52 protein-coding genes and 1 pseudogene (1 of these 53 cut by a window edge) are annotated in these 57,018 nt (G+C 60.0%); 35 read left to right on the top strand and 18 right to left on the bottom strand.

Annotation, left to right across the window (positions count from 1 at the left end; genetic code table 11):
• Positions 1-295: 295 nt before the first annotated feature.
• Positions 296-2,383 carry a TonB-dependent receptor gene (locus tag LVW35_RS01335; protein WP_233893340.1) on the top strand — a complete coding sequence of 696 codons (2,088 nt, stop codon included), beginning with the start codon at positions 296-298 and terminating at the stop codon, positions 2,381-2,383.
• A 75-nt stretch (positions 2,384-2,458) separates the two neighbouring features.
• Here the strand turns inward: LVW35_RS01335 and LVW35_RS01330 are convergent, their stop codons facing one another.
• From LVW35_RS01330 to LVW35_RS01320, 3 genes are all read right to left on the bottom strand, one after another.
• Complete coding sequence (locus LVW35_RS01330; protein ID WP_233893339.1) at positions 2,459-2,674, bottom strand: hypothetical protein; 216 nt, start codon at positions 2,672-2,674, stop codon at positions 2,459-2,461.
• Positions 2,675-2,908: 234 nt separating this feature from the next.
• The gene (gene aguA, locus LVW35_RS01325; RefSeq protein WP_233893338.1) at positions 2,909-4,015 is read right to left on the bottom strand and encodes an agmatine deiminase; all 1,107 of its coding nucleotides are present in this window, start codon (positions 4,013-4,015) and stop codon (positions 2,909-2,911) included.
• A 122-nt stretch (positions 4,016-4,137) separates the two neighbouring features.
• Complete coding sequence (locus tag LVW35_RS01320) at positions 4,138-7,038, bottom strand: aminotransferase (protein WP_233893337.1); 2,901 nt, start codon at positions 7,036-7,038, stop codon at positions 4,138-4,140.
• Positions 7,039-7,179: 141 nt separating this feature from the next.
• Between LVW35_RS01320 and rfbB the strand changes: the two genes are divergently transcribed.
• From rfbB to LVW35_RS01285, 7 genes are read left to right on the top strand one after another with little or no spacing between them, the layout of a single operon-like run.
• The gene (gene rfbB / locus LVW35_RS01315) at positions 7,180-8,262 is read left to right on the top strand and encodes a dTDP-glucose 4,6-dehydratase (protein ID WP_233893336.1); all 1,083 of its coding nucleotides are present in this window, start codon (positions 7,180-7,182) and stop codon (positions 8,260-8,262) included.
• Complete coding sequence (gene rfbA / locus LVW35_RS01310) at positions 8,259-9,134, top strand: glucose-1-phosphate thymidylyltransferase RfbA (RefSeq protein WP_233893335.1); 876 nt, start codon at positions 8,259-8,261, stop codon at positions 9,132-9,134. The genes rfbB and rfbA overlap by 4 nt, the downstream gene beginning before the upstream one ends.
• Positions 9,131-9,676 carry a dTDP-4-dehydrorhamnose 3,5-epimerase gene (gene rfbC, locus LVW35_RS01305; protein WP_233893334.1) on the top strand — a complete coding sequence of 182 codons (546 nt, stop codon included), beginning with the start codon at positions 9,131-9,133 and terminating at the stop codon, positions 9,674-9,676. The genes rfbA and rfbC overlap by 4 nt, the downstream gene beginning before the upstream one ends.
• Positions 9,673-10,542 carry a dTDP-4-dehydrorhamnose reductase gene (gene rfbD, locus LVW35_RS01300; protein WP_233893332.1) on the top strand — a complete coding sequence of 290 codons (870 nt, stop codon included), beginning with the start codon at positions 9,673-9,675 and terminating at the stop codon, positions 10,540-10,542. Before rfbC ends, rfbD begins: the two co-directional genes overlap by 4 nt.
• A gap of 36 nt (positions 10,543-10,578) precedes the next feature.
• Positions 10,579-12,387 (top strand): sensor histidine kinase, encoded by a 1,809-nt coding sequence (locus LVW35_RS01295; protein ID WP_233893330.1) that lies wholly within the window; start codon positions 10,579-10,581, stop codon positions 12,385-12,387.
• Complete coding sequence (locus LVW35_RS01290; RefSeq protein ID WP_233893329.1) at positions 12,384-13,760, top strand: sigma-54-dependent transcriptional regulator; 1,377 nt, start codon at positions 12,384-12,386, stop codon at positions 13,758-13,760. Before LVW35_RS01295 ends, LVW35_RS01290 begins: the two co-directional genes overlap by 4 nt.
• Before the next feature lie 26 nt (positions 13,761-13,786).
• On the top strand, positions 13,787-14,242 hold the full coding sequence (locus LVW35_RS01285) for a YiiD C-terminal domain-containing protein (protein WP_233893327.1): 456 nt from the start codon (positions 13,787-13,789) through the stop codon (positions 14,240-14,242).
• Between the two features lie 21 nt (positions 14,243-14,263).
• Here the strand turns inward: LVW35_RS01285 and cysQ are convergent, their stop codons facing one another.
• Both cysQ and nudE read right to left on the bottom strand, forming a co-directional pair.
• The gene (gene cysQ / locus LVW35_RS01280; RefSeq protein ID WP_233893326.1) at positions 14,264-15,100 is read right to left on the bottom strand and encodes a 3'(2'),5'-bisphosphate nucleotidase CysQ; all 837 of its coding nucleotides are present in this window, start codon (positions 15,098-15,100) and stop codon (positions 14,264-14,266) included.
• On the bottom strand, positions 15,097-15,663 hold the full coding sequence (nudE, locus tag LVW35_RS01275) for an ADP compounds hydrolase NudE (RefSeq protein WP_233893325.1): 567 nt from the start codon (positions 15,661-15,663) through the stop codon (positions 15,097-15,099). The genes cysQ and nudE overlap by 4 nt, the downstream gene beginning before the upstream one ends.
• A gap of 87 nt (positions 15,664-15,750) precedes the next feature.
• Between nudE and yrfG the strand changes: the two genes are divergently transcribed.
• A complete protein-coding gene (yrfG, locus tag LVW35_RS01270; RefSeq protein WP_233893324.1) occupies positions 15,751-16,413 on the top strand; it encodes a GMP/IMP nucleotidase in 663 nt (220 codons plus the stop codon).
• A 58-nt stretch (positions 16,414-16,471) separates the two neighbouring features.
• Here the strand turns inward: yrfG and lysM are convergent, their stop codons facing one another.
• Complete coding sequence (lysM, locus tag LVW35_RS01265) at positions 16,472-16,912, bottom strand: peptidoglycan-binding protein LysM (protein ID WP_233893323.1); 441 nt, start codon at positions 16,910-16,912, stop codon at positions 16,472-16,474.
• Between the two features lie 132 nt (positions 16,913-17,044).
• Between lysM and LVW35_RS01260 the strand changes: the two genes are divergently transcribed.
• From LVW35_RS01260 to LVW35_RS01245, 4 genes are all read left to right on the top strand, one after another.
• A complete protein-coding gene (locus tag LVW35_RS01260) occupies positions 17,045-17,932 on the top strand; it encodes a LysR family transcriptional regulator (protein WP_233893322.1) in 888 nt (295 codons plus the stop codon).
• A gap of 97 nt (positions 17,933-18,029) precedes the next feature.
• Positions 18,030-18,869 (top strand): formate dehydrogenase accessory sulfurtransferase FdhD, encoded by an 840-nt coding sequence (gene fdhD / locus LVW35_RS01255; protein ID WP_233893321.1) that lies wholly within the window; start codon positions 18,030-18,032, stop codon positions 18,867-18,869.
• Positions 18,866-21,214, top strand: coding sequence for an FdhF/YdeP family oxidoreductase (locus LVW35_RS01250; RefSeq protein WP_233893320.1), 2,349 nt, complete (start codon positions 18,866-18,868; stop codon positions 21,212-21,214). Before fdhD ends, LVW35_RS01250 begins: the two co-directional genes overlap by 4 nt.
• A gap of 203 nt (positions 21,215-21,417) precedes the next feature.
• Positions 21,418-21,897 carry a glycine zipper domain-containing protein gene (locus tag LVW35_RS01245; RefSeq protein ID WP_233893318.1) on the top strand — a complete coding sequence of 160 codons (480 nt, stop codon included), beginning with the start codon at positions 21,418-21,420 and terminating at the stop codon, positions 21,895-21,897.
• Positions 21,898-21,922: 25 nt separating this feature from the next.
• Here the strand turns inward: LVW35_RS01245 and LVW35_RS01240 are convergent, their stop codons facing one another.
• Together LVW35_RS01240 and LVW35_RS01235 are read right to left on the bottom strand one after the other, a co-directional pair.
• Positions 21,923-22,354, bottom strand: a complete 432-nt coding sequence (locus LVW35_RS01240) for an acyl-CoA thioesterase (protein ID WP_233893316.1) — start codon at positions 22,352-22,354, stop codon at positions 21,923-21,925.
• Between the two features lie 22 nt (positions 22,355-22,376).
• Positions 22,377-24,314: a RecQ family ATP-dependent DNA helicase gene (locus tag LVW35_RS01235; protein ID WP_233893314.1), complete on the bottom strand. Its 1,938-nt coding sequence runs from the start codon at positions 24,312-24,314 to the stop codon at positions 22,377-22,379.
• Positions 24,315-24,477: 163 nt separating this feature from the next.
• On the opposite strand from LVW35_RS01235, the gene LVW35_RS01230 reads away from it, so the two are divergent.
• The 5 genes and pseudogenes from LVW35_RS01230 to LVW35_RS01210 all read left to right on the top strand — a co-directional run bounded on the left by LVW35_RS01230 (position 24,478) and on the right by LVW35_RS01210 (position 28,190).
• The gene (locus LVW35_RS01230) at positions 24,478-25,527 is read left to right on the top strand and encodes a S8 family peptidase (RefSeq protein WP_233893312.1); all 1,050 of its coding nucleotides are present in this window, start codon (positions 24,478-24,480) and stop codon (positions 25,525-25,527) included.
• Between the two features lie 114 nt (positions 25,528-25,641).
• The gene (locus LVW35_RS01225; protein ID WP_016979054.1) at positions 25,642-25,812 is read left to right on the top strand and encodes a YhfG family protein; all 171 of its coding nucleotides are present in this window, start codon (positions 25,642-25,644) and stop codon (positions 25,810-25,812) included.
• Positions 25,812-26,411 (top strand): putative adenosine monophosphate-protein transferase Fic, encoded by a 600-nt coding sequence (locus tag LVW35_RS01220; protein WP_233893310.1) that lies wholly within the window; start codon positions 25,812-25,814, stop codon positions 26,409-26,411. Before LVW35_RS01225 ends, LVW35_RS01220 begins: the two co-directional genes overlap by 1 nt.
• A 555-nt stretch (positions 26,412-26,966) precedes the next feature.
• Positions 26,967-27,323: a DUF1493 family protein gene (locus LVW35_RS01215; RefSeq protein ID WP_326489607.1), complete on the top strand. Its 357-nt coding sequence runs from the start codon at positions 26,967-26,969 to the stop codon at positions 27,321-27,323.
• Positions 27,324-27,352: 29 nt separating this feature from the next.
• A pseudogene (locus LVW35_RS01210) lies at positions 27,353-28,190 on the top strand (EamA family transporter).
• A gap of 57 nt (positions 28,191-28,247) precedes the next feature.
• On the opposite strand, the gene LVW35_RS01205 reads toward LVW35_RS01210, so the two are convergent.
• Both LVW35_RS01205 and hslO read right to left on the bottom strand, forming a co-directional pair.
• Positions 28,248-29,789, bottom strand: a complete 1,542-nt coding sequence (locus LVW35_RS01205) for a phosphoenolpyruvate carboxykinase (protein ID WP_233893308.1) — start codon at positions 29,787-29,789, stop codon at positions 28,248-28,250.
• Between the two features lie 179 nt (positions 29,790-29,968).
• Complete coding sequence (gene hslO / locus LVW35_RS01200) at positions 29,969-30,871, bottom strand: Hsp33 family molecular chaperone HslO (RefSeq protein ID WP_233893307.1); 903 nt, start codon at positions 30,869-30,871, stop codon at positions 29,969-29,971.
• A gap of 125 nt (positions 30,872-30,996) precedes the next feature.
• Here hslO and LVW35_RS01195 point away from each other — a divergent pair, with 125 nt between their 5' ends.
• Positions 30,997-31,800 (top strand): phosphatase PAP2 family protein, encoded by an 804-nt coding sequence (locus LVW35_RS01195; RefSeq protein ID WP_233893306.1) that lies wholly within the window; start codon positions 30,997-30,999, stop codon positions 31,798-31,800.
• 130 nt (positions 31,801-31,930) lie between these two features.
• Here the strand turns inward: LVW35_RS01195 and LVW35_RS01190 are convergent, their stop codons facing one another.
• Complete coding sequence (locus tag LVW35_RS01190) at positions 31,931-32,338, bottom strand: RNA-binding S4 domain-containing protein (protein ID WP_233893305.1); 408 nt, start codon at positions 32,336-32,338, stop codon at positions 31,931-31,933.
• A gap of 116 nt (positions 32,339-32,454) precedes the next feature.
• Between LVW35_RS01190 and rimA the strand changes: the two genes are divergently transcribed.
• From rimA to rimK, 3 genes are read left to right on the top strand one after another with little or no spacing between them, the layout of a single operon-like run.
• On the top strand, positions 32,455-33,234 hold the full coding sequence (rimA, locus tag LVW35_RS01185) for a S6 modification regulatory phosphodiesterase RimA (protein ID WP_233893304.1): 780 nt from the start codon (positions 32,455-32,457) through the stop codon (positions 33,232-33,234).
• Positions 33,235-33,247: 13 nt separating this feature from the next.
• Entirely contained in the window at positions 33,248-33,730 is a 483-nt protein-coding gene (rimB, locus tag LVW35_RS01180; RefSeq protein ID WP_078046383.1) for a retropepsin-like aspartic endopeptidase RimB, read from the top strand.
• Positions 33,727-34,632: a 30S ribosomal protein S6--L-glutamate ligase gene (gene rimK, locus LVW35_RS01175; RefSeq protein WP_003187674.1), complete on the top strand. Its 906-nt coding sequence runs from the start codon at positions 33,727-33,729 to the stop codon at positions 34,630-34,632. Before rimB ends, rimK begins: the two co-directional genes overlap by 4 nt.
• A 97-nt stretch (positions 34,633-34,729) precedes the next feature.
• Here rimK and LVW35_RS01170 read toward each other — a convergent pair whose 3' ends face one another.
• Both LVW35_RS01170 and ompR read right to left on the bottom strand, forming a co-directional pair.
• Positions 34,730-36,043, bottom strand: coding sequence for an ATP-binding protein (locus tag LVW35_RS01170; RefSeq protein WP_177111729.1), 1,314 nt, complete (start codon positions 36,041-36,043; stop codon positions 34,730-34,732).
• Positions 36,044-36,160: 117 nt separating this feature from the next.
• Positions 36,161-36,901, bottom strand: coding sequence for an osmolarity response regulator transcription factor OmpR (gene ompR, locus LVW35_RS01165; protein WP_016979041.1), 741 nt, complete (start codon positions 36,899-36,901; stop codon positions 36,161-36,163).
• Between the two features lie 356 nt (positions 36,902-37,257).
• Here ompR and LVW35_RS01160 point away from each other — a divergent pair, with 356 nt between their 5' ends.
• The 7 genes from LVW35_RS01160 (at position 37,258) to tauD (ending at position 45,466) form a co-directional block, all read left to right on the top strand.
• The gene (locus LVW35_RS01160; protein WP_233893303.1) at positions 37,258-39,582 is read left to right on the top strand and encodes a Tex family protein; all 2,325 of its coding nucleotides are present in this window, start codon (positions 37,258-37,260) and stop codon (positions 39,580-39,582) included.
• Positions 39,582-39,965, top strand: coding sequence for a PaaI family thioesterase (locus LVW35_RS01155; protein ID WP_233893302.1), 384 nt, complete (start codon positions 39,582-39,584; stop codon positions 39,963-39,965). The genes LVW35_RS01160 and LVW35_RS01155 overlap by 1 nt, the downstream gene beginning before the upstream one ends.
• Positions 39,966-40,179: 214 nt before the next feature.
• On the top strand, positions 40,180-41,763 hold the full coding sequence (gshA, locus tag LVW35_RS01150) for a glutamate--cysteine ligase (RefSeq protein WP_233893300.1): 1,584 nt from the start codon (positions 40,180-40,182) through the stop codon (positions 41,761-41,763).
• Between the two features lie 245 nt (positions 41,764-42,008).
• Entirely contained in the window at positions 42,009-42,986 is a 978-nt protein-coding gene (gene tauA, locus LVW35_RS01145) for a taurine ABC transporter substrate-binding protein (protein WP_233893299.1), read from the top strand.
• A 16-nt stretch (positions 42,987-43,002) separates the two neighbouring features.
• Positions 43,003-43,782, top strand: coding sequence for a taurine ABC transporter ATP-binding subunit (gene tauB, locus LVW35_RS01140; RefSeq protein ID WP_233893298.1), 780 nt, complete (start codon positions 43,003-43,005; stop codon positions 43,780-43,782).
• Positions 43,779-44,615 (top strand): taurine ABC transporter permease TauC, encoded by an 837-nt coding sequence (gene tauC / locus LVW35_RS01135; RefSeq protein WP_233893296.1) that lies wholly within the window; start codon positions 43,779-43,781, stop codon positions 44,613-44,615. Before tauB ends, tauC begins: the two co-directional genes overlap by 4 nt.
• A 14-nt stretch (positions 44,616-44,629) precedes the next feature.
• Positions 44,630-45,466, top strand: coding sequence for a taurine dioxygenase (tauD, locus tag LVW35_RS01130; protein ID WP_233893294.1), 837 nt, complete (start codon positions 44,630-44,632; stop codon positions 45,464-45,466).
• 127 nt (positions 45,467-45,593) lie between these two features.
• Here tauD and mgrA read toward each other — a convergent pair whose 3' ends face one another.
• The 3 genes from mgrA to LVW35_RS01115 all read right to left on the bottom strand — a co-directional run bounded on the left by mgrA (position 45,594) and on the right by LVW35_RS01115 (position 49,119).
• Positions 45,594-46,631, bottom strand: coding sequence for an L-glyceraldehyde 3-phosphate reductase (mgrA, locus tag LVW35_RS01125; RefSeq protein WP_010214105.1), 1,038 nt, complete (start codon positions 46,629-46,631; stop codon positions 45,594-45,596).
• Positions 46,632-46,738: 107 nt separating this feature from the next.
• The gene (locus LVW35_RS01120) at positions 46,739-48,067 is read right to left on the bottom strand and encodes an OprD family outer membrane porin (RefSeq protein WP_233896366.1); all 1,329 of its coding nucleotides are present in this window, start codon (positions 48,065-48,067) and stop codon (positions 46,739-46,741) included.
• A gap of 161 nt (positions 48,068-48,228) precedes the next feature.
• Positions 48,229-49,119: a LysR family transcriptional regulator gene (locus tag LVW35_RS01115; protein WP_233893293.1), complete on the bottom strand. Its 891-nt coding sequence runs from the start codon at positions 49,117-49,119 to the stop codon at positions 48,229-48,231.
• Positions 49,120-49,233: 114 nt separating this feature from the next.
• Between LVW35_RS01115 and LVW35_RS01110 the strand changes: the two genes are divergently transcribed.
• Complete coding sequence (locus LVW35_RS01110) at positions 49,234-49,965, top strand: SDR family oxidoreductase (protein WP_233893292.1); 732 nt, start codon at positions 49,234-49,236, stop codon at positions 49,963-49,965.
• Between the two features lie 36 nt (positions 49,966-50,001).
• Positions 50,002-50,460 (top strand): DoxX family protein, encoded by a 459-nt coding sequence (locus tag LVW35_RS01105; RefSeq protein WP_233893291.1) that lies wholly within the window; start codon positions 50,002-50,004, stop codon positions 50,458-50,460.
• Between the two features lie 119 nt (positions 50,461-50,579).
• Here the strand turns inward: LVW35_RS01105 and betT are convergent, their stop codons facing one another.
• On the bottom strand, positions 50,580-52,541 hold the full coding sequence (gene betT / locus LVW35_RS01100) for a choline transporter BetT (protein WP_233896364.1): 1,962 nt from the start codon (positions 52,539-52,541) through the stop codon (positions 50,580-50,582).
• A 348-nt stretch (positions 52,542-52,889) separates the two neighbouring features.
• Entirely contained in the window at positions 52,890-53,816 is a 927-nt protein-coding gene (epsC, locus tag LVW35_RS01095; RefSeq protein ID WP_233893290.1) for a serine O-acetyltransferase EpsC, read from the bottom strand.
• Between the two features lie 237 nt (positions 53,817-54,053).
• On the opposite strand from epsC, the gene LVW35_RS01090 reads away from it, so the two are divergent.
• From LVW35_RS01090 to tcyN, 4 genes are all read left to right on the top strand, one after another.
• Positions 54,054-55,046, top strand: a complete 993-nt coding sequence (locus LVW35_RS01090) for a D-cysteine desulfhydrase (protein WP_233893289.1) — start codon at positions 54,054-54,056, stop codon at positions 55,044-55,046.
• 175 nt (positions 55,047-55,221) lie between these two features.
• Complete coding sequence (tcyJ, locus tag LVW35_RS01085) at positions 55,222-56,016, top strand: cystine ABC transporter substrate-binding protein (RefSeq protein WP_233893288.1); 795 nt, start codon at positions 55,222-55,224, stop codon at positions 56,014-56,016.
• Positions 56,016-56,681, top strand: coding sequence for a cystine ABC transporter permease (gene tcyL / locus LVW35_RS01080; protein ID WP_233893287.1), 666 nt, complete (start codon positions 56,016-56,018; stop codon positions 56,679-56,681). Before tcyJ ends, tcyL begins: the two co-directional genes overlap by 1 nt.
• A gap of 3 nt (positions 56,682-56,684) precedes the next feature.
• Positions 56,685-57,018 carry the 5' end (the start) of an L-cystine ABC transporter ATP-binding protein TcyN gene (gene tcyN, locus LVW35_RS01075; RefSeq protein ID WP_233893286.1) on the top strand. It continues 413 nt past the right edge of the window, so 334 of the gene's 747 nt are visible here — the first part of the coding sequence; it begins with the start codon at positions 56,685-56,687; its stop codon lies off the right edge, out of view.

Raw genomic sequence — 57,018 nt, 5'->3', positions numbered from 1 at the left:
GGGCCTTTTTTATTGGATGAGTCATGGCGGTTAGCCACAGGCGTTGGGCGCAATCCTAGTCGCGCCCGGAACTATGTGTCAATTTCGCGAATCGTCTGTATTTAGGCGAAATAATTCTAAAGAAGCGCCTACAGCCGTTCTGAAAGCGACAAAAAACCGCAGCAAAACATGCAGAAAACACATCTAGTAACATATTTCAAACCCGATAATTTTGGGAATGGATAACTTACGCAAATGCAAAGCATTACCATTAACGCGCTGTTTTTCTTCTCTGACATTTCGGATACATGCCTCCATGCCTGCCCCTCGCCTGACGCCCATCACCCTTGGGTTTTCCGTTCTGCTGTCTGCCGGTTTTGCCTGTGCGGCCACTACCTTGCCCGAAACGTCGATCCGCGCCGAAGCTGATGAAGACGACCCTCGCGTCAAGGAAACCAGCACCGCCACCCGCACCGCCACACCCGTACGTTATGTGCCCCAGGCCATCGACTCCGTAAAGACCGAAAGCCTGCGTTCCTACGGCACCAATGATCTCGGCCAGGCATTGAGCGGCACCCCGAACGTCAGCAGCGGCGCCGACACGCGTTTCGACAGTTTGCGCATTCGGGGTTTCGACGCGAGCAATGACTTTTATCTGGATGGCATTCGCGACGACAGCCAATACGTGCGCGACCTGCACAACATTGAGCGCATCGAAGTGCTCAAGGGTCCGGCAGCGGTACTTTACGGGCGAGGCGGTCAAGGAGGGATTGTCAACCGCGTGAGCAAATTGCCAACGGCCGGTCACACCTCGAGTATCGAAGCCCAGGGCGGCAGCAACGATTTGCGCAGTCTTTACGCCGACCTCAGCACAGACCCCACCGATAACATCAGCCTGCGCCTGAACATGGGCAATCAGGACAACAACAGCTTTCGCGACGGCGTCAGCGGCAGCCGCCAATTGTTCGCACCGTCCATGAGCTGGCAGCTTACGCCGGACCTGAATTGGCTGGTGCAATACGAATACAGCCGCTACAACCGCACACCCGACCGTGGCATCCCCGGGGTCAACGGCCGCCCGGCGGACGTAAGCCGCAGTACCACCTATTTTGATAACCGTGATTACATCGACGACAAAACCCAGTCACTGCGCTCCAGACTGGCTTATGAACTCAACGACAACTGGCAACTGCGCCAGACCCTGGGCGTGTTCAAGCTCGACAGTGATTTCGACAATACGTATCAAACCGCCTACGTGCCTGCGACCAATCGCGTGACGCGCCAGCGATGGCAGCAAGACCTGACCACCCTCAATATCTTCAATAACGTGGAACTGGAAGGCGGCTTCAGCACCTATGGCCTGGAACACCGCCTGCTTACCGGCCTCGAACTGGGCAGCCAGCACCGCGATCCGAAGCTGTACACCGCCAGTGCCGTCTCACAAGGTGGCCGCGCCGTGCCGACCCTGGACCTCAACCAACCCAACCGCAACCTCAGCCACACCGGCCGTATGAGCGCGTCGAGCAACAACCACACCGAAGTCGAAAGCCGCGCCCTTTATGTGCAGGACCAACTGCGCCTGAATGATCAATGGCAAGTCCTGGCCGGCCTGCGTTACGACCGTTTTGAAGTGGACACCAAAAACAAACTGCTCAACACCCAGCAGGACGTCAAAAGCCACAGCACCAGCCCGCGCTTTGGCCTGGTCTGGACGCCTCTGGAACATCATTCGTTCTATGCCTCATGGAGCAAGACGTTTTCTCCAGCAGGCGGCGGCTTGATCGGCATCACTCCAAACGCCGCCGGCAGCGTCAACGACCTGAGCCCCGAGCTGACCAAACAGAAGGAAATCGGGGTCAAGAGCGACTGGCTTGGCGATCGCCTGAGTACCACTCTGGCGGTGTACGAACTTGAACTCTATAACCGCCGCACCAGCGACCCGCTGGACCGCACCATCACCCTGCTCAGCGGCTTGCAGCGTTCACGTGGCGTGGAGCTGACCGCCACCGGCAAGGTCGTGGGCAACTGGTATGTACGCGCAGGCGTTGGCCTGCAGGATGCCAAGGTCGAGAAGGACAATAACGGTTTTGAAGGCAAGCGCGTCAGCGATGTAGCCAAGCGCAATGCCAGCCTGTTCATCACCTGGAAGCCGGAGATGGGCTGGTATGCGGAAACCGGCCTGACGCTGGTGGGCGACCGCTATGCTGACAGCCTCAACACCGTGGTATTGCCGGGTTATGGTCGTTGGGATGCGCTGGCCGGGTTCCGTCAGAAGGAATGGGACGTGAGGGCGGCGCTGAACAATATCGCGGATAAAAACTACTACGCTTCGGCGACCAGTGTTGCGCAGATTCAGCCGGGAGAACCGCGCAGCGTGGTGGTGACCGGTACCTACAACTTCTAGAACTGCACACGATTCAAATGTGGGAGCAAGTCGAGTCGTCGCACCGCCGCTCCCACACTTTTGATCTCGTATTCTTTAGTTCTTCAACAAGTCGCACAACGCGTGCACTTCATCCTCACTGAACAACCCCGCCGGGTAGCGCTCACTCATCACGCTGCGTAAGTCAGGGCGCTGCCTGATCTGTCGCGAGCCGTTTTCCTTCAACCAGAGCGCCAGCGCGGGAATCGCGTCGCCGCTGACCCGCAAGGGGTGCGACGTGCGCGTGTACATCGGGTTGATATCGGCATTCATTTCAGCGCTCTCTCCTACTGCGTGAGCGGCTAACTTACTCAAGGTTTATGACAGAACTGCGCAGTCATCGCCTTGGGCCACTGTGACAACGCCGATACAAGAGCTATGCCAATGTCTCGTGTTCATGGGCCTTTGGCCACAAAAAAGCCCGCGACCTGTCTGGGTCGCGGGCTTGTTGTGGACGCCTGAACCGAACAGCGCCGGTTTGTCGTCATGGCGCTGTTACAACTGCACTCAATTTTTGTGCGGCGCTGGCTGTTGTTGGGTCAGGCAGTGAATATTGCCACCGCCCAGTAACAGTTCGCGCCCCGGCACCATGACCACTTCATGCTGCGGGAACAGGTCCTGCAGGATGGCCTTGGCCTGGCTGTCCAGCGGGTCGTCGAAGCTCGGCGCGATGATGCCACCGTTCACGATCAGGAAGTTGACGTAGGAACCCGCCAACCGCACGGTGGGATTGCGTTCCTGTGTACCGTCAACCGGGTCGACGCCAGCGCATTCTTCCTCGGTGGCAAACAGCGGCCCAGGAATAGGCATTTTATGCACGGTAAACGAGCGCCCCTGGGCGTCAGTGCTGCTTTGCAGCACGTCCATGGCGGCATGGCAGCGCGCGTAGTTCGGGTCTTGCGGATCATCGGTCCAGGCCAGCAGCACTTCACCCGGACGCACGTAGCAGCAGAAGTTATCCACATGGCCGTCGGTTTCGTCGTTGAACAGGCCATCCGGCAACCAGATGATCTTATCCACCGCCAGGTTGGCGCTCAGCACCGCCTCAATCTCGGCACGGTCGAGGTGCGGGTTGCGATTGCGGTTGAGCAGGCATTCTTCGGTGGTGATCAGGGTGCCTTCGCCGTCGACATGGATCGAACCGCCTTCCAGCACGAAGCCTTCGGTGCGATAGCGTGGGGCGCGTTCGATCTCAAGGATCTTGCCGCCAACCTGCGAATCACGGTTCCACGGCGAATACAGGCCGCCGTCAAAGCCGCCCCAGGCGTTGAAGTCCCAGTTCACACCGCGCACTTCGCCGCTGTTATTGATGACGAAAGTCGGCCCAGTGTCACGTACCCAGGCGTCGTCGCTGGACATTTCCACCACGCGGATATTCGGCACATCCAGCCGCGCACGGGCGTTTTCGTACTGGCCGGCGGATACCGCCACGGTCACCGGTTCAAAACGTGCGATAGCCTTGGCCACCACTACGTGTGCGGCCTGCGCTGGCTTGCCCCCCAGGCGCCAGTTGTCCGGGCGCTCGGGCCAGATCATCCAGGTCTGAGTCTGTGGCGCCCATTCGGCCGGCATGTGGAAGCCATCGGCGCGGGGGGTGCTGTGCAGGGTGGTCATGGCGATCAGGACTCCGAATGGGGGTAAAGGCCGACTTTATAACGGATAAAAATCGGCTTTAAAAGCATAAAAATATGATAGAGGATAAATATGACAGAAAATAGCCGATAACAATCGGTTAATTACAAGCGTTCATCCAGCACCTTCGACAGCATGTCGACAAAAAAATCCACGCTGCGTTTGCTCGTGACCATCGGCGGCTTGATCTTGAGGATATTCAAATAATCACCCGTGGGCTGCATGAAGATCCCCAGTTCCCGCAGCCGGTTACACAGCAGGGCAGTCTCTTGGGTGGCAGGTTCCAGGGTTTGCCGGTCTCGCACCAATTCCAGGCCAAGGTAAAAACCGGAACCGTGGACGGCGCCTACCAGCGGGTGACGATCGATCAACTCTTCCAGGCGCGCTTTGAAATGCCCGCCAACCACTTGGGCGTTTTCCCACAGTTTTTCTTCCTCCATCACATCCAGCACCGCCATGCCGATCCGGCAACTGACCGGGCTGCCGCCCGAAGACGAAAAGAAATACCCCTCAGCTTCCAAGGCCTCGGCTATTTCACGCCGGGTGATCACCGCGCCCAACGGCTGGCCGTTGCCCATGCCCTTGGCCATGGTGATGATATCGGGCACCACGCCCTGCTCTTCAAAGCCCCAGAAGAAATGCCCCATGCGGCCGTAGCCCACTTGTACTTCGTCAGCGATGCACACACCGCCCCTGGCGCGGACAAGCGCGTACACCTGCTGCAAATACCCCGGCGGTAACGAAATCCCGCCAGCATTGCCATACACCGGCTCGCAGATAAAGCCCGCCAGTTGGCGTTTGCTCTCGGCAATTTTCGCCAGGTTGTGTTCCACGCTTCGTACGTAATCAGACGCACTGTCCTGCCCACGAAACACGCCGCGATAGGTATTGGGTGCAGTCACCGGGTGCACCCAGTCCGGGCGGCTGCTCAATGCCTGGGGGTTGTCGGCAGTCGAGGTGGACACCGCGTCCGCTGCCACCGACCAACCGTGGTACGCCTCCAGCACGCTGAGCATGTCGCGTCCGCCGCTGTAGGCCCAGGCCAGGCGAATAGCCAAGTCGTTGGCCTCGGTTCCGCTGTTGACCAGGAATACGCGGTCCATGCCCTGCGGTGCCAACGCCAGCAAGCGCTCGGAAAAGTCAGCAATCGCCGCGTAGTGAAAGCGTGAGTTGGTGTTGAGCAGCGACCACTGTCGCGCTGCCACCGCCGCCATGCGCGGATGGCCATGGCCCAGCACGGCGACGTTATTGAGCATGTCCAGGTAGGAGCGGCCCTGCATGTCGATCAGGTGATTGCGCCAGCCACGTTCAATGCGCGGCGGGTCAACGTAATAATGCTTCTGCGAACGGGCGAAGCTGGCATCGCGACGCGCCAGCAGGGCTTCGGGGTCCAGTTCGGGCTCGGCATCGCAGGCCAATCCCAGGAGCGTCGCCGGTGATGGGCACAGCGCTTGCCATGCCTGTGCACGGGACGGCGTGCAGAACAGCGGCGCCGGCAGCTCGGAACAGCACAATTGCACAGTCAGTGGGCCTTCAACCTCACCGATCACCTGGCCCTTGAGCACTGTGGCCCCAGGCTGCAACAACGCTTTCATGCCCCAAAGCCGCACGTTTGCTTCGCTGTTGTGCACCTGCAGTTCGCCGTTGGCACCCGCTCGCAAAACACCTGCAAATGGGGCTTCGACGGATGTGCCCAACGGAACGCACAGTTCCACATGCAAGGGGAAGGTCTCTGGCTCCTTGGCGCTGTCGGGGCGGGTGCGCGACAAACGGTATTGCCCATATCGACTTGCCGCCAGCCCATGCACTGCCGCCGCATCCAGCAGCATTCGCTGATCGATGCCGGGTTGCTCCCAGTTTCCGGCCTCGAAATGCGGGCTGAGCACGCCCAGGTCGATCAATGCGAATTCACGTCCGACCAACCCCGGCAGCAACGGCGCAAAGCCTTGACTGGCGATCGGCGTCGGCGCCTGCCCGACACAACACAGAATCGCCGCCTCCATCAATTCAAAAGGAACTGAGGTGGCCACATGGAAAATTTCCCACTCATGCTCGGCGTTTTTCAGCAGGTAGCTGTTATCCGGATCCAGGCGTTGCTGCTGCTCGCTGCTCAATACCAACACCGCCGCACGGGCGACGACCAGCGGCCACAACGCCTGCAATTCTGTAGGCTGCAATGGGGTCACCGCGTGACAGGCCTGGATCGCCGGCAAGATGGCAAATGGATCGCCCTCGGCATGGTGCAGCAGTGCGGCGCAGGTTACCGACAAGTCGGCAATGCGCCAGGTGTGCACCAGGTCGCCGAAGTCGATCACGCCCTGAAGTTGCCAGTGACGCTGTGCATCACGCTGCCACACCACATTGTCATCAGTGATGTCCATGTGCACCGCTTGCCACGGCAGTTGCTCGGTCAAAGGACGGATGCGCTTCCCAACCTGTTCGGCCACCTGTTCAAGCGCAGGGCGGTGCGGCAGGTTCTCAAGTGTCGTTAGCAAGTGGTTGATCAATTGCAGCGCATGGCGCGGGTCCCATTGCAGCGTGCGGTCCAGCCCCGGATGCTCGAACGATGCCAGCGCCTGGCTCATCCGACCACACAGGTCACCAAAACCTGCGATCACCTCACGCCCCAAGTGGGGCAGATGGGTCAACGGCTGACCATCGATATAGTCAAGAACCCGCATATGCAGAGCCTGGCCGTCGAAGGTCAGGGTCAACAGCTCTTCACCCGTCAAAGCCTTGACGACCTTGGGCACCCGCACAGCCTGCAGGCTATTGAGTGCGGCGTGCTGGGCGTGCAGTTCAACAGCGTCGTAGTCGCCCCGGCAGATTTTCAGAACAAACCGGCCGCGAGGGCTGTCGACTTTGTAGTTGAGGTCTTGCTGGCTGCCCAATGATTGCAAGGCGCCAGTTAGGCCGTAATGTTGCTCAAGCAATTGAGCCGCCTGATCAGGGCTCACTTGCGGGCAGGGTAGACTGGCGCGATGGATCAGGGTGGCGAGCGGCATGGGGTTGGCCTCGGCTTTTTCAGGCGTGTATATCGCCATTGTTTAGGGGGGTTAGGCAACCCCTGATGCATGCCCACCTGCCAGGCGTCGCAACACAGGCTATGCTCGCTAATCGTCCGTCTAAGGAAAAGGGCCCCCGACATGCGCATTCTCATTACCGGTGGCGCCGGTTTTATCGGTTCTGCTTTGGTACGTCACCTGATTCAGCACACAGAGCACGAAGTGCTCAACCTGGACAAGCTCACCTACGCTGGCAACCTGGAATCGTTGACCCGTATCGCGTCCAACAGCCGATACGAATTCGTCCAGGCCGACATCAACGACCAGCCCACCGTCAGCGCTGTGCTGGCGCGTTTTGAGCCCCAGGCGATCATGCACCTGGCCGCCGAGTCCCATGTCGACCGTTCGATTGACGGCCCGTCAGACTTTATCCAGACCAACATCGTCGGCACTTACAGCCTGTTGGAAGCCGCGCGGGGCTATTGGCAAACACTCGCCGGTCCAGAAAAAAAAGCCTTCCGGTTCCACCATATTTCTACCGACGAGGTGTACGGCGACCTGCATGGTGTGGACGACCTGTTCACCGAAACCACGCCCTATGCGCCCAGCTCGCCCTACTCCGCGAGTAAGGCAGCGTCCGACCATCTGGTTCGCGCCTGGCAGCGCACCTATGGCCTGCCGGTACTGCTGACCAACTGTTCGAACAACTACGGACCGTTCCACTTCCCCGAAAAACTCATCCCGCTGGTCATTCTCAATGCCCTCGCGGGCAAGCCCTTGCCGGTCTATGGTGATGGTTTGCAGGTGCGCGACTGGCTGTTCGTCGAAGACCACGCCCGCGCATTGCTCAAGGTGGTGACCGAAGGCGCAGTAGGCGAAACCTACAATATCGGCGGCCACAACGAACAAAAGAACATCAACGTCGTGCGACAGATCTGCGCCTTGCTGGAAGAACTGGCGCCACGGCATCCAGCGGGTGTGCAGAAATACGCCGACTTAATCACGTTCGTCAAAGACCGCCCCGGCCACGATTTGCGTTATGCAATCGACGCCAGCAAGATCGAACGAGAGCTGGGCTGGGCGCCCGAGGAAACCTTTGAAACCGGACTGCGCAAGACCGTGCAGTGGTACCTCGATAATCTGCAATGGTGCCGCAGGGTCCAGGACGGCAGTTATCAGGGCCAACGATTGGGCAATACCGACATGAGGGATCTGATCGCATGATGAAAGGAATCGTATTGGCCGGCGGCTCCGGCACTCGTCTTCACCCCATCACCCTGGGTGTGTCCAAGCAACTGCTACCGGTCTTTGACAAGCCGATGATCTACTACCCGATCTCGGTGCTGATGCTGGCGGGTATCAAGGAAATCCTGGTGATCTCCACCCCGGCGGACCTGCCGCAATACCGCAACCTACTGGGCGACGGCAGTCAGTTCGGCGTAACGTTCAGTTACGCAGAGCAGCCCACGCCAGATGGACTGGCGCAAGCCTTCCTGATTGGCGAGAAGTTCATTGGCAAAGACCCGGTATGCCTGATCCTTGGCGATAACATCTTCCACGGTCAAAGCTTCAGCGCGCAGCTGCATGCAGCGGTTAAACGCGACAAGGGCGCCACAGTGTTTGGCTACTGGGTAAAAGATCCGGAACGTTTTGGCGTGATCGACTTCGACAGCGAAGGCCGTGCCTTGTCTATCGAAGAAAAACCAGCGGTGCCTAAATCAAGCTATGCCGTGACCGGTCTGTATTTCTATGACAACGACGTGATCAGCATCGCCAAGGCGGTCAAACCCTCTGCCCGTGGGGAGCTGGAGATCACCGATGTCAACAACGCCTACCTGCATCGAGGCGACTTGCAGGTGGAACGCTTTGGCCGAGGCTTCGCCTGGCTGGATACCGGCACCCACGACAGCTTGCTGGACGCCTCGCAATACGTGCAGACCATCGAACGGCGCCAGGGCCTGAAAGTGGCATGTCTTGAAGAAATCGCCTACGGCAATGGCTGGATCGACCGCGACCACCTGCTGGAACGTGCCAGGTACTTCGGCAAGACCGGTTATGGCCAATACCTCTACTCACTGGCTGGAGACAACCAGTGAACGTCATCGAAACCTCACTGCCCGGTGTGCTGATCATCGAACCCAAGGTGTTCGGCGATGAGCGCGGCTTCTTCTACGAAAGCTTCAACGCACGGGCCTTTGAAGAAGCCGCCGGGCTCAAGCGCCAGTTTGTCCAGGACAACCACTCACGTTCGCAAAAAGGCGTGCTGCGAGGTCTTCATTACCAACTCGAACACACCCAGGGCAAGCTGGTGCGCGTCACCGCCGGTGAAGTGCTGGATGTGGCTGTCGATATCCGCCGAAGCTCGCCGAATTTTGGCCAGTGGGTGGGGGTACGTTTGTCTGCCCAGAACCATCGGCAACTATGGGTACCGGAAGGTTTCGCCCATGGATTCGTGGTACTGAGCGAACACGCCGAGTTCCTGTACAAGACCACTGACTACTATCAGCCCAGTGCCGAACGCAGCATCCTGTGGAATGACCCTACCCTGGCCATCGACTGGGAGCTGACCGAGGCACCACGCTTGTCCGCCAAAGACCAGGCCGGCAAACCCTTGCTGGAGGCCGACTTGTTCCCATGAAGATCTTGATCACCGGCCAACAGGGCCAAGTCTCCCGCGAACTGCAAGGTCGGCTCCAGGGCCTGGGCGAACTCATCGTCCTGGGTCGTGACCAGCTCGACCTGGTCAACACCGACCAGATCCGCGAGCAAATCCGCGCCCATCGCCCCGACCTGATCATTAATGCCGCCGCCCACACTGCGGTCGATCAAGCCGAAAGCGAACGGGAGGTGGCGTTCGCGATCAACGCCATCGCCCCCGGGGTTCTTGCCGAGGAAGCCAAGGCCTTGGGCGTCCCGCTGATCCACTATTCCACCGACTATGTATTCGACGGCAGCAAACCGGCGCCCTACACCGAGGCTGACACGCCGAACCCGTTGGGCGTCTACGGGCAGAGCAAACTGGCCGGCGAGCAAGCGATAGCCGCCGTTGGCGGCCAATACCTGATTCTGCGCACCAGCTGGGTCTACTCCAACCATGGCAAGAACTTCCTGCTGACCCTGCAGCGCTTGCTGCAGGAGAAGCCGCAGATGCGCATCGTCGCTGACCAGATCGGCGCGCCGACCTGGGCCGGCAGCATTGCCAACAGCACGCGTGCGTTGATCGAGCGCTGGCAAGCAGGCAAAGCAGGGGAATGGGGCATTTATCACCTGACCGCGCAAGGCGAAACCTCCTGGTTCGGTTTTGCCGAGGCCATTGGCGCGCACGTGCGTCATCAAGGCAGAGCCTGCGCCGAACTTGAGCCGATCCCTTCCAGCGCTTACCCGACGCCCGCCAAGCGTCCGCTGAACTCTCGCCTCGACTGCAGCCGCCTGCAGCAGCAATGGCACGTCAGCCAGCCACTCTGGCAAAACGCATTGCGCGAGTGTCTTGCACAGCAGCACTAGGCATAATGCGCCTGTACCCACAGGCGCACGACTCCTATGACTCCACCCCTCCCGCGAAGACCCCGCTGGCGCAGCCTCGCTTTGTTGGCATTGTGCCTGGCCCCGCTGCTGTGGCCGCTGGAGCACTTGGCCGAGCGTTATTACCGCAGCGAGCTGGCCGGGCAGAACCGCCAGACCCTCGACCTGTACGTGGCCAACCTGCTGGGCACGCTGCACCGCTATGAAGTGCTGCCACAAATCCTTGGCGACCTGCCGGCCCTGCGTATTGCATTGGACGCGCCTCAGGTCAGTACCAACCTGGTCAACGCCAACCTGCTGCTCAAGGACGTCGCGGCCCAGGCCGGGGTGGAGGTGATGTACCTGATGGACACCACCGGCAAGACCCTGGCGGCGTCGAACTGGGATAAACAAGACAGCTTTGTCGGACGCAACTTCTCGTTCCGACCGTATTTCAGCGAAGCCATGGCCGGGCGCCTGGGGCGTTTTTTCGGCCTGGGCACTACCTCGGCCAAGCGCGGTTACTTCTTTGCCGCCGCCGTGCGCGATGGCGATACGATCATCGGCGTGCTGGTGGTCAAGGTCGACCTGGACCACACCGAAAGCCTGTGGGGCAACACCCCGGAACAACTGCTGGTCACGGACCATAACGGCGTGGTGATCCTGACGTCGCGTCCGCAATGGCGATTCCGCGCCACCCGGCCGCTGACTGCTGAAGAGCGCCGGGCCATCATCGCCATCCAACCCTACCCGACCCGCGATCCGCAGCCGCTGAGCCTGAGCAACACCGCCTGGCTGCGCCAATCCACAGCCATCGCCGAGACCGGCTGGAACGTAGAGATTCTCGCGCCGCAATCGCTGATCAACCGACCGGTGCGCACCGTGGTTGCCGTGGGCGGCGCCACGCTCTTGGTATTGATGCTGTTGCTGGGGTTGATGATGCAACGTCGCCGCCATTACCTGGAGCGCATCGCCTTTGAAGCCAAGGCCCGTCGCGAACTGGAAGCACGGGTGGTCGAGCGCACCAGTGACCTGGAAGGCCTCAACCGTCGGCTGAAACAAGAAGTGCTGGAGCGCGAACACGCCCAGCAGGAACTGGTGCGTGCCCAGGATGACCTGGTGCAGGCGGGCAAATTGTCGGCACTGGGCACCATGTCGGCGAGCATCAGCCATGAACTCAACCAACCGCTGGCGGCGATTCGCAGCTACGCGGAAAACGCCGAAATCCTGCTCGACCATGAGCGCACCACGGATGCCCGGGGCAACCTCAAGCTGATCAGCGAACTGACCGGGCGCATGGCGTCGATCATTGCCCACTTGCGCGCCTTCGCCCGTCGCGACCGCCATGCGCCCGAGAGCGTGGCCCTGCAACCGGCGCTGGACGATTCGCTGGCATTGCTGGCCAAGCGGCGACGCTCGATGGAGGTGGAGTTGGTCCGCGATTTGCCGGAAGCGACCCTGTGGGTCCAGGCTGGCGAAACGCGCTTGCGCCAGGTACTCGGCAACTTGCTGGCCAACGCCCTCGACGCGCTCACTGAAAAAGGCCCGCCGCGCAAACTGTGGTTGAGTGCCGAAACCACTGAACAGGGCGTCAACCTGTACATTCGCGACAACGGTCCGGGTTTTTGCATGGAAGCCCTGGGTCGCGCCAGCGAGCCGTTCTACACCACCAAGACGCGCACGCAAGGCCTGGGGTTGGGTCTGGCGATTTGTGACACCCTGATGCGTGCCTTCGGCGGCGAACTGCTGTTTGCCAACCACAAGGAAGGCGGCGCGCTGTTAACCTTGAAATTGCGTGCCGGTGCGCCGGGCGTCAGTCTGCAACCGTCCGAGGACCGCAGTGTATGAGTATCGATAACCAGATTCAGGTGGTGTTGATCGACGACGATCCACACCTGCGTCAGGCCCTGTGCCAGACCCTGGACCTGGCCGGGCTGAAAGTCCTGGCACTGGGCGAAGCCGCCGGCCTCACGGCGCGACTGCCCCGCGATTGGCCGGGCGTGGTGGTCAGTGACATTCGCATGCCTGGCATGGACGGCCTGGAGCTGCTCGCCGAGCTGCACGGTCAGGATCCGGACCTGCCCGTGCTGCTGATCACCGGCCACGGCGATGTGCCACTGGCGGTGCAGGCGATGCGCGCCGGTGCCTATGATTTCCTGGAAAAACCCTTCGCCAGCGACGCCCTGCTCGACAGCGTGCGCCGTGCCCTGGCCCTGCGCCGCCTGGTGCTGGACAACCGCAGCCTGCGCCTGGCACTGAGTGACCGCCAGCAATTGAGTACGCGCCTGGTGGGGCACTCGCCACAGATGCTGCGGCTGCGCGAGCAGATCGGCGCGTTGGCGGCGACCAAAGCCGATGTGCTGATCCTCGGCGAAACCGGCGCCGGTAAAGAGGTGGTCGCACGGGCACTGCACGATCTTTCCAGCCGTCGTAGCGGTCCGTTTGTAGCAATCAACGCAGGCGCCTTGGCCGAGTCGGTGGTAGAAAGTGAACTGTTCGGCCATGAGCCCGGCGCCTTTACCGGCGCGCAAAAACGCCGTATCGGCAAGTTCGAGTTTGCCAACGGCGGCACCTTGTTTCTCGATGAAATCGAAAGCATGAGCCTGGATGTGCAGGTCAAATTATTGCGCCTGTTGCAGGAGCGGGTGGTCGAGCGCCTGGGCGGCAATCAACTGATCCCGCTGGATATCCGAATCATCGCTGCCACCAAGGAAGACCTGCGCCAATCCGCCGACCAGGGTCGCTTCCGTGCCGACTTGTATTACCGCCTCAACGTCGCGCCGCTGCGCATTCCACCCCTGCGCGAGCGCGGTGAAGATGCTTTGATGCTGTTCCAGCACTTCGCCGATGAGGCCAGTAGCCGCCACGGTTTGCCGCTGCATGAATTGCAACCGGGCCAGCGCGCACTGCTGCTGCGCCACAGCTGGCCGGGCAATGTGCGCGAATTGCAAAATGCCGCCGAACGCTTTGCCTTGGGCCTGGAGCTGGCGCTGGATGCCACGGAGGATAATCCGGCCGCCGGTGTGCTGAAGTCCACTTCGGGCGGCCTGAGCGAACAGGTCGAGCAGTTCGAAAAAAGCCTGATCGCCGCCGAGCTGACCCGCCCCCACGGCTCGATGCGCAGCCTCGCCGAAGCGTTGGGCGTACCGCGCAAGACCCTGCACGACAAACTGCGCAAACATGGCCTGAACTTCGCCAACCAAAGTGGCGATGACGAATGACTGCCCCCACTCACCAAGAGCCCCCCATGAGCCGCGACAGCCGTTACCTGGAATCCATTCTTCACCACGACATCCCCCTCACCCGGGAAATGGGCCTCAAGGTGCTCGATTGGCAACACGGGCAATTACAGTTGCACCTGCCCTTGCAAGCCAACATCAACCACAAGAGCACCATGTTCGGTGGCAGCCTGTATTGCGGCGCGGTGCTGGCGGGCTGGGGGTGGCTGCATTTGCAGTTGCGTGAAGAAGGGATTGAAGACGGGCATATCGTGATTCAGGAGGGGCAGATCAGTTATCCGCTGCCCGTCACGCGGGATGCGACCGCTATTTGCGCGACGCCGGAGGAAAAGGTGTGGAAGCGATTTGTAGCGACGTACAAGCGCTATGGCCGAGCGCGCTTGACGTTGGAAACTTGGATTGTGAATAAAGAAAGTGAGGAGCGAGCGGTAGCCTTCACCGGCCAGTACGTATTGCACCGCTGACCGCCCCTCCCACCTTTGGCCTTAGGATCTGGCCAGGGTCAGCAAGCGCTCACGCCACGCAGCCTTGGCCGGCAAAGCCAAAAAGAACGGGTTCAACAACGATGCCCGCGCCGGGTAGCTGAACGGCTCACCGCTCAACTCCAACACCTCGCCTCCCGCGCCTTCCAGTACACCCTGGGCTGCAGCGGTGTCCCACTGCGACGTCGGCGCCAGACGCGGGTAGCAATCGGCGCTGCCCTCGGCCAACAGGCAGAACTTCAACGAGCTGCCGATATTCGCCAGCTTCAACGCGCCCAGGCCTTCACTCAGGCCATCCAGCAAACGCTCCTGCTCCGGGCTGGAATGCCGACGGCTGGCGACCACGATAAACGACTCGCCCGCAGCCGGAGCTTCACGCACCTGGATCTGCTTGGGTGCTTCATTCACATCCGAGCGCCAGGCGCCCAAGCCCGCGCCACCGAAGTAGCAACGGCCACTGGTAGGCATCGACACCACCCCAAACACCACGCGCCCCTGTTCGATCAGGGCAATGTTCACGGTGAACTCTTCGCTGCCGGAAATAAATTCCTTGGTGCCGTCCAACGGGTCCACCAGCCACCAGCGCTGCCAACCGGCGCGCACGCTCTGGTCGATATCGGCATCTTCCTCGGACAGCACCGGGATGCTTGGGTCCAATGCCGTCAGGCCTGACAGGATCAGGTGATGCGCAGCCAAGTCCGCGGCTGTCACCGGCGAATCATCGGCCTTGGTGGTCACGGCCACATCGGCGCGCCAGTGCGGCAATATCACTTCACCGGCCTGACGCGCCAGTTCGATCACAGGGGCAATAAACGGGTGGCCTAAAAACAGTTCGCTCATGCGGTAAACGCTCCACGCTGGGTCAGCAGGTCTCGTACCAGGTACAACGCGGCCAAGGCGCGGCCTTCGCTGAATTGCTCGTTTTGCGCAAGCATCGACAACTCACGCAGGTTCACCCGGTCCACACGCATCGGCTCAGGTTCATCGCCTTCCAGGCGTTCTTCATAGAGGTCGGTGGCCAGTACCACCTGGATTTTCTGGTTCATGTAGCCGGGAGACAACGAAAGTTCTGTGAGGTGTTCCAACTGCCGTGCGCCATAGCCGGCCTCCTCCTTGAGTTCGCGGTTTGCTGCCGCCAATACGTCCTCGCCGGGCTCGATCAACCCTTTGGGCAAGGACAATTCATACTCATCAGTACCGCCGCAGTATTCTTCCACCAGCAACGCATGCTCCGCGTCGATCATCGCCACGATCATCACCGCACCGTAGCCGGCACCGCGGCCCACCAGGCGCTCATAGGTTCGTTCAACGCCATTGGAAAAGCGCAATTGCACTTCCTCCACGCGGAACAAACGGCTACTGGCGACTATTTCGCGGGCGAGGACGGTGGGTTTCTGGCGCATAAGCGGCTCCTTGGCGTGATCGGGTTACTATACCGTGGCTTTTCCGATTGTCTGTGTCGGATATCTTTACTTACATGAGAACGCCCCATGCCCTCTTTGCCCTGGCACGCCATCGACACTGTCCTGCTGGACATGGACGGCACCTTGCTCGACCTGCATTTCGACAACCACTTCTGGATGGAACACCTGCCCCAGCGCTACGCCGAGCTGCACGGAGTGAGCCGCGCCATGGCCGAGATGGAGTTGCAGCCGCTGTTCGAGCGTAATGCTGGGCAGTTGCAATGGTATTGCCTGGATTTCTGGAGCGCGGAACTGAAGATCCCGGTACGCGAACTCAAGCTGGAAACCGCCCACCTGATCGCTCTGCGCCCGGATGCGGACACCTTCCTGGCGGCGATCAAACAGGCTGGCAAGCGTGTGATCCTGATCACTAACGCTCACCGCGATTCACTTTCTTTGAAATTGGAACGCATTGAACTGGCGCCGTATTTCGAACGGTTGATCAGTTCCCATGACTACGGTTTCGCCAAGGAGAACCCGCAGTTCTGGGACGCCTTGCAAGCCGACATTCACTTCGACCCGGCCCGCAGCTTGTTTATCGACGACACCTTGCCGATCCTGCGTAGCGCCCAGGCATTTGGGATCGGGCATTTGCTGGCGGTGAAGGAACCGGACAGCCAGAAGGGGCCAAAGGACACGGCGGAGTTTGCCGCCGTCGACAACTACCGCGACCTCATTGCCGGACTCTAAACCCATGTGGGAGCGGGCTTTCACGAGCAAGCCCGCTCCCACATTTTTTGCTCCGTGCTTATTCAGGAATACGCAGTGTCTGCCCTGGGTAAATCTTGTCCGGATGCGCCAACAACGGCTTGTTGGCCTCGAAGATCTTGTTGTACTGATTGGCGTTGCCATACACCGCCAGGGAAATTGCGCTCAGGGTGTCGCCCTTTTTCACCACGACGAAGCGGGCGGCAGCCACTGCCGGGCCGGAGACGGTAATCTGGTCATCCACGCTGGCTACGCCGGCAATATTGCCCAGCGCCAGCAGAATCTTCTCTTTCTCTTCCTGGGTGGCGACTTCACCGGTCACTGTCACCTTGTCGCCATCTACCGTGGTCTGCACATTCGGATTACCCAGCCCCACCTTTGAAACGTGCTCCTTCAACTGCTCACTGGCGTTTGCATTACCCGGCGTCAACAGGTCGACAATCTTTTCGCCGGCTTCCTTGATAAAGCTGAAAATGCTCATAGTGCGCTCTCCTTGGGATTTGAATTCCAGATGCCCAAGACTAGACCAGTCCTGAAGAGTTGGGTTCCAACCCGGCCCAAGACCCAAACGCGCTAGAATCCCCCCGCCATTGGAATAAGCCCCGGAGCGAAGATGGACATCAAACAGCTGAAATTCCTCATCGCCCTCGACGAAACCCGTCACTTCGGCCAGGCAGCGGCGCGTTGCCACATCACCCAACCGACGCTGTCGATGCGTCTGCGCAATCTCGAGGAAGAGCTTGATCTTCCCTTGGTCAATCGTGGTCAGCGCTTCGAAGGTTTTACTGCGCCCGGCGAGCGGGTATTGGCCTGGGCACGCACAGTGCTGGCAGCCTATGACGGCCTGCAGGCGGAAGCGGCGGCCTGTCGCGGCAACCTCGTAGGTACGTTGCGCCTGGGCGTGGTGCCGCTGTCGAGCTTCGATCCCTTGGCGTTGATGCAACAGCTGCACAAGGAACATCCGAGCCTGCGGTTCGAGCTGTCGGCACTGAGCTCCGAACAGATCCTTGAACAATTGGCGAGTAACCGGCTGGACCTGGGCGTGTCCTACCTGGAACGCCTGGACAACGAGCGCTTCGACTCGTTGGCCCTGAGCGAAACCCGCATGGGTTTGCTCTATGACCAGCGCTTCTTCAGTTTCGGTGACACGCCGCTGAGCTGGGAAGCGTTGATCGAACTGCCGTTGGGCATGCTCACGAGCGGTATGCACTTTCGCCAGTCCATCGACCATAACTTCCACAGCCGTGGACTCAACCCGCAACCGCTGCTGCAGACCGATGCCGTCCATCAATTGTTACAAGCAGTACACGGCGGACTGTGTTGCGCGGTAATGCCGCTGGATGGCGGTCTGGACGCACTCACCGAGCACCTGCGCCTGCAGCCGATCGAAGATGCCCGTACCCTCGCGCGCCTGGGGCTGATCATGCGTCGCAGCGCTCCACGCTCCGCACTGGCCGAGGCATGCTTCGCGCTGTATCAGAAATCACAAAACGAATCTTGATCGACGTCATCTATCGGTAGATCAGTACTGGCAATTAGACGCGACGCTTTGTCGCGCCTAGTCTAAACACTGATCAATCCGCCGGTGGTACTGCCCCATGAACGCCAAGCGCCCAGTTTGCGCGGCGCCCGCTCCCGAAACGCCAGCGCCCGCCGCCAGCCAGAGCTATCAATATTGCAATCTCGAGCACACTGAATCCGCCAGCACAGCCTTGGCGGAAGAAGTGGCGTTGGCGATTGCCTACAACGAGATCAGCCAAGCGGTGATGCTGGTAACGCCGACGGACTTGGAAGACTTTATTGTTGGTTTCAGCATTGGTAGCGGAATTATCGCCGACGTTAGCGACATTTATGATCTGAAACTTAGCGGTTCGGGCTCAGCCCAATACGCGCAGGTGCAGATTTCCAGCCGCGCCTTCTGGAACCTCAAGCAGCAGCGCCGCCAGCTGGCCGGCACCAGCGGCTGCGGCTTGTGCGGCGTGGAAGCCGTTGAACAGGCCTTACCAGACCTTAAGGTATTGCCTGGCGCGCCCTTGCCGCCCCCCGAGTGGCTCGATGGCCTGCGCCAACGCATCAGCGCCTTTCAACCCCTGGGCCAATACAGCGGCGCCGTGCATGCGGCTGTGTTCATGAACGGCCAGGGCGAGTTGTTGCTTGGTCGTGAAGACATTGGCCGACACAACGCCCTGGATAAATTGATCGGCGCCTTGATCCGCCAAAAGATTCCGACCGAAGGCGGCCTGGCGATTGTTACCAGCCGCTGCAGCCTGGAGTTGATCCAGAAAGTCCTGCGCGCGGGCATCCAGACCCTGGTCAGCTTGTCGTCGCCTACCGGCCTGGCTCTGCAATGGGCCCGCCGACATAACCTCAATCTCATCCACCTGCCGCAGAAAAATGCGCCGCGGGTCTACAGCCCTGCGATGGAGAACCAGCCATGAGCCAGCATCACCAAGCCGACCAAACCCCGACCCCGCGCTACAAGCCCTACAAAGGCCCGGCCGGTGGCTGGGGCGCACTGATCAGTGTGGCGCAGGCCTGGCTGACCAGCGACAACGCGCTGAAAAACCTGCGCATGATGCTCAAGACCAACCAGAACGGCGGCTTTGACTGCCCGGGCTGCGCCTGGGGCGACTCGCCGGAAAGCGGCATGGTCAAGTTCTGCGAGAACGGCGCCAAGGCGGTCAACTGGGAGGCCACCAAGCGCCGTGTCGACGGTGCCTTCTTCGCCAAGCACAGCGTGACTGCCCTGCTCGAGCAAAGCGACTACTGGCTGGAATACCAGGGCCGCCTGACCGAGCCGATGCGCTACGACGCCGAAACCGACCACTACAAACCCATCAGCTGGGAAGCGGCCTTCGATCTGGTCGGCAAGCATCTCAACGCGCTGCCGAGCCCGGACATGGCCGAGTTCTACACCTCGGGTCGCGCCAGCAATGAAGCGGCTTACCTGTATCAACTGTTCGTGCGCGCCTACGGCACCAACAATTTCCCGGACTGTTCGAACATGTGCCACGAAGCCAGCGGCGTGGCCCTGGCGCAAAGCGTGGGCGTCGGCAAAGGCACCGTGACCTTTGATGACTTCGAACATGCCGATGCGATTTTCGTCTGGGGCCAGAACCCCGGCACCAACCACCCGCGCATGCTCGAACCACTGCGCGAAGCGGTCAAACGCGGCGCGCAAGTGGTGTGCATCAACCCACTGAAAGAGCGCGGCCTGGAACGCTTCCAGCACCCGCAACACCCGCTGGAAATGCTCACAAACGGCGACAAGCCGACCAACACTGCCTACTTCCGCCCGGCGCTGGGTGGCGACATGGCGATCCTGCGCGGCATGGCCAAGTTTTTGCTGCTGTGGGAACGCCAGGCCCAGGCCGAAGGCACGGAAGCGGTGTTCGACCACGACTTCCTCAACGAACACACCGCCAACGTGCTGGATTATCTGGGCAAGATCGACGACACCTCTTGGGATGAAATCGTCGAGCAGTCCGGCCTGACCCTGGTGGAGATCGAGCAAGCGGCGCGCATGTACGCCAAAGGCAAAAACGTGATCATGTGCTGGGCCATGGGCATCACCCAGCACCGCCACTCGGTGCCGACCATCCAGGAAATCGCCAACCTGATGCTGTTACGCGGCAATATTGGCCGCCCAGGCGCCGGCCTGTGCCCGGTGCGTGGTCACAGTAACGTGCAGGGCGACCGCACCATGGGCATCAATGAGCGTCCGCCCGTGGCGTTCCTCGATTCCCTGGAGCGTCGATTCCAGTTCCAGGTGCCTCGCGAAAACGGGCACAACGTGGTCGAAGCCATCCACGCCATGCTCGAAGGCCGCTCCAAGGTATTTATCGGCCTGGGCGGCAACTTCGCCCAAGCCACACCGGACAGCACGCGCACCTTTGAAGCGCTGCGCAATTGCGACCTGACGGTGCAAATCAGTACCAAGCTCAACCGCAGCCACCTGATGCACGGTAAAGACGCGCTGATCCTGCCGTGCCTGGGCCGTACCGACATCGACATCCAGGCAGACGGCCCGCAAGCGGTGACGGTGGAAGATTCGTTCAGCATGGTCCATGGCTCCAACGGCCAACTGCAGCCGCTGTCGAAGCTGATGAAATCGGAGCCGGCGATTCTGGCGGGCATCGCGGCCGCGACGCTGGGCAGTAAACCGGTGGACTGGAACTGGCTGGTGGCCGATTACAGCCGCATTCGAGACCTGATTGCCGACACCATTCCTGGCTTCAAGGACTTCAACGAGAAGATCAAAAATCCAGGCGGCTTCTACCTGGGCAACTCCGCGGGTGCACGCCGCTGGAACACGCCGTCGGGCCGCGCCAACTTCCGCCCGAACATCCTGCCCAAAGACCTGATCCACGAACGCACCCACGCCACCGGTCGCGTGCCGGACCTGATCATGCAATCAATGCGCTCCCACGATCAGTACAACACCACCATTTACGGCCTGGACGACCGCTACCGTGGCGTCAAGGGCCAGCGTGACGTGCTGTTCGTCAACGAAGCCGACATCATCCGCCTGGGCTTCAAGCCGGGACAGAAGGCCGACATCGTGTCGCTGTGGGAAGACGGCCGCGAGCGCCATGTGAAGGGCTTTACCTTGCTGGCGTTTGATATTCCGGCTGGGCAGGCTGCGGCTTATTACCCCGAAGTGAACCCGCTGGTGCCGCTGGAAAGCACGGGTGATGGCAGCCATACACCGACGTCGAAGTTCGTAGCGATCCGGTTGGAAGCGGCGAGCGACAATGGCCTGATCATGGCGCGCTCTGCATAAATCTTCGGGCACAAAAAAAGCCGCTTTTGCATAAAAAGCGGCCGTTCCGAAGTAGATAAAGACTCTCGGAATCAACTTAAGTTCCCCAACCAAAACAGTAACTTAGCGAATTGTGTACAACTCGTGTTACTGGTCGGATTTCTATTGTCACCATTCCGATACAGCCTCAGGATCGCGCGGTCATCCCCTTGAGGTTTCCCCTAATGAAGTTCTCCTCGATTCTCTTGTTGTCCCTTGGCCTGGTCAGTGGCGCAGCCATGGCCGGTGGCACCACCGAAGCCGGTGTGGGCGGCGCATTGGGCGGGGTTCTAGGCTCGGTTGTCGGCCAGCAGATCGGCGGCAACACCGGCTCGACCATCGGCGCAGCCCTGGGTGGCGCAGGCGGCAGCGCGGTGGGTGCGGACAAACGCAGCCGTGGTGAAGCGGCCATTGGCGGCGCTCTGGGCGCAGCGGGCGGCAACGTAGTGGGCCGCAGTGTCGGCGGCAGCACCGGTGCACTGATCGGTTCAGCAGCCGGCGGTGGTGCGGGCGGTGCGCTGGGTAACTACATGGGCAACAAGAGCGATGACGATGATCGTCGCTCCCGTGGGCGTGATTACCGTCGCTATGACCGCGATGATCACCGTGGCCGCGGGCATGCCTATGGCCATCGCAAGAACAAGCATCACTACCGTCACCGTTAAGGCCTGAGGGTGTAGGCGTTCGCGCCTACACCACCAACCGCTGCAACGCCTCGCGCAACATCCCCGGAATCGTCACCGGCTGGTTCGAGCCTCGATCCACAAACACATGCACAAAGCGCCCCGCCGCACAGGCCTCGTCCTCGCCTGACTTAAAAACTGCCAATTCGTACTGCACCGAGCTGTTACCCAGCTTGCCCACCCGCAGGCCTATTTCGATACGTTCGGGAAAAGCAATCGAGGCGAAATAGTCACACGCTGAACTCACCACGAACCCCACGACTTCGCCGTCATGAATATCCAACCCACCTTGCTCGATCAGGTAGGTATTCACCGCCGTGTCGAAGAAGCTGTAGTAGGTCACGTTGTTGACATGGCCATACACATCGTTGTCATGCCAGCGCGTAATGATCGGCTGGAAGTGCAGGTAATCGGCGCGTTGCGGCACTGAGTCAGGCATCGGGTCATCTCGTTAAAGTGAGTTACAGGTCATTCAAATGGGCCTGGGCCCACTCGCGTACCTCGGCATACGGGTAATCTTCCAGCGCAGCAAAACCCGGAATGCCCCGCGCCTTCAACTTGGTAAACAACGGCACACTGATGCCCCCGAGGAAACGCGTCAGGCGTTCCGCCCCAGGCAGGCGGCCGGTGTGTTCATGATGCCTGTGGATAAAATCACCGCACAGCCCCATGAAGCTTTTATCCACAAGCGAGGACAAACCTGGCGGTGGTGGAAGGTGTGCAACGCGGCCGTGGCACACCGAGCAATGCCCACAACGTTGGGGGGCGTTTTCATCGCCGAAATAATCTGCCAAGCGTTGACCGAGGCAGTGTTCGGTGGCGAATAGATCCAGCATGGCGTGAATCCGTGCGACCTCACCAACCTCGTGCTGTTTGAAGCCTGTGTATAACTCTTTGCTCAATACATCAGGGTCAAACTCGGTATCAAGCAGGCTGTAGACCTCCGTCATCTGCTTGCTCTCAAGCTCAATCAGGCCTTGCTCCTGGAAGTAATCCAGCGCCTTTACCACCCGGCCGCGCTCGGCATTATGCTGTTGATAAAGTGCGTCAAAATCCACCGTCGCCCAAGTCTTGGCCCTTTTGCACACCTGGATGATCGCCGCGACAAACTGCTGCCGCTCGCCGGAGAAGCGCGCGAGCAAGGCCTCGGGTTCGATCAGGTACTTGAAACGGTACTCGGCATAAAACGCATAGCGCGGTGCAATCACGCCCTTGAGTTCCAACTGCACCAGCAGCGTCTTCAACGGCAGCTCGCGGATGTTGCTGTGGTCCGACAAGGACCTGAGCAAAAACTCCCACTGCCCCTCGGCCCGAGCGGTCCGCAACTCTTCCAGCACCCGCCGAATACCCTCCTGCTCCGGTGTATCGCCGTACACGAAGTTCTCCAACACATTGAGGCTGTCGCGGTTGGCCAATACCAGGCAGTCCGAGGGCTGCCCATCACGTCCCGCGCGACCTATTTCCTGGCTGTAGTTCTCGATGGATTTGGGCAGATCGAAGTGCACCACATTGCGGATATCACTCTTGTCGATGCCCATGCCGAACGCGATGGTGGCGACGATGCAATTGGAGCGCCCACCCATGAAACGCTGCTGGATACCCTCGCGCTTATCGTGGGGCAAACCCGCGTGATAGGCCTCGGCCTGGATGCCGTTGCGATTCAAATGCTCAGCGATCTGCTCGGCGGTTTTCTGCAGGGTGACGTAGACGATGCTCGGTTGATCAGTGCGCTCACTCATCCACTGCACCAACCGGCGACGCTTGTCCGCACCGCTGACCGGCTCCACCAACAGATTGAGATTGGGTCGGTAGAAGCCCGTGGTGACCACATCACCCGGCGCAATGGCGAACTTCGCCTGCATGTCGGCAATCACCTTAGGCGTCGCTGTAGCCGTCAACAGCAGCGCTTGTGGGATATTGAACTGACGCTGGTAGTCCGGCAGCTTCAAATAGTCCGGACGGAAGTTGTGACCCCACTCAGAAATACAGTGCGCTTCGTCCACCACCAACAGTGAGATCCGCACGCTCTGCAGGAAGTTACGAAAGCGCTCGTTCTTCAGACGCTCCACGGAAATCATCAGGATTTTCAGCTCTCCGGAACGCGCGCGAGCCATCACCTCATTGGCGTCCTCGCGACTCTGGGCCGAACCGATACTGCCTGCCGAGATGCCGTGGCGTTGCAAGAAACCCAGCTGGTCCTGCATCAACGCCAACAGCGGCGACACCACCAACGTCAGGTTAGGCAGCAGTACCGCCGATAGCTGATAGCACAGGGACTTGCCCGACCCTGTTGGAAAAATAGCCGCCGCCGAGCGACCGGCCAGTACGGCACTGATTGTTTCTTGCTGGCCCAGACGAAACTGTGGATAACCGAAGACCTGTTGGAGGGTGTCGTGCATAGCTGTCACTCCGTTGACCGCTGAGGGAGTAAAAAACATAGATCAGCGATCAAGAAAAGGTCGGGGATAAACGCTACAAACTGATACAGAGAAAACCAGCAAGCCCGCGTAAAAACGAAGACAGTAACACGCCAGATCACCTACCCCCGACAAGGAGTCGTGGATGTCTCGATGCACCCTGTTTTCATTGCAACACCTCGCCGTGTTCACGCTGCCGTTGTTGCTGCTGGGCTGTGTAGCCGCTCCCGCCCCAATGCCTGTCGAACCGGACACACAGCGTTTTGAAACGCCCGAATACTTCGAGCAAAAAGCCCTGCCCATTGTCAAAGCATCCTCCCTCTATGCGCGGGGCGGTACCGGCCAGGGCGTAAAAGTCGCGCTGATTGACTCAGGTCTCAACCAGGCGCTGCCCGAGTTTCACGGGCGTGTGGCCGATCCGGGCTATGACTTCGTGACACAGCAGCCAGGCATCCTTGACATCAAGGGCCACGGCACCCAGATGGCCGGCATTCTCGCCGCGAACAAGAACGACCAGGGCATCCACGGCATCGCCTTCAACGCCCAGTTGATCCCTATGCGTTTCGGTGATGACAAGGAACCGTTCTACTTCGACAGTGAAATCGCCCAGGCCTGGGAGCGCGCCTATACCAAGGGCGCACATATTTTCAGTAACTCATGGGCTAACCCCATTGAAGCCAACACCAACGAGGTTCCCGTCTATGAGCGCCTGATGGGTGACTCATTGGAAGTGGCAAAAAAGCTGGTGGCCGAAGGCGCTGTATTCGTTTTCTCAACGGGTAACGAGGTCAAGCGTGAGCCGCTCGCCGAACCTGGCCTTCCCGCACTGGTGCCCGAGCTGGAGAAAGGCTGGATCGCCGTCATGGCCCTCAAGAATGACGGAACGGCCATCAATCTCAAATCCAATTATTGCGGGCTCGCGGCACGCTGGTGCATCGCGGTGCCAGGGGGCGATGGTGGCGCAGGGTTGCTGACCACCAACAAGGATGGCAGCTACGGGCCAACCGCCGGCACCTCGCCGGCCGCCGCCCTGGTCAGTGGCGCTTTGGCGGCACTGCAAAGCCGCTTTCCCGAAATGACACCGCAACAAGTGCGGGAGCGCCTGCTCAGTACGGCAAATCGAACCGGAATCTATGCCAACACCGAAGCCTATGGGCGAGGCTTGATGGACCTCGACGCAGCCTCGCGTCAGTAGCCATCGCTCAAACAGACAATGCCCTACTGGGACGCATTGATATGATTTTTTCTCCGGCCTGCCCTCTGAAGCATTGCGCTACAATAAAGCCTTGCTACCCAGGAGTACGCTGCCATGAGCGAACCGACGTTTGAGCAAAAACAGGATCACTACCACAAGATCCGCCGTTCCAATTACCTGGCCAGCCTGCGCCTGGAAGGGTTCGACACCCAGCCGGCCGACGTCGACAAACCCCTGCCGACCCGCGAAGCCGTCCTCGCCAAGTATCGCAACACCCCACGCTGATGCTCGACAAATACGGGGTGGGCCAGGATCCGTACTGCTACCCCGGTAGCGGCGTCCTGCGTAACCGCCTCGATTTGCATGACGAAGCCCGCCTGCACCAAGCCGAACGGGAATTATCCGAAATCGCCGTAGGCAACCTCCCCCTCTTCCCGCCGCCCTACGACCTCGACCGACTGCAACACATCCACCGCACCCTGTTCGGCGACCTCTACGATTGGGCCGGCGAACTGCGCAGCGTCAACATCCAGAAAGGCGACACGCTGTTCTGCACCCCGGCACGCATCCCGCCGGAAGCGGCGAAGATCATCCGGCGTATGCAAGAGGCCAACTGGTATGTGGGTGTGAGTCAGGCTGAGCTGATCACGCGGATTGCCGAGGCCTACGGCGACCTCAACGTCATCCACCCCTTCCGCGAAGGCAACGGCCGGGCGCAACGGATCTTGTTCGAACAGATCATCGTGAACGCGGGTTTTTCGGTGAACTGGTGGCTGGTGAAACACGCGGCGTGGATACCGGCGAATATTGATGCGGTGGCGTGTGATTATCGGGGGTTGGAGGCGATTTTTGAGCGGTGTGTGAGTCGGCCTGTTGGCAACTGATCACACCAGCTCGACCCATACCAGTCACACGTTTTGCTGTTAAGTCGTTGATAGCCACAAATCCCGGAAAGCCCTGTAAGAAACCGCGCAACGCCTCGACATCCTATTCCGAAACTGATTAAAACTCCTGCCCGGCCCTCTACAAAACTCGCCTTTCCGTGACTGAAACTAGCGCCCTTTCAACAGCTGCCGGCAAACACCCGTGAACATCGAAAGGACTCAACATATCCGCCAAGACTCTACAGCGCTAGAGTGGCCAAGACGATGAGCGAATACACCCACTGGATCTATCTGCTGCTCCTCCTCGCGCTGGCCGCCATAATCGAGAGGACAATAAAGTTGCCCGTACTAAGGAAGTGGTTTGGACTCTGCCTCTTGATAACCGGCCCAATAGTTCCGTTGTATGCCACTTCCTGGATCAGAGGGGCAAAGCTTGAAAGTCTGCCGATAGTTCTCTTTGTGACAGGCATAGGGATGTTGAGCACTCAGAATATCTATTGCCAAGTAAAAGCCCGCAAAGTAAAAGCCAATCACCCATTCCTGCGTGCCCCCACCATGAACCTCGCCCCCAACTTCCCCGAAGACCCCGTCATGCAGCAACTCCTGCAACTGCTGCATGAAGAAATCGGCCTGCCGAAACACAAGACGATCCGCCTGCAAACCTCAATCAATTTCGACCTCGGCTGCGACGGCAGCGAGGCCAAGCAACTGATGGATGCACTGGAACAGGAATTTGCGCTCGACCTGGGCGACTTCGACACTTATCGTTACTTCAACCCACCGGTGTTTGATGTATTTCTCAAACGCCGCGCCAAGGGCCGCGGCGAAAAAGTACCGCTGACCCTCGGCATGCTTTACCTGGCCATAAAGACCCACAGCTGGGACACGCAGACGCTGGAAAACCTGAGCTGAACCACTAAGGACCTTACATGGACGTAATGATGGGCCTGCTGGCCGCCCTGCTCTGGGGTGGTACGGATTTTCTCGTGGGCCTCAACGCCCGCGCCGTGGGTGTCAAACGCGCGGTGTATTTCGGCCAAGCCCTGGGTTTCCTGATCATGACCCTGCTGTTGGTCATTCTCCCGAGCTTGCTGTTCAAAGCCCTCGACGCCGCGCTGAGCGTCTGGCTCCTGGGCATCGCCGCCGCCCTGCTCACTGTCTCCGGCGCCCTGGCGCTGTCCAAGGCCTTTGCCCTTCGTCGCGCCGCTGGTGACGTCCTACGGTGTGGTGACCACCTTGTTCTCCTGGGCCAGCGGTGAGCACATCAGTCTCACACAACTGGGCTGCATCGCCGTGTGCGTAATCGGCGTGATCCTCTCCAGCATCCACAAGGACAACGGCGTCCCTCACAACAACCCTCGCCAGTCGATCGCCTACGCCATGCTCGCCGCCTTGCTATATGGCACCAGTTTCTGGCTGCAAGGCCGCTACACACTGCCGGCGCTGGGGCCCATCACCATGCTCTGGCTCGGTTACCTGGTGGGGCTGTGCGTGTTAGTGGCGATGGTGCTGAAAATAAAGGACGGCCTGAAAATCCCGCCGCTGAAAAACTGCGCGACGCTGACCGGGGCGAGCTTGATGAACCTGGGTGGATTCTCGGCGTTTTCCTGGGGGGCGATGGCGGGGTCGGTGTCAGTGGTGACGGTGATCAGTACGTTGTCTGGCGGGATTGCGGCGATTCTGGGGTTTGTGTTTTTCAAGGAGCGGTTGTCGGCTGTGCAGGTGTTGGGAGTTGTGCTGGTACTGGCCGGCGCGGTGGTTCTGCACGTCGCCAACTAAGCGTTCGCGCACAAAAAAGCCGCCTACAAGAGGCGGCTTTTTCACAACAACCGAATCTTACAACTTAGGACCCGCCGCCTTGATCGCATCGCTCACTTCAAACTTCTTGAAGTTCTCGATGAACAGACCCGCCAGCGCCTTCGCCGCTTCGTCGTAGGCAGCTTTGTCAGCCCAGGTGTTACGTGGGTTCAGCAGGCCGGTTTCAACGCCCGGTACGGCCAGTGGCACGTCGAGGTTGATGGTGTCGAGGTGTTCGGTTTCTGCACCGATCAACGCGCCGCTCTGGATCGCGGCGATGACGCCGCGCGTGGTCGGGATGTTGAAGCGGTTGCCGACACCGTAGCCGCCACCGGTCCAGCCGGTGTTGACCAGGTAGACCTTGGAACCGAAGCCGCGGATGCGCTTGATCAGCAGCTCAGCGTATTCGCCGGCCGGACGCGGGAAGAACGGTGCGCCAAAGCAGGTGGAGAAGGTCGACTTGATGCCGCCGCCGGAACCCATTTCGGTCGAGCCCACCAGCGCGGTGTAGCCGGACAGGAAGTGGTAGGCCGCTTGTTCTTCACTGAGGATCGACACCGGCGGCAGTACGCCGGTCAGGTCGCAGGTCAGGAAGATCACCGCGTTTGGCTCGCCGCCCAGGTTCTTCTCGGAACGTTTGGCAACGTGCTCCAGCGGGTAGGCCGCACGGCTGTTCTGGGTCAGGCTGACGTTGGTGTAGTCGGCGTGCTTGGCCTCGTCGATCACCACGTTTTCCAGCACGGCGCCGTGCTTGATGGCTTTCCAGATGACCGGCTCGTTCTTCTCGGACAGGTCGATGCACTTGGCATAGCAACCGCCTTCGATGTTGAACACCACACCTTCGCCCCAGCCGTGTTCGTCGTCACCGATCAGGTAACGGCTTTCGTCGGCGGACAGGGTGGTTTTGCCGGTGCCCGACAGACCGAAGAACAGGGTCACGTCGCCTGCTTCGCCGATGTTGGCGGCACAGTGCATTGGCAGCACGTCGGAAGCCGGCAGCAGGAAGTTCTGCACCGAGAACATGGCTTTTTTCATTTCACCGGCGTAACGCATGCCGGCGATCAGCACTTTCTTCTGAGCGAAGTTGAGGATCACGCAACCGTCGGAGTTGGTGCCGTCACGCTCTGGCACGCATTCGAAGTTGGCCACGTTGAGCACTTGCCACTCTTCACGACCGGCCGGGTTGTACTGGGCCGGGTTGATGAACAGGCAACGACCGAACAGGTTCTGCCACGCAGTCTGGGTGGTCATTTTCACGGCCAGGTAGTGGTCTTCGGCAGCCCCTACGTGAACATGGGAAACGAAATGCTCTTGCGCGTTATTGAATGCCTCGACGCGAGCCCACAGGGCATCGAACTTGTCGGCCGGGAACTTGCGGTTGATCGGGCCCCAGGCGATGGAAGCCTGGGTGGTAGGCTCTTCAACGATGAAACGGTCGACCGGCGAACGGCCAGTACGGTGACCGGTTTCGACGACCAGCGCGCCAGTATCGGCGAGCACGCCTTCACCACGCTGCAGGGCTTCTTTAACCAGATCGTCAACACTCAGATCGGTGTATACGGCGTTGTTGGCTTGCGTCATGAGGTTCCCCGTCGGCCTATGGCCGAGTGCTCCAAACGTTTTGTAGTAGAAAGTTGCGCACTACTACCGCGAAAAAAGTGGGCCGGATTATGCCAGAAAAGCCCAAAAAGAGTAGGGCCCTCCCGTCAGAACTGCGCTAATCCGGCGTTTGTCAGGTGATTTACCTGTGCTTAAACGTTTTAGTGGCGGGTGTCGGAAGGGGTGTCGATGCCTGCGCCGGCGAACAATTGGGCGACATCGGCTGCATCGAACAGATAACGCTCATTGCAGAACTGGCAGTCGATCTCGATATGGCCGCCGTGCTCTACCACCAGGTTTTGCGCATCTTCCAGGCCGAGGCTGACCAAGGCATTGGCCGAACGCTCGCGCGAGCAGCTGCAGTTGAAGTGCAGGCCCTGTGCGTCAAACAGTCGCACGGCTTCTTCGTGGTACAGGCGATGCAGAATGGTTTCGTTGTCCAGGCCCAACAGCTCTTCGGCCTTCAAGGTGTCGGCCAAGGCGATAATGTGCCGCCAGCTTTCAGCGCGATCATCTTCATCCTTGATGCGATCGGCCGGCAGTTGTTGCACCAGCAGGCCACGGGCCCGCTTGCCGTCTGCGTTAAGCCAGAACCTGGTGCCCACTTGCTGGGACATCACGAAGTAATTGGTGAAGCATTCAGACAGAGTTTTGCCATCGAGATCGACAATGCCCTGGTAGCGCTGGCCTTCGGTCGGGTCGATGGTAAGTGCCAGCACGCCGTTGGGCATCAGGTCGGCGAGGGTGGCGTCAGCAGCGATCTGGTCGGCTTCGTAACGGGCCAGGCCACGGATTTCGCGCTCGCTGGAGCACTCGATCATCAGCATGGGAATCGGTCCTTCAGAGCGCGCCTGCAAGATCAGCAAACCGTCGAACTTCAGGGTGCCAACCAGCAGCGCGGCGGCTGCCATCAGTTCGCCGAGCAATTGCGCGACTGGCTCCGGATAGGAGTGCTTGGCAAGGACTTCGGCATAGCTGCGCTCCAACGAAACCATCTCGCCGCGTGCGTCGCTCTCATCGAAGATAAAGCGTTGGGTGAAGTCGGTATCCGGTAGATCAGTCATAGGTCTGGGTATCTGAAGTGATGACAAAATGATTACAAGGTTTATAAAATTAAACGCTTTAGCACCATCTTGGTGCGGTTTTCTCCTGGAAACAGAGAGCTTAATAGAGCGAAGAGGGACAGTTTATGAACAATCCGGGTTTGTTCCAAGCCAAGTGGGACCTCCGGCGATGGGCTCTTTGCAATCTACTCGCGATCGGACTGCTGTGTTTTTGGCTGTGGCCCACGGGCCAGATGCTCTGTGTGATTTTCGACGAGTGGCTGTTTCATCTGCTCAATGACCCGCTGGCGAGCAACTCAACGTGGCTGCATGTATGGGCCGTGGCCAGTTTGCGGCCGTTTGATGCGGTAGTCGGGGTGATTCTGCTGGCGCTGCTGATTCGTGGCGACTGGGTCTTCAAGGCAGTGCAGGTCCGCCAGGCGACGTTAGGTTTTGTCGGAATATTGCTGCTGTTGCTGTTTATCCGCATGTTGTTTTCAAAACTCGCAGCGCAAATGGGCTGGCAACACAGTAGCCCGTCGATGACGATCAGCGGAGCGGTCCAGATGAGTGACTATTTCCCGGGGCTGGAGAAAACCTGGGAGCTGAAGGACCGTTCGAGCCAGAGCTTCCCGGGGGATCACGCATCGGTGTTGCTGATCTGGGGCATGTTCATGACGGTGTTTGCCAGGCGTATCGGCCAGGTAGTGGTGATCTGGGGCCTGGCGCTGTTGTTCATGATGCCGCGACTGGTGGCGGGCGCGCATTGGGGACAGGACGATTACATCGGCGGCGTGCTGCTGGCCCTGTTGGCGTTGGGCTGGGGGTATTACACGCCGTTTGCGGCGAAGGTGTCGCATGGGTTGCTGCGACTGACGACGCCGGTGTTCGGGTTGCTGGGTAAGCTGCCGGTTATCGGACGATTGAGCGTCATACGCACTGCGGCGTAACGCCACAGGCTAACTGTGGGAGCGGGCTTGCTCGCGAATGCAGAGTGTCAGGTTAAGTGTTTTTCACTGACCCACCGCTTTCGCGAGCAAGCCCCACATTTGAACGCCGATAGCCTGGAGATTTACGCGATCACTCGTCATTGCCACTGCCGCGAAACTTGAACAAGTCGCGGCGTTGCTTCTTGCTCGGTTTGCCATCGGTGGTCATGCCCGTAGCGCCCGCCTTGCGCATGGCCGCCGCGTTTTCGCGCTTGGCAACACTGGCTTCTGTCTCGGCGTACAACGCCTGCGCTTCGGGAGCGCCACGTCGTACAACGGAAAGCGCCTGTACCACGACCGTCTTTTCGTCAAAACCTGTACGAATCTGCAACTCATCACCGACACGCGGCTCTTTGCCCGGCTTGCAGCGCTCGCCGCGATGATGCACCTTGCCGCTCTCGATAGCAGCCTTGGCCAGGGCACGGGTTTTATAGAAACGCGCCGCCCACAACCACTTATCCAGACGGACCTTTTCTTCCTCTTCCTGCTTTTGAGCCACTTGAATTCCTCGCTCTGAAAAATGTCGCAACTTTACCGTTGAACCCCTTCAACGCATAAACCCCCAGGCTCACCTAAGATACGCCAGGTAGCACCCTGTTTTCGCGAGGATTTGCTGTGACCGAATTCCCCCTTTCACTCACCTCGCCCAACCAGCGCTGTGTGGGATGCCAGCAAAGCGAGCCTCTCGGGTTCGATTTTGCATTTGCCTACCAACCTATCGTAGACCTTCGGGACCACTCAATCTTTGCCCACGAAGCCCTGGTGCGGGGCACCCACGGCGAAGGTGCGTCATCGGTGCTGGAGCAGGTCAACGAAAGCAACCGTTACCGCTTCGATCAACGTTGTCGAACCCAGGCGATTGCCGGGGCGGCGGCCTTGGGAATGCAAACCCATCTGTCGATCAACTTCATGCCCAATGCCGTGTACCGTCCTGAGCTGTGCATTCGCAGCACCCTGGAGGCGGCGCGCGCGCATAATTTCCCGTTGAACCAGCTGATTTTCGAAACACTGGAAAGCGAGCACGTAGATAACAATCGCCATTTGACGAATATTCTGCGTGAATACCGCGAATTCGGCTTCAAGACCGCCATCGACGATTTCGGTGCGGGCTATTCGGGGCTGAACCTGCTGGCCGATTTCCAACCTGACTTGATCAAACTCGACATGGCGCTGATTCGCGATGTCGACCAGGATCGCGTCCGTCAGGTCATCGTCCAGGGGATTGTCACAATCTGTGAGCAGTTGAGGGTTACTGTCATCGCCGAAGGCATTGAAAGTGCCGGCGAGCGCGACTTCCTGTCCGACTGCGGAATATTTCTGATGCAGGGTTACTGGTTCGCCAAGCCTGCATTCAACGCCCTGGCCGAGGTATCCCCTCAGACCTGGACGAATTGATCGGTTATCCATCTTGAAGACATTTGACCATTTGACCGTTGTGGGTCTGCGTGAGTGGGTGGCACTTCCAGACTTGGGAGTGGCGGGCCTGCGCGCGAAGATCGACACCGGGGCCAGCACCTCAAGCCTGCACGCTACCGATATCGAGCCGTTTGAGCGCGACGGTGAGCAGTGGGTGCGCTTTACCGCGCACCTGGGCAGCGTTGTGCAGCTGCGTCACCGCCGCTGCGAGGCGCCTCTGGTGACCATGAAAACCATCAAGAGCTCCAACGGCCACGCACAGGTGCGCTATGTCATCAGCACCACACTGGCGCTGGGTGATCGGGTATGGCGGGTGGAGTTCACCCTGGCCTGCCGCAAAGCCATGCGTTACCGGCTGTTGCTAGGTTCCAAGGCTTTGATTGACGGCCAGTTGGTGGTCAATCCCGGCATCAAGTACGTTCAAGACAAGCCGGTGTTCCCGGTCTCTACTATTTCTGCCCCAGGTGCTGCATGAAGATTGCCGTGCTGTCGCGAAACCCGCGTCTGTATTCCACCCGCCGCCTGGTTGAGGCTGGCACCGAACGTGGCCACGAAATGGTGGTGATCGACACGTTGCGTGCCTATATGAACATTGCCAGCCACAAACCGCAGATTCACTACCGGGGCAAACCGCTGGAGGGGTTTGATGCAGTGATCCCACGCATCGGTGCTTCAGTGACATTTTATGGCTGCGCGGTGTTGCGTCAGTTTGAAATGATGGGAGTGTTTCCCCTCAATGAATCGGTCGCCATTGCGCGATCACGAGACAAACTGCGCTCGCTGCAGTTGCTGTCGCGTCGAGGCATTGGCCTACCGGTGACTGGCTTCGCCCACTCCCCCGACGACATCCCGGACCTGATCGAGATGGTCAACGGCGCACCGCTGGTCATCAAGGTACTGGAAGGCACCCAGGGTATCGGTGTGGTGCTGTGTGAAACCGCGACGGCGGCAGAGTCGGTGATTGAGGCATTCATGGGCCTCAAGCAAAACATTATGGTGCAGGAATACATCAAGGAAGCCGGTGGTGCGGATATCCGATGCTTTGTGGTAGGCGACAAAGTGATCGCGGCAATGAAGCGTCAGGCAAAGCCCGGTGAGTTTCGCTCCAACCTGCACCGTGGTGGCAGCGCCAGCCTGATCAAGATCACCCCGGAAGAGCGCATGACGGCGCTACGAGCAGCCAAGGTGATGGGGTTGAGTGTGGCAGGTGTGGATATCCTGCGCTCCAATCACGGACCGCTGGTGATGGAGGTGAACTCATCGCCGGGCTTGGAAGGGATTGAAACCACCACCGGCAAGGACGTGGCGGGGATCATCATTCAGCATCTGGAGAAAAATGGTGGGCCGAATATGACCAGGACCAAGGGCAAGGGTTAGAGAAGCAGCTTGTAGCCTCAAGCTATAAGCTGCAAGAGAGGCAAAAAAGCGATCCGCTTTTCTCTTGCAGCTTTAAGCTTGGAGCTTGCAGCTGTGTCTATACCGCGTCGCGGGGCAACATCAGGCCGAGCGGCAAGCGTACCCGCGCTTCCAGGCCACCTTCTTCGCGGTTGCGCAGTTCAACATTGCCGCCATGCATCGAGGCAATCCGTCGCACAATCGCTAGTCCCAAGCCAGTCCCCTTACCACCTCGGGCACGATCGCCACGGGTGAACGGGTTGAAGATACCTTCCAGCTCATCCGGGTCGATGCCGGCCCCCCGGTCCAAAACGCTCAGCACCACATAAGGCGCAGCGCTGTCACCGGACACGTAGGCCGCCACTTCCACATCGGAACCGGCGTGATGCAAAGCGTTACCGATCAGGTTATTCAAAAGGCGCTTCATCGACACCCGACGCAACGCAAACGGCTGGATAGGTTCCAGGCGCATGCGCACCTGCTCACCATTCTGGTTATAGGGGGCGACCACCTCACGCACCAAGTCCGTCAGGTCGACCTCTTCAACCACTTCATCACGGCCATCGCGGATAAATGCCAGGAACTGATCGAGAATCGCGTCCATGTCCTCAATGTCACGGACCATGTCATCGGTGAGGTCGCTATGGTTACCCATCAACTCCAGAGACAAGCGCAGTCGCGTCAACGGGGTACGCAAGTCGTGGGATACCCCCGCCAGCATCAGCTCGCGCTCGCGCCCGGCCTGTTCGACGTCTTCCGCCATCTGGTTGAACGCACCGTACACTTCGGTCATCTCGCTGGGCGTATCGCTGACCGGCAGACGCACACTGCGGCCCTGACCCAATTGACGGGCGGCAAACACAAGACGCTTGAGCGGCTGGTTGAGCTGGCGCACGAAAATCCACGCCGAGGCCGTTGAAAGCAAGCCGATCGCCAGGAACCACCCCAACACGTTCCAGATTTTCTGCCCCCGCAGTGGGTGCGGGTACAAAGGCACTTTCAACCAGTCCTCGCCCAGGCTTGGTGCACGTACCCACAGTGCCGGCGACACATGCATGCGCAGCCGCACCTCGGTGTCTTCACCCAGTTCAGCCTGCATCTGGCGTTGGTAGATTTCACTGTAGGGCCAATGCTGCTCGCCCTCCGGCACACCTGCACCGGCGACACGTACCAGGGTCGCGGCCTTGGCGATCTTCTCGCGGTTCTCAGGGTCCGCCGCCCAATAGGCGCGCAGCGTCAGGGCGACACCGTGGCTGTATTGTCGGTCTACCAGCACGTCCTCGTTCATCAACAGATAAACCAGCGTGAGTGCCTTGGAAAACAGAACGACGATCAGCACCAGCCAAAGGGTGCGGGAAAAGAAACTTTGGGGGAACCACAGCGGGGTTTTCATAGAAGACAGCTAGATACCTTGCAGGAACGAACGGCGCTCGCAGAATTGCAGACGCCGGGCATCCCGTCGACCCTCATGGAGTCAATCACCAGGATACCCGCCCCTGCAAATCAGCGATCAACTGGTTTTATTGCCGTCCGGCACAAACACATAACCCACGCCCCACACCGTCTGGATATACCGAGGCTTGGACGGGTCCGGCTCGATCATCCGACGTAGACGGGAGATCTGCACGTCGATGGACCGCTCTAACGCATCCCATTCCCGGCCACGGGCCAGGTTCATCAGCTTGTCGCGGGTCAACGGCTGGCGAGCATTCATCACCAGGGCCTTGAGCACGGCGAATTCGCCGGTAGTGAGCATATGCACTTCATCGCCACGCTTGAGCTCACGGGTGGCCAGCGACAGTTCGTAGTCGCCAAAGGTGACGCTTTCGTCTTCGCTGCCCGGCGCGCCCGGTACCGGCGGCGCCTGGCGACGCAGTACGGCTTTGACCCGCGCCATCAACTCGTCAGGGTTGAACGGCTTGGCCAGATAGTCGTCAGCGCCCAGCTCGAGGCCTTTGATGCGGCTCAGCTCATCGCCCTTGGCGGTGAGCATGATGATTGGAATCTGGTTGTTTGCGCCGCGCAGGCGTTTGCAGGCAGTCAGGCCGTCTTCGCCGGGCAGCATCAGGTCGAGTACGACCAGGTTGAAGACTTCACGCCCCAACAGGCGGTCCATCTGCTCGGTGTTCGGCACCGCGCGGGCACGGTAGCCCTTGGAGTTGAAAAAACGCTCCAGCAAGCTGCTCAGCCCCGGATCGTCGTCAACGATGAGAATTTTTTCGCCTTCAGCAGTTTGTGCAGTGCTGCTCATTAGATGCTCCTCTTATCTCGGCGCGCATTATGGCGTAGCTGCCGTTATACGCACCGTGTGCATTGTTAGCAGATTTTTCCTCTACTGCCAGCGAACCCGCGCCCTACAACCGTTGGCGCAGTACCCCCCAGGTGCAGAACGTTGGTTATAATGCGGCGCCTTCGCGCAGGGCAACGTCAGATCGTTACCGTTTACTGCCGGAGTTTTTTCACCCGCTTGTCGTGATTTTTTCGATTTCGAGGGTCAATAGGCTGCCTCTCGACCCAGGCAGCGGCGCCAGTCGGGCCGCTCAACCAGCCTCCCAAGGCCTTGTTTTCCGGGCCTGTGAGCTGCTTTTAAGAATTTCAGGTGGTTTTATGGACAGCATCAACAGCCGCATCGCCGAAGAACTCGGTGTACGCCCACAACAGGTCGAAGCGGCCGTCGCTCTACTGGATGAAGGTTCCACGGTGCCCTTCATCGCCCGTTACCGTAAAGAAGTGACCGGCAGCCTCGACGACATTCAATTGCGTCACCTGGAAGAGCGCCTACGCTACCTGCGAGAACTCGACGAACGGCGCATCAGCATCCTCGCCAGCATCGAGGAACAAGGCAAGTTGACGCCTCAACTCGAGCGCGACATCAAGCTCGCCGACACCAAGACCCGCCTCGAAGATCTTTACCTGCCGTACAAACAGAAACGTCGCACCAAAGGCCAGATTGCCCTGGAGGCTGGTCTGGGCGAACTCGCTGACGGTCTGTTCAATGATCCTTCGTTGACCCCGGACACCGAAGCTGCCCGGTTCATCGACGCCGAAAAAGGCATCGCCGACGTCAAGGCCGCCCTCGAGGGTGCCAAGTACATTCTCATGGAGCGCTTCGCCGAAGACGCCAGTCTGCTGGAAAAACTGCGCACTTACCTGAAGCAGGAAGCCATCCTCAGCGCCCGCGTTATCGCCGGTAAAGAGGAAGAGGGCGCCAAGTTCCGCGATTACTTCGAACACGACGAACCGCTCAAAAGCATGCCGTCCCACCGTGCACTGGCGATTTTCCGCGGTCGTAACGAAGGCATTCTCAGTTCCGCGCTGAAAGTCGGCGACGAGCTGCCGGGCACCATGCACCCGTGCGAAGGCATGATCGGCCAACAATTCGGCATCCAGAATCAGAACCGTCCTGCAGACAAGTGGCTTGGTGAAGTCGTGCGCTGGACCTGGAAGGTCAAGCTCTACACCCACCTGGAAACCGACTTGCTGGGCGAGTTGCGCGACGCCGCCGAAACCGAGGCGATCAACGTCTTCGCCCACAACCTGCACGACCTGTTGCTGTCGGCCCCGGCCGGCCCACGCGCCACCCTGGGCCTCGACCCGGGCCTGCGTACCGGCTGCAAGGTCGCCGTGGTCGACGCCACCGGCAAGCTGCTGGACCACGCCACTGTGTATCCGCATGTGCCGCATAACAAATGGGACCAGACCCTGGCGATCCTGGCCGCCCTGTGCGCCAAGCACGGCGTGGACCTGATCGCCATCGGCAACGGCACCGCCAGCCGTGAAACCGATAAGCTGGCCGCCGAGCTGATCAAAAAATATCCAGCCATGAAGATGACCAAAGTCATGGTCTCCGAGGCCGGCGCTTCGGTGTACTCGGCGTCGGAACTGGCCTCCAAGGAATTCCCGGACCTCGACGTGTCGATCCGTGGTGCGGTGTCCATCGCCCGTCGCCTACAGGACCCACTGGCCGAATTGGTCAAGATCGACCCTAAATCCATCGGCGTCGGCCAGTACCAGCACGACGTGTCTCAGCTGAAACTCGCGCGCGGCCTGGATGCGGTGGTGGAAGACTGCGTAAACGCCGTCGGCGTGGATGTGAACACCGCCTCCGTCGCCTTGCTGGCGCGTATTTCCGGCCTCAACGCCACCCTGGCGCAAAACATCGTGACCCATCGCGACGAAAACGGGGCGTTCAAAACCCGTGCAGCGCTGAAAAAAGTCGCACGCCTGGGTGAAAAAACCTTCGAACAAGCCGCTGGTTTCCTACGCGTGATGAACGGCGACAACCCGTTGGATGCCTCCGCAGTCCACCCGGAAGCCTACCCGCTGGTGCAACGCATCGCCGCCGAGACCAACCGCGACATCCGCTCGCTGATCGGCGACGCCGCGTTCCTCAAGCGCCTGGATCCCAAGCAGTACACCGATGAAACCTTCGGTGTGCCGACCATCACAGACATCCTGCAAGAGCTGGAAAAACCCGGCCGCGACCCACGTCCCGAGTTCAAGACCGCCGAGTTCCAAGACGGCGTCGAAGACCTCAAGGACCTGCAGTTGGGCATGATCCTCGAAGGCGTGGTTACCAACGTGACCAACTTCGGCGCCTTTGTGGACATCGGCGTGCATCAGGACGGTTTGGTGCATATTTCCGCGCTTTCGGAGAAGTTCATCAAGGACCCGCGTGAAGCGGTGAAAGCCGGTGACGTGGTCAAGGTAAAGGTCATGGAAGTCGACATCCCACGCAAACGCGTCGGCCTGTCGATGCGCATGAGCGACACCCCCGGCGAGAAAATCGACGGTGCCCGTGGCGCACGTCCTGGTTCTACGCCGCGCCAGTCGCAAAACAATGCACCGCGCAAGGAAACCGTCACCACCGCACCAACCAACAACGCCATGGCCTCGCTGTTCGCCAACGCCAAACAGTTGAAGAAACGATAATGGAGATCCCGGCCGGTTTGACCCAGAGCGCGTTCAGCGAACTGATCGGCTGCCGCCTGCAACGCCTTGAAGAGGGCGTTGCCGAGGTGTCCCTGACTCTGGAGCCGAAGCTGCGCAATCGCGCGGGCAAGCTCCATGGCGGGGCGATTTTCAGCCTGGTGGACATTACGATGGGGCTAGCCTGCTCCAGCTCACATGGTTTCGACCAACAGAGCGCGACCATCGAGTGCAAGATCAACTACATTCGTGCCGTAGAAGATGGTGACGTGCTGTGCACCAGCCGGGTGATTCATGCCGGTCGCCGCACGTTGGTGGTCGAAGCTGACGTGTATCAAGACGAAAGACTTGTCGCAAAAGCACAGGGCACCTTCGCTGTCCTATAGCTCCCCACCCCCGATTTGAGTTAATTTCGGCGCTGCAATCACAGCGTCGGAATTTTCTCGCTGCGCTGTAGCCAAATTCATGGAGTGAAGTCGGCATTTTCAGAGCGGGTTAAATCGACTCTAAACCAGGCGATCACGCCAGTTTTAACTTCACCCTTGTAGACCGTCCTGCCCACCCCCATATTGGGGCGACTGACGCGTGAAGGAATCCAACTTGAGCGAACTTCTCAACCGCCGCCTGGCCCTGCTCGGCAAGCGCGAACACCTCTCCCTGCTAGAGCAGTGCCTGCACGGCATCGAGCGCGAATGCCTGCGTGTCACCGGTGAGGGTCGACTGGCGCAAACGCCGCACCCTGAAGCCCTGGGCGCCGCGTTGACCCACGAACAGATCACCACCGACTACTCGGAATCGCTGCTGGAGTTCATCACACCCGCCCTGCCCAACCCGGCCGATACCCTGAGCAGCCTGGACAAGATCCATCGCTTTGCCTACACCAAGCTCGGCAGCGAATACCTGTGGAGCCCGTCGATGCCGTGCCCGCTGCCGGCCGAGGAAGACATCCCGATTGCCTACTACGGCACGTCCAATATTGGACAGCTCAAGTACGTGTATCGCAAGGGGCTGGCGCTGCGTTACGGCAAGACCATGCAGTGCATCGCCGGCATCCACTACAACTTCTCGCTGCCGGAAGAGCTGTGGCCGCTGCTTAAAGAGACTGAAGGATTTGTCGGCACTGACCGCGACTACCAATCCACTGCCTATATCGCGCTGATCCGTAATTTCCGCCGCTACAGCTGGCTGCTGATGTACCTGTTCGGTGCCTCGCCTGCATTGGACGCCGGTTTCCTGCGCGGTCGTTCGCACCAGCTGGAAGTGCTCGACGCCGACACGCTTTACCTGCCCTACGCCACCAGCCTGCGCATGAGCGACCTGGGTTACCAGAGCAACGCCCAGGCCGGCCTTACGCCGTGCTACAACGACCTGGCCAGCTACACCGATAGCCTACGCGAAGCGGTGGCAACCCCCTACGCACCGTACGTCGAAATCGGCACGCACAAGGATGGTGAATGGGTACAGCTCAACACCAACATCCTGCAGATCGAAAACGAGTACTACTCCAACATCCGTCCCAAGCGTGTGACTTACACCGGCGAGCGGCCGATCCAGGCGCTGATGGTCCGTGGCATCCAGTACATCGAAGTGCGCTGCCTGGACATCAACCCGTTCCTGCCGATGGGCATCGACCTGCCGGAGTCGCGTTTTCTCGACGCCTTCCTGCTGTATTGCGCGCTCAACGACAGCCCGCTGTTCGCCGACAACGAGTGCGGCAACGCCACCTCCAACTTCCTCAGCGTGGTCAAGGAAGGCCGTCGTCCCGGCCTGCAATTGCAGCGTCAGGGCCAGCCTGTGGACATGAAGGAATGGGCTGCCGAACTGCTGGAGCAGATTGCCCCGTTGGCTGCGCTGCTCGATGAAAGCCACGGCATCACCGAGCACAGCCAGGCACTGGATGCCCAGTTGGCTAAGGTCAAGGACTCGTCCCTGACCCCGTCGGCCCAGGTATTGGCAGCGATGGCCGAGCGTAAGGAGAGTTTTGCGCAGTTCTCCCTGCACCAGAGTCAGCTGCACGCCGAGCATTTTCGCAAAGAGCCGTTGCCAGCTGAAGAGCAGGCACGCTTTGAAGAGCTGGCGCGGAACTCACTGGCGCAACAGGCAGAGCTGGAGCAGAACGAAGTGGGCGACTTTGATGTGTTTGTCGGGTCCTACCAGGCGAGCATTCTGGCCATCAGCAACTAAAGCCTTACGCAAAACCCCTGTGGGAGCGGGCTTGCTCGCGAATGCGGTGGATCAGTCGAGACATCTGGTGACTGACACTCAGCATTCGCGAGCAAGCCCGCTCTCACATCTGGCCTATGCGCCTTGAAGACTCACGTACTTTTCTTCTCATAAGCTAATTCGAAAATGTTATTTATTTTCGGATTCTTAGATCATTTAGTCTCCTCACACGCCGACCCTCGGCCGCCTGATTGAGGAGCTTCCCCTTGAAACTGCTTACCCCTCTGCGCTTCCTGGCCGCATTGTCACTGGCCGGTGCCAGCCTGTTTGCCCAGGCGGCAGATGTGACCATCGCTTACCAGACCACCGTGGACCCGGCCAAAGTTGCCCAGGCCGACGGCGCCTATGAAAAAGCCACCAACGCCAAGATCAACTGGCGCAAATTCGACAATGGCGCCGACATCATCGCCGCCATCGCGTCCGGCGACGTGCAGATCGGCTACCTCGGTTCCAGCCCGCTGACTGCCGCGATCACCCGCAAGGTACCGGTTGAAACCTTCCTCGTCGCCACCCAGATCGGCGGCGCTGAAGCCCTGGTGGCGCGCAACGGTTCGGGGATCAACAGCCCGCAGGACCTGATCGGCAAGAAAGTCGCCGTGCCGTTTGTGTCCACCGGACACTACAGCCTGCTGGCTGCGTTGAAGCACTGGAACATCGACCCGTCAAAAGTGACCATCCTCAACCTCGCCCCACCGGCGATCATCGCCGCCTGGAAGCGTGGCGATATCGACGCGACTTACGTGTGGGATCCCGCCCTCGGCGTGGCCAAGGAAAACGGCAAGGTGCTGATCACCTCCGGCGAACTGGCAAAGTTCGGCGCGCCGACCTTCGATGCCTGGATCGTGCGTAAGGATTTTGCAGAGAAGCACCCGGCAATCGTCACGGCGTTTGCCAAAGTCACCCTGGACGCCTACGCCGCCTACCGCAAAGACCCACAAGCCTGGCTCGCCGACAAAGGCAACGTCGACAAACTGGTGAAACTCTCCGGCGCCAAGGCCAGCGACATTCCACTGCTGCTGCAAGGCAACGTCTACCCGTTGGCCGCCGACCAGGTGACCCTGCTAGGCGCACCGACCACCAAGGCCGTGAATGACACCGCCGCGTTCCTCAAGGAGCAAGGCAAGGTCGACGTCGTGCTGCCGGACTACGCGCCTTACGTCAGCGCTAAGTTCATTACCAACTGATCAGGAGTTCATTGCGATGGCCTTGCTACAACTGGAGCGCATCAGCGCACAGTACCCAGGCGCCACAGAACCGGTACTGTCAGACATTTCAATCGACCTGGGGTCCCAGCAATTGCTGGTGGCCCTCGGCCCGTCCGGCAGTGGCAAGACTTCGCTGTTGAACCTGATTGCCGGCTTTGTCGAACCGTCCGCCGGGCGCATCACCCTCGATGGCGTGCCGGTCAAAGGCCCGAGCGCCGAGCGTGGCGTGGTGTTTCAGGACGACGCTCTGCTGCCCTGGCAGGACGTGCTGGCCAACGTAGGTTTCGGCCTGGAACTGGCTGGTGTATCCAAGGCGCAACGCGACGTGCGTGCTCGGGAAATGCTGGCCCTGGTGGACCTGGCCGGTTTCGACAATCGCCGTATCTGGCAGCTCTCCGGTGGGCAGAAGCAACGCGTCGGCCTGGCTCGTGCGCTAGCTGCCGACCCTCGCGTGTTGCTGATGGACGAACCCTTCGGCGCCCTCGACGCCTTCACCCGCGAACAGATGCAGGAGCTGCTGCTGCAAGTCTGGCGGCGCACGGCCAAGCCGGTGTTCCTGATTACCCACGACATCGAAGAGGCGGTATTCCTCGCCACTGAGCTGATCCTGCTGGCGCCCAAGCCCGGCCAGATCGTCGAGCGCCTGAGCCTGGACTTCGGCCAACGCTACGCCGCCGGTGAGTCGGCGCGAGCGATCAAGTCCGATCCGCGCTTTATCGAAACCCGCGAACACGTGCTGGCCAAAGTGTTCTCCCAACGGCAGGTGTCCGCATGAGCAGCTACGAACTGCCCGCCTCAGCCGCCAAGCCGGCGGTGCACGCGGTTATCCCGATGCGCCGCAGCTTGAGCACCCGTTGGATCAGCCTGCTGACCCTGGTCGCCTTGCTGGTGATCTGGTGGGCCGTGACCGCCACCGGTTTGATCGAACCGCTGTTCCTGCCACCGCCGTCCGCGGTACTGCAAAAAGCCTGGCTGCTGGCGACCACGGGCTACATGGACTCCACCTTGTGGCAACACTTGGGCGCGAGCTTAAGCCGTATCGGCCTGGGCCTGGGCTTTGCGGTGCTGACCGCCGTGCCGGTGGGGATCGCCATCGGTTCCAATCGTATTGCCCGGGGTGTACTCGACCCGCTGATCGAGTTCTACCGGCCGATCCCGCCGCTGGCCTACTTGCCGCTGATCGTGATCTGGTGCGGCATTGGCGAGCTGTCCAAGGTGCTGCTGATTTACCTGGCGATCTTCGCGCCGATTGCCATCGCCACCGCGACCGGTGTGCGCACGGTCGACCCGGCCAAGCTGCGCGCGGCGCAGTCGTTGGGCGCCACCCGCGCGCAGTTGATTCGCCATGTGATCCTGCCGAGCGCCCTGCCCGACATCCTCACTGGCGTGCGCATCGGCTTGGGCGTGGGCTGGTCGACATTGGTCGCCGCCGAGCTGATCGCCGCCACTAGCGGCCTCGGCTTCATGGTGCAGTCGGCGGCGCAGTTTCTGGTCACCGATGTGGTGGTGCTGGGCATCCTGGTCATCGCCCTGATCGCCTTCGCCATGGAAATGGGCCTGCGTGCCCTGCAGCGTAAATGGGTGCCGTGGCATGGCCAGGCACATTGATTGATGAGAACCGCATGAGCAGCCTGACCGTTACCCCCTTGAGCACCGCCCTCGGCGCCCAGATCAGTGGCGTCGATATCACCCAGCCGCTGAACCTCGAACAGCGCGACGCCATTGAACAGGCGTTGCTCACCCACTCGGTGCTGTTCTTTCGCGGCCAAGCAATCACCCCGCAGCAGCAGGCGCGGTTCGCGGCGAATTTCGGCGACCTGCATATCCATCCGATTTACCCCAACGTGCCGGAACAGCCCGAAGTGCTGATCCTCGACACCGCCGTCACCGACGTGCGCGACAACGCCGTATGGCACACCGACGTGACCTTCCTGCCCACCCCCGCGCTGGGTGCGGTACTCAGCGCCAAGCTGCTGCCGGCTTTTGGCGGCGATACGCTGTGGGCCAGTGGCATTGCCGCGTATGAGGCACTGTCCGAGCCTTTGAAGCGCTTGCTCGATGGGCTGACGGCGACCCACGACTTTACCAAGTCCTTCCCGCTGGAGCGCTTTGGCAACACCGCCGAGGACCTGGCGCGCTGGGAAGAAACCCGCAAGAAGAACCCGCCGCTGTCGCATCCAGTGGTGCGCACGCACCCGGTGAGTGGACGCAAGTCGCTGTTTGTCAGCGATGGGTTCACCACCAAGATCAATGAGCTGGAACCGGCGGAAAGCGAGGCGATTCTGAAGCTGCTGTTCGCCCACGCGACACGCCCGGAGTTCACCATCCGCTGGCGCTGGCAGGAAAATGACGTGGCGTTCTGGGACAACCGCGTGACTCAACATTACGCGGTGGATGATTACCGACCGCAGCGGCGGGTGATGCACCGGGCGACGATTCTTGGGGATGTACCGTTCTAGAGACAACCAGAGATCAACATGTGGGAGCGGGCTTGCTCGCGAAGGCGGAGTGTCAGTCAACAGATTCAGCGACTGATCCACCGCATTCGCGAGCAAGCCCGCTCCCACACTGAGCGCGTACTCCTTTTTACTCAGCCGTGGATGGCTTTTCCCACAAATTAATCCCACCTTCCTGCGCAAACCGATCAATCTCCGCCAGTTCCTCGGCGCTGAAGCTCAAGTTCTTCAACGCACCAACGTTCTCGATAATCTGCTCCGGCCGGCTCGCACCGATCAGCGCGCTCGTCACCCGTGGGTCACGCAGGGTCCAGGCCAATGCCAGTTGGGCCAGGCTCTGACCACGGCGCTGGGCGATTTCATTCAGTGCACGTACATGGGCGATGTTGGCTTCGGAAAGGTGCTTGGCCTGCAACGAACCACCGCCTGGACGATTCACCCGCGCATCCGCCGGTACGCCATTGAGGTACTTGTCGGTCAGCAGACCCTGGGCCAACGGCGTGAACGCGATCACGCCGGCGCCGAGTTCTTCGGTGGTGTCCAGCAGGTCTTTTTCCACCCAACGGTTGAGCAGATTGTAGGCCGGCTGATGGATCAACAGTGGCACTTTCCACTCTTTTAGCAGCGCAGCAATTTCGCGGGTTTTCACGCCTGAATAGGATGAAATGCCGATGTACAACGCCTTGCCTTGTTGAACGGCGGTGGCGAGGGCACTGGCGGTTTCTTCCAGCGGGGTGTCGGCGTCAAAACGGTGGGAGTAGAAGATGTCCACGTAGTCGACGCCCAGGCGTTGCAGGCTCTGGTCGAGGCTGGCCAGCACGTACTTGCGCGAGCCACCGCCCTGACCATAAGGACCGGGCCACATGTCCCAACCCGCTTTGCTGGAGATGATCAGTTCGTCGCGGTAGTGCTTGAAGTCTTCGCGCAGCAAACGGCCGAAGTTGATCTCGGCGCTGCCGTAGGGCGGCCCGTAGTTGTTGGCCAGGTCGAAGTGGTTGATGCCCAGGTCGAACGCGGTGCGCAGCAGGGCGCGCTGGGTGTCGATCGGGGTGCTGTCGCCAAAGTTGTGCCACAGGCCCAGGGACAGTGCGGGAAGCACCAACCCACTGCGGCCTACACGGCGGTACGGGATAGATTCATAGCGGTTCTCGGCAGCAATGTAAGTCATCGAATCCTCTCTTGGACGTCGGCAAAGAAGGCCTGGGAATAAGATTATTCCTAGGCCTTTTACCAGCTGAATCGCTTAAGTCTGCCGCTCCGTTCTACAGCAATTTCCTACCAGAGTGGAACGACATAACTCACATAGAAGCGGTTTTCATCTTGCACGGTGGCACCGCTGATGTCCGGGCTGGCGTGGGCGTTTTTCCAGGTCACACCCAGGCCTTTGAGGGTGCCGGTGGGCACTTGATACGCCACGGCGACGTTACGCTCCCATTCGCTGGTAGTGCCTTGCGCCGTGCGAATGTCATCGCCGTGGGCATAGGCGGCGGAGAACGTCAGGCCCGTGAGGCCAAGCTTACCGAAGTCATACTTGTACTGCGCAAGCCAAGTGCGCTCACCGGCGTGTTGAAATTTATTCAACTGCATGTTTGTCAGCGCTGGGGTGTCGGCGCCTGAGCCCGGACCCTGGCGGTTGTCGCCGCTGTTGAGGCCGGAATCCAGATACGGGAAGTCGCTGTCGCCGCTGTTCTTCTGGATACCCAGGCCGACGGTGTGGCCGTCCAGGCTGTAGCTTTCAAGCAAGCTGGCGGTGGTCTGGTTGATACGGCCCTTGTTTACACCATCGCCATACAAGCCACTCGCGGCGTAATCTTTTTCGCCATCGGCGTTGCCGCCCACACCCAGGCTGCGGAACACACGCACGTCGGTGTCGATAGCGCCTACGGACAACGCATCATGGCGCTTGGCGCCGAGGAAGAACTGCTGGTAGTAATCTTCAAGGTTGGAGTACCACAAGCTGACCGTGGTGTTCTGGATGCCGGTGTAGTCCGCACCGCCGAACAGGAAGCGATCACTCTCTTTGGTGCCGCCGGCGGTGATCATGCCCTGGTCGCCGGTTTCGTTGCGGATCTTGGTCTTGAAGATATCGCCGCCGGTGAAGGTGAAATCGCTCAGGTCCTTGGACACCAGTTGCACACCGGTGTTGGTCTGCTGGTACAGGCGCCCGTCCGTGTTGGCGAGGATTGGGTTGTTGCCGTAGAGCGTACCGACGCGCAGTTCATCCTTGGCAAAACGCATCTTGAATGTCGGGCTCAACACGCCGAACTGGTCGGCGGACTTGCCGTTGTCCAGTGGGAACATGCTGCCGGGGTAGCGGCCCTGGTGATCCTTGTCGTTGAGATCGCCGCCGGAGTCCAGTTTCAAACCGTAGAACGCCTGCAGATCCAGGCCAAAACCCACCGGGCCTTCGGTGTAGCCGGAATTGAAGTTGAACTCGAACCCCTGGCCCCAATCGCGAATGCTGTGGGCCTTGGCGTTGCTGTTCACCACATCACGCCCTTGCTGGTTGAGGTAGCGGTTGAGCAGGGTCACATCGGCGTGGCTGTCATCGATAAAATCGGCATGGGCGGACAGCATAAAGCTCGCCATGGCGGCACCCACCATAGGGCTTATCAACGTCTTCATTGTTACCGGTCTCCGCCACTGTTCTGAAATGAAAGCGTCAAACGCTTCACACAATTACGCAGTGGCCAGATGACAGTTGCGCGTCAAAGCACGCTGCAGACGGATGAAATTAAATTTATGAAACCCTTCTACTGCGCGGCTTAGCGGGCGTTTTCGAACACTTCGGCGAGCCAATCGACGAACACTCGCACCCTCGGCGACATATGTCGGTTCTGCGGATACAACACTGAAACCGGCATCAAGGGCGGCGGTGTTTCGCGCAGGATTTCACGCATCACACCCTGCTCGATCAGCTCCGCCATGCGGTAATGCGGGCACTGGATAATGCCCAGTCCGGCCACCGCGCTGGCGGAGTAAATCTCCGCGCCGAACACCGACAGCGCGCCCTCGATACTCACCTCCTGCAACTCGCCATTCACCATGAATTCGAACGGAAACAGCTTCGCGGTAGTGCGCGAAACGTAGTTCACCGCGCGATGCTGACTCAGCTCGGCGAGGCTCTTGGGTTCGCCATATTTACGCAGGTAGGCGGGGCTTGCGCAGGTCACCTGGCGCAGGTTTGCCACGCGCCGACCAATCAAAGCGGAATCCCCCAGATTGCCCGCGCGCAGCACGCAATCCACGCCCTCGGCAATCAGGTCGACAAAGCGATCCGCCTCGCTGATGGACAGTTCGATGTCCGGGTAACGCGCCATAAAATGCGGCAGCGCCGGCACCACAAAATACTTGGCCAATGTGCCGTGCAGATCCACGCGCAAGCGCCCCTTGGGCGCCACGCTTCGAAACGCCAGTTCGGCTTCTTCCAGCTCCGCCAGCAATTGCACACAGCGTTGGTAATAGGCCTCGCCATCCAGGGTCGGGCGCACGCGACGGGTGCTGCGTTCCAGCAGGCGCGTGCCGAGCCAAGCTTCGAATTGGTTGAGAGTGTGGGTCAGGGTGGCGCGGGGCAGGTTCAAGTCATCGGCCGCCAGAGTGAAGCTGGAACGTTCGTAAATCCGCACGAAGACCTTCATGGCTTTGACTTGATCCACGCTGTACTCCTTGATTGTTGGCGATTGTTGAACAGTCAAGGCAACTCTGGCGCATTTATCGGTCTGGGTAAACATGTGAACCTGCTTTCACACCCCGTTCAAGGACCCCAGATCATGACAACTCAAGTTGCAATCATCACCGGCGCTTCCCGTGGTATCGGCGCCGTTATCGCCCGGCAACTCGCCGCCGACGGTTACGCCGTGGCCATCAACTACGCCAGCAGCGCCACCGAGGCGTCAAGGCTGGTGGTGGAACTGCGTCAGGCTGGCCACCAAGCCATAGCGATCCAAGGCGACGTCGCCAAACCCGCCGACATCAAGCGCCTGTTCGACCAAACCGAAGCCCAACTGGGCAAAGTCGATGTATTGATCAACAACGCCGGCATCCTCAAGACGCTGCCCCTGGCCCAGCACAGCGATGAGCTCTACGACCAGAACTTCGATATCCACACCCGTGGCACGTTCAACGCCCTGCGTGAGGCCGCCACCCGCCTGAACGACGGCGGACGCATCGTCAACTTTTCCAGCAGCACCGTCGGTCTCAACTTCCCCGGCTACGCGGTATACATCGCCAGCAAGGCGGCGGTGGAATCCCTGACTCAGGTGTTCGCCAAAGAAATGCGCGGGCGCCGGATTACCGTCAACGCAGTAGCACCAGGCCCGGTCGCCACCGAGTTGTTCCTGCACGGCAAGGGCGAGGAGCAGATCCAAAGCATGGCCAAGATGCCGCCGCTGGAACGCCTTGGCCAACCGGAAGATATCGCCCGCGTGGTGGCGTTTCTGGTGAGTCCGGCCGGAGGCTGGATCAATGGGCAAATCCTGCGCGCCAATGGTGGGTTGGTCTGAATCACATCGCTGGTACCTGATCTGTGGAGCGCTATCATGCCGACCTTATTGATCCCCGCACTCGCCCCGCTTTACCGCTTCGCCGAACCCCTGGCCTACGCGCTGCTGCGCGCAGGCTTTGGGGTGATCATGGTCACCCACGGCTTGCCCAAGTTGCTGGGCAGTGCCCATGGGTCGATGGCCGACCCGATGGCGGCTTCCATCAACCTGATCCAGAACCGCCTGCACCTGCCACAGCCGGAGCTGATCGGCTTGCTGGTCGCCTTGCTGGAAACTGTCGGTGGATTGCTGTTGATCCTCGGCCTGGGCACACGGTTGGTCGCGGCCATGATGACCGTGCAGATGCTGACCATTGCTTACTTGCTGGGGCCGACGTGGCCGTGGATTGACCGAGGCATCGAGTACCCGGTGCTGATGGCGCTGCTATCGCTGTACCTGGTCTCTCACGGTGCTGGCCGCTATTCCCTGGATAACGTGCTGGGCAAGGAACTCTAAACGCGCACCCCACGCTGTTGAGCACTGCCGGCCAGCCCCAGGTGTCGGAGCTGGTGATCGGCAGTGGCGTGTTCGGCGCGCCGTTGGTGGCCCTGTCCCTGTATCTCAGGGCCTGGGCTTCAACGCACCAGGTGCAGGAACTGCAGGTGCCGTTCGTACTGGTCAAGGATGTCGTTGATGATCTGTTCTTTGGTGTAACCCACCAGGTCGTAGTCCTGGCTGCCCTCGGCCAGGTGCACTTCAGCCCGGTAGTAGCGGCGGTTGTTAAGCTCCTTGGAGCCCATTCCGCCACGGGCAAATGACGGCGTGAAGTAGCCGCGCATCTGCACCTGGTAGATGAATGGACGCTCCTCGCCATGGCCGATTTCCAGGCTGACGCTGTCGTTGGCGGGGTCAGGTTGCGTCACGACATTCAAACCCTTCTCGACAAACACCGCGGTCACCTCTTCGATCGCCGGGCGCACCGTCGAGTCAAGGAAACGGTACACCTCGTCTCGCGACGGGAAGTGTACAGCCTGGCTCAAACGCTGGCGCCAGCCGCCGCGTCCTTTACGGGCCGTCGAAATCGGTGCCAATGAATGCAGCTGGGCGATCTGCTTTTGCGACTCCAGGTAGAACGCCTTGTGCAGCCCCCACATCATCAGCAGCAAGATCATCGAGAATGGCAACGAGGTCAGCACTACCGCCGACTTGAGCGAATCGATACTGCCGGCAAACAGCAAGGCGCTGGTGACCAGCGCAGTCATCGCGCCCCAGAACACGCGCAGCCATTTCGGCCCGTCTTCATCGGCGTTACCGCCTTTGGACGACAGGGTGGACAGCACCACGGTGCCCGAGTCGGCGGAGGTTACGAAGAACACGAAGCTGATAAACACCGTGACCGCGATGACCGTCTTGCTCCACGGGTAGGTTTCCAGTAGCAGGTAGAGGCTCATCGACGGGTTATCGATGGCCGACTGACCGAGCGCGCCCATACCGTGATTGAGCACCTGGTCGATGGCGCTGTTGCCGAAGATCGACATCCACGCCAGGGTGAAACCCAGCGGGATCAGCAGCACGCCAAACACGAACTCACGGATGGTACGACCACGGGAGATACGTGCGATGAACAGGCCCACGAACGGCGACCATGCAATCCACCAGGCCCAGTAAAACACCGTCCAACCGCCCAGCCAGTCGCTGGGTTTATCGTAGGCGTAAACATCGAAACTTTTGGTCGGCAAGGCGCCCAAGTAATCACCGATGTTCTGGATCAAGGTGTTGAGCAAGTGCTGGGTGGGCCCGGCGAACAACACGAACAGCAGCAGCGCGCAGGCCAGCAGCATGTTGATGTCGGACATCACCCGCACGCCCTTGTCGACACCGGCCACGGCGACGATGATCGCGGCGCCCATCATCAGCGTGATCAAACCTACCTGAATCCACTGGGTATGGGCGATGCCGAACAGGTAGTCGAGGCCGGAGTTGAGGTGCAACACCCCAAAGCCCATATCGGCGCCGAGGCCGAACACCGTGGCAATGATGCCGAAACCATCCACCGCGTAGCCGATGGGGCCGTTGATGCGCTTGCCAATCAGCGGGTACAGCGCCGAACGCAGCGCCAACGGCAGGTTATGCCGGTACGCGAAGTACGCCAGGGCCATGCCGACAAACGCGAACACGCCCCATCCGTGCAAGCCCCAGTGCAGAAACAGGATCTGCATGGCCTGGCGCGCGGCGTCGGCGTTCATTGGCGCGCCTTGGGGCGGTTGCACCAGGTGCGTCAGCGGCTCGGACACGCAGAAGAAGAACAGCGTGATGCTGATCCCGGCGGCGAACAGCATGCCGGCCCAGGACAGGTAACTGAACTCGGGCTCGTCGTGGTCGGCACCGAGTTTTATCTTGCCGTAGCCCGATAGCGCGGTGACCACCACGAAGACCAGATACAGGGTCATCGCCAGCATGTAGTACCAGCCGACCGTATTGGCCGCCCAGTTTTGCGCGGCCAGCAGCCAGGCACCGGCCTGTTGCGGGATAGCTATGACGGTAATGCCGAACAGCAGGATAATCGTGGCGGCAAAGTAGAACACCGGCGCATTCATGCGCACCATGCCGCTGGGTGGGGTGGACGATGCACTCATGAGCGATGCACCCCAAGGGTGTGGAATGTGGCTGTAAATAACGGACTCAGCAAAGGTAAGCCTCCTGTTGTGAGCGGGCAGCGAACCACCGGATTTAACTTGAACGAGCATTCAAGTTAAACATGGATAGGTGGTTTGGGACTAATCGCAGGGCTGAGTGGTAGGTAATTCCTACACTAGCTCAAGGATTGGTATGACGGGCGCGAGAGGCAAATCGTTCAGCGATTACTGGCGCAAATACGCTTGGAATTTGGAGCGCATTCAAAATGTGGGAGCAAGCCCGCTCCCACAGGGAATTGTTCGGGTTCGTTACTTTTGCGTGCCATCGTCATGCTGCAGATTGGCCTGCGTGATATTCGCCCCCGCCGGCACGCTTCGGGTCAGCCACACGTTGCCGCCGATGGTCGAACCCTGGCCGATGGTGATGCGCCCCAGGATCGTCGCCCCGGCATAGATCACCACATCGTCCTCGACAATCGGGTGGCGCGGGTGGCCTTTCTGCAATTGCCCATCCTCGTCCGCCGGAAAGCGTTTGGCGCCCAGTGTCACGGCCTGGTAGATGCGCACACGCTCGCCGATGATTGCGGTCTCGCCGATCACCACGCCGGTACCGTGGTCGATAAAGAAGCTTGGACCGATCTGCGCGCCGGGATGGATATCGATGCCAGTGGCGGAGTGGGCAATTTCCGCGCTGATCCGCGCCAACAGCGGCAAGCCAGCGCGGTACAAGTGGTGGGCCAGGCGATGGTGAATCACCGCGAGGATGCCGGGGTAGCACAACAGCACTTCATCCACGCTGCGTGCCGCTGGGTCGCCGTGATAGGCGGCGAGCACGTCGGTGTCCAACAAACTGCGCAGGGACGGTAAGGCCAAGGCGAAATCCTGGATCAGGCGGATGGCGAGCGCGTCGACTTCGCTGTCATCTTTAGCACCTTGGCGTGCGGCGTAGCGCAGCTCCAGACGGGCCTGAACGAGCAAAGCATTCAAGGCGACGTCGAGGGTGTGGCCGACGTAGAAATCTTCACTCTCTTCACGCAGGTCCACCGGCCCCAGACGCATGGGGAACAGTGCACCGCACAACGACTCGAGAATCTGTGCCATCGCCTCGCGGGACGGCAGCTCACGCCCGCCATGCTCGCCGCTCAAGCGGCCATTGCGCGTTCGCCACTGGTCCCGGGCACTGCGCAGTTGGCCGACGATGGTCTGTAATTGCCAATGACTGGTGCGCTCGCTCAACGTCGTCACTCCTGAAAATGGGGAGGCGCAGTAACAAGCTTCAAGCGACAAGCTGCAAGTTGAGCGCGATCGACTTGCGGCTTGTCGCTGATAACTTGCCGTTAAAAGGGCCACCACTTTACGTCATGCGGAACCAGTAGCCTTAATAACCAATTATGCCGAGCAAATAACCAAACCGGTTGCCCGATGAAAAGTGCCTGCCTATAGTCGCCCCATACTTATCAACCGTGCGTAGCCATGATCAAACAACAGCTGGACCGTTTTAACCGCCTAGAACTGCTGGGCGGCGTCACTGCCCTGGAAAAACTTGAGCGGCTGTCGGCCTGGTTGGGCAGGGATATCTACGTCAAGCGCGACGACACCACGCCGCTGGCCATGGGCGGTAACAAGCTGCGCAAACTTGAATACCTGGCAGCGGATGCCATCGCCCAAGGCGCCGACACGCTGGTGACCGCCGGCGCGATCCAGTCCAACCACGTGCGCCAGACCGCTGCGCTGGCCGCCAAACTCGGCCTGGGCTGCGTCGCCCTGCTGGAAAACCCCACCGGCACCGAAGACCCCAACTACCTGAGCAATGGCAATCGCTTGTTGCTGGAGTTGTTCGACGCCAAGGTGGAGTTGGTGGAAAACCTCGACAACGTCGACGACCAGCTCAACGCCGTCGCCGACCGCCTGCGCAGCAATGGCAAGAAGCCGTATCTGGTACCGATCGGCGGCTCCAATGCCCTCGGTGCATTGGGTTATGTACGCGCCGGACTGGAGCTGGCCGGGCAGATTGAAGACAGCGGTATCGAGTTTGCTGCCGTCGTCTTGGCCTCAGGTAGCGCAGGGACGCACAGCGGTTTGGCGCTGGCCTTGAGCGAAGTGTTGCCGAATCTGCCGGTGATTGGCGTGACCGTGTCCCGCACTGACGAAGCCCAACGCCCGAAAGTTGAAGGCCTGGCCGAACGTACCGCCGAGTTGCTGGGCGTGGAGATTCCCGAGGCGTTCAAGGTGATCCTGTGGGACGAATACTTCGGCCCGCGCTACGGCGAACCGAACGCCGGCACGCTATCAGCGGTCAAGCTACTGGCAAGCCAGGAAGGTCTGCTGCTGGACCCGGTCTACACTGGCAAGGCCATGGCCGGCTTGCTGGATGGCATCGGGCGTCAGCGCTTTGAGGACGGGCCGATCATTTTCCTGCATACCGGTGGGGCACCAGCGTTGTTCGCTTATGACTCGGCGTTCTAAAAAAGTCGATTTAGTTATTCTAAAAAAGAATAACTGGATGATTTAATATTATTTTCAAGTCTTAAAAACCCGCTTTATAGTCGCGCCGTAGGCGAAGACGCGCTGCGCGCTTTAAGGCAGGATACGACTATTGCGTCACCTGCTTCGCTCAACATAAAAAACACAGGGGCTCTTCATGACAATTTCTGTATTCCGTCGCACGTTGTTGGTTGGCACTTTGGGCCTGGCACTCGGGGCTGGTCTGCTGGGCCAGGCAGTGGCTGGCGAGCAGTTGGATAACATCAAGAAAGCGGGCGAGATCAAGATCGGCCTGGAAGGCACCTACCCACCGTTCAGCTTCGTCGATGAAAGCGGCAAGCTCAGCGGTTTCGAAGTGGAGCTGTCCGAAGCGCTGGCCAAGGAGCTGGGCGTGAAGGTCAAGCTACAGGCCACCCCATGGGATGGCATCCTCGCCGCCTTGGAGTCCAAACGTCTGGACGCGGTGGTCAACCAAGTGACCATCTCTGAAGAGCGCAAGAAAAAATACGACTTCTCCAAGCCTTACACGGTCTCCGGTATCCAGGCACTGGTCCTGAAAAAGAACGTTGACGCGATCAAGACCGCCGACGACCTGGCCGGCAAGAAGGTCGGCGTGGGCCTGGGCACCAACTACGAACAATGGCTCAAGGACAACCAGCCTAAAGCCATCATCAAGACTTACAACGACGACCCGACCAAGTTCCAGGACCTGCGCATCGGCCGTATCGATGCCATCCTGATCGACCGTCTGGCCGCCCTGGAGTACGCCAAGAAAGCGCCGGATACCGCCGCAGCCGGCAACGCCTTCTCCCGTCAGGAAGCCGGTATTGCCCTGCGCAAAGGCGAGCCAGAGTTGCTCGACGCCGTGAACAAGGCCCTCGACAAACTGCGCGCCGACGGGACGCTGAAGACGCTGTCCGAGAAGTACTTCAACGCTGACGTCACTCAATAATGGAAGCAGGTTTCCAACTCGCGCTGGACTCCGCGCCCTTTCTGCTCAAGGGCGCGTATTACACGGTGATCCTCAGCCTCGGTGGAATGTTTTTCGGTTTGCTGCTGGGCTTCGGCCTGGCCTTGATGCGCCTGTCGCGCCTCAAGCTGCTGAGCTGGACTGCCCGAGTCTACGTGTCGTTCTTTCGCGGCACGCCCTTGCTGGTACAGCTGTTCCTGATCTACTACGGCTTGCCGCAAGTGGGCATCGAGCTGGATCCGATCCCGGCAGCCATGATCGGCTTTTCGCTGAACATGGCTGCCTATGCCTGTGAAATCCTGCGCGCCGCCATCGGTTCCATCGAGCGCGGCCAATGGGAAGCTGCAGCCAGTATCGGCATGACCCGCGCGCAGACCCTGCGCCGGGCCATTCTGCCGCAGGCCATGCGCACGGCCTTGCCGCCGCTGGGCAACAGCTTCATTTCACTGGTCAAGGACACGGCGCTGGCTGCCACCATCCAAGTGCCCGAGCTGTTTCGCCAGGCGCAACTGGTATCGGCGCGGACCTTCGAAATCTTCACCATGTATCTCTCTGCTGCCCTGATCTACTGGATCCTGGCCAGCATCCTGGCGCATTTTCAGAATCGCCTGGAAGCCCGGGTCAACCGGCATGACCTGGAGTCCTGAAGCATGATCGTGGTTGAAAAACTGACCAAACAATTCAAGGGTCAGGTGGTGCTCAACGGCATCGACCTGGAAGTGAAGGAAGGCGAAGTCATCGCCATCATCGGCCCCAGCGGTTCCGGCAAGACCACCTTCCTGCGCTGTCTGAATTTCCTCGAACAACCCACCAGCGGCCGTATCAAGGTGGGTGACGTCGAGATCGACACCAGCAAGCCGATCAACCAACAGACAAGCCTGGTGCGACGCCTGCGCCAACACGTGGGGTTTGTGTTCCAGAGCTTTAACTTGTTCCCCCACCGCACCGCGCTGGAAAACGTCATCGAAGGCCCTACCGTGGTCA

It is taken from the genome of Pseudomonas sp. HN11 (assembly GCF_021390155.1).
Taxonomy (GTDB): domain Bacteria; phylum Pseudomonadota; class Gammaproteobacteria; order Pseudomonadales; family Pseudomonadaceae; genus Aquipseudomonas.
This window is presented reverse-complemented; position numbering and strand designations above follow the sequence as displayed.

Bases quoted from the DNA above. Each gene is read 5' to 3' on its own strand.
- ompR (WP_016979041.1), bottom strand. From the start codon at position 36,901: ATGAGCAGCACTGCACAAACTGCTGAAGGCGAAAAAATTCTCATCGTT.
- LVW35_RS01090 (WP_233893289.1), top strand. From the start codon at position 54,054: ATGATCAAACAACAGCTGGACCGTTTTAACCGCCTAGAACTGCTGGGC.
- LVW35_RS01105 (WP_233893291.1), top strand. From the start codon at position 50,002: ATGCCGACCTTATTGATCCCCGCACTCGCCCCGCTTTACCGCTTCGCC.
- LVW35_RS01110 (WP_233893292.1), top strand. From the start codon at position 49,234: ATGACAACTCAAGTTGCAATCATCACCGGCGCTTCCCGTGGTATCGGC.
- tauC (WP_233893296.1), top strand. From the start codon at position 43,779: ATGAGCAGCTACGAACTGCCCGCCTCAGCCGCCAAGCCGGCGGTGCAC.
- tcyL (WP_233893287.1), top strand. From the start codon at position 56,016: ATGGAAGCAGGTTTCCAACTCGCGCTGGACTCCGCGCCCTTTCTGCTC.
- tauB (WP_233893298.1), top strand. From the start codon at position 43,003: ATGGCCTTGCTACAACTGGAGCGCATCAGCGCACAGTACCCAGGCGCC.
- hslO (WP_233893307.1), bottom strand. From the start codon at position 30,871: ATGACTGATCTACCGGATACCGACTTCACCCAACGCTTTATCTTCGAT.
- LVW35_RS01260 (WP_233893322.1), top strand. From the start codon at position 17,045: ATGGACATCAAACAGCTGAAATTCCTCATCGCCCTCGACGAAACCCGT.
- LVW35_RS01170 (WP_177111729.1), bottom strand. From the start codon at position 36,043: ATGAAAACCCCGCTGTGGTTCCCCCAAAGTTTCTTTTCCCGCACCCTT.
- LVW35_RS01225 (WP_016979054.1), top strand. From the start codon at position 25,642: ATGAGCGAACCGACGTTTGAGCAAAAACAGGATCACTACCACAAGATC.
- mgrA (WP_010214105.1), bottom strand. From the start codon at position 46,631: ATGACTTACATTGCTGCCGAGAACCGCTATGAATCTATCCCGTACCGC.
- LVW35_RS01155 (WP_233893302.1), top strand. From the start codon at position 39,582: ATGGAGATCCCGGCCGGTTTGACCCAGAGCGCGTTCAGCGAACTGATC.
- LVW35_RS01320 (WP_233893337.1), bottom strand. From the start codon at position 7,038: ATGCCGCTCGCCACCCTGATCCATCGCGCCAGTCTACCCTGCCCGCAA.
- yrfG (WP_233893324.1), top strand. From the start codon at position 15,751: ATGCCCTCTTTGCCCTGGCACGCCATCGACACTGTCCTGCTGGACATG.
- LVW35_RS01220 (WP_233893310.1), top strand. From the start codon at position 25,812: ATGCTCGACAAATACGGGGTGGGCCAGGATCCGTACTGCTACCCCGGT.
- tcyJ (WP_233893288.1), top strand. From the start codon at position 55,222: ATGACAATTTCTGTATTCCGTCGCACGTTGTTGGTTGGCACTTTGGGC.
- LVW35_RS01205 (WP_233893308.1), bottom strand. From the start codon at position 29,789: ATGACGCAAGCCAACAACGCCGTATACACCGATCTGAGTGTTGACGAT.
- nudE (WP_233893325.1), bottom strand. From the start codon at position 15,663: ATGCGCCAGAAACCCACCGTCCTCGCCCGCGAAATAGTCGCCAGTAGC.
- LVW35_RS01245 (WP_233893318.1), top strand. From the start codon at position 21,418: ATGAAGTTCTCCTCGATTCTCTTGTTGTCCCTTGGCCTGGTCAGTGGC.
- LVW35_RS01295 (WP_233893330.1), top strand. From the start codon at position 10,579: ATGACTCCACCCCTCCCGCGAAGACCCCGCTGGCGCAGCCTCGCTTTG.
- cysQ (WP_233893326.1), bottom strand. From the start codon at position 15,100: ATGAGCGAACTGTTTTTAGGCCACCCGTTTATTGCCCCTGTGATCGAA.
- LVW35_RS01335 (WP_233893340.1), top strand. From the start codon at position 296: ATGCCTGCCCCTCGCCTGACGCCCATCACCCTTGGGTTTTCCGTTCTG.
- LVW35_RS01330 (WP_233893339.1), bottom strand. From the start codon at position 2,674: ATGAATGCCGATATCAACCCGATGTACACGCGCACGTCGCACCCCTTG.
- fdhD (WP_233893321.1), top strand. From the start codon at position 18,030: ATGAACGCCAAGCGCCCAGTTTGCGCGGCGCCCGCTCCCGAAACGCCA.
- LVW35_RS01120 (WP_233896366.1), bottom strand. From the start codon at position 48,067: ATGGTGGGTGCCGCCATGGCGAGCTTTATGCTGTCCGCCCATGCCGAT.
- LVW35_RS01285 (WP_233893327.1), top strand. From the start codon at position 13,787: ATGAGCCGCGACAGCCGTTACCTGGAATCCATTCTTCACCACGACATC.
- tauD (WP_233893294.1), top strand. From the start codon at position 44,630: ATGAGCAGCCTGACCGTTACCCCCTTGAGCACCGCCCTCGGCGCCCAG.
- aguA (WP_233893338.1), bottom strand. From the start codon at position 4,015: ATGACCACCCTGCACAGCACCCCCCGCGCCGATGGCTTCCACATGCCG.
- LVW35_RS01160 (WP_233893303.1), top strand. From the start codon at position 37,258: ATGGACAGCATCAACAGCCGCATCGCCGAAGAACTCGGTGTACGCCCA.
- LVW35_RS01250 (WP_233893320.1), top strand. From the start codon at position 18,866: ATGAGCCAGCATCACCAAGCCGACCAAACCCCGACCCCGCGCTACAAG.
- LVW35_RS01230 (WP_233893312.1), top strand. From the start codon at position 24,478: ATGTCTCGATGCACCCTGTTTTCATTGCAACACCTCGCCGTGTTCACG.
- LVW35_RS01290 (WP_233893329.1), top strand. From the start codon at position 12,384: ATGAGTATCGATAACCAGATTCAGGTGGTGTTGATCGACGACGATCCA.
- LVW35_RS01235 (WP_233893314.1), bottom strand. From the start codon at position 24,314: ATGCACGACACCCTCCAACAGGTCTTCGGTTATCCACAGTTTCGTCTG.
- betT (WP_233896364.1), bottom strand. From the start codon at position 52,541: ATGAATGCGCCGGTGTTCTACTTTGCCGCCACGATTATCCTGCTGTTC.
- rfbB (WP_233893336.1), top strand. From the start codon at position 7,180: ATGCGCATTCTCATTACCGGTGGCGCCGGTTTTATCGGTTCTGCTTTG.
- rimK (WP_003187674.1), top strand. From the start codon at position 33,727: ATGAAGATTGCCGTGCTGTCGCGAAACCCGCGTCTGTATTCCACCCGC.
- lysM (WP_233893323.1), bottom strand. From the start codon at position 16,912: ATGAGCATTTTCAGCTTTATCAAGGAAGCCGGCGAAAAGATTGTCGAC.
- rfbD (WP_233893332.1), top strand. From the start codon at position 9,673: ATGAAGATCTTGATCACCGGCCAACAGGGCCAAGTCTCCCGCGAACTG.
- LVW35_RS01240 (WP_233893316.1), bottom strand. From the start codon at position 22,354: ATGCCTGACTCAGTGCCGCAACGCGCCGATTACCTGCACTTCCAGCCG.
- LVW35_RS01215 (WP_326489607.1), top strand. From the start codon at position 26,967: ATGAACCTCGCCCCCAACTTCCCCGAAGACCCCGTCATGCAGCAACTC.
- rfbA (WP_233893335.1), top strand. From the start codon at position 8,259: ATGATGAAAGGAATCGTATTGGCCGGCGGCTCCGGCACTCGTCTTCAC.
- LVW35_RS01195 (WP_233893306.1), top strand. From the start codon at position 30,997: ATGAACAATCCGGGTTTGTTCCAAGCCAAGTGGGACCTCCGGCGATGG.